The 57671-nt window shown below is 72.5% G+C and carries 45 protein-coding genes and 2 pseudogenes (1 of these 47 running past the window's edge); 22 read left to right on the forward strand and 25 right to left on the reverse strand.

The features are described 5' to 3' along the window. From ABFX54_RS27630 to ABFX54_RS27645, 4 genes are all read left to right on the forward strand, one after another. Positions 1–1291 (forward strand): aldehyde dehydrogenase family protein (locus tag ABFX54_RS27630; protein WP_346109428.1); only part of this gene is annotated, 1291 nt, incomplete at its 5' end. Then, positions 1288–2535 (forward strand): CaiB/BaiF CoA transferase family protein, encoded by a 1248-nt coding sequence (locus ABFX54_RS27635; RefSeq protein ID WP_346109430.1) that lies wholly within the window; start codon positions 1288–1290, stop codon positions 2533–2535. The genes ABFX54_RS27630 and ABFX54_RS27635, both read left to right, overlap by 4 nt. Then, positions 2532–3194, forward strand: a complete 663-nt coding sequence (locus ABFX54_RS27640; RefSeq protein ID WP_346109432.1) for a GntR family transcriptional regulator — start codon at positions 2532–2534, stop codon at positions 3192–3194. The genes ABFX54_RS27635 and ABFX54_RS27640 overlap by 4 nt, the downstream gene beginning before the upstream one ends. A 159-nt stretch (positions 3195–3353) precedes the next feature. Continuing rightward, the gene (locus ABFX54_RS27645; RefSeq protein WP_346109434.1) at positions 3354–5411 is read left to right on the forward strand and encodes a glycoside hydrolase family 71 protein; all 2058 of its coding nucleotides are present in this window, start codon (positions 3354–3356) and stop codon (positions 5409–5411) included. Between the two features lie 21 nt (positions 5412–5432). Here the strand turns inward: ABFX54_RS27645 and ABFX54_RS27650 are convergent, their stop codons facing one another. The 4 genes from ABFX54_RS27650 to ABFX54_RS27665 form a co-directional block, all read right to left on the reverse strand. Further along, on the reverse strand, positions 5433–6221 hold the full coding sequence (locus tag ABFX54_RS27650; RefSeq protein ID WP_346109436.1) for an alpha/beta hydrolase: 789 nt from the start codon (positions 6219–6221) through the stop codon (positions 5433–5435). A gap of 89 nt (positions 6222–6310) precedes the next feature. Then, positions 6311–7522: a metal-dependent hydrolase family protein gene (locus ABFX54_RS27655; protein ID WP_346109438.1), complete on the reverse strand. Its 1212-nt coding sequence runs from the start codon at positions 7520–7522 to the stop codon at positions 6311–6313. Next, positions 7519–7953: a GAF domain-containing protein gene (locus ABFX54_RS27660; RefSeq protein WP_346109440.1), complete on the reverse strand. Its 435-nt coding sequence runs from the start codon at positions 7951–7953 to the stop codon at positions 7519–7521. The genes ABFX54_RS27655 and ABFX54_RS27660 overlap by 4 nt, the downstream gene beginning before the upstream one ends. Beyond that, positions 7950–9326: an MFS transporter gene (locus tag ABFX54_RS27665; RefSeq protein WP_346109442.1), complete on the reverse strand. Its 1377-nt coding sequence runs from the start codon at positions 9324–9326 to the stop codon at positions 7950–7952. Before ABFX54_RS27665 ends, ABFX54_RS27660 begins: the two co-directional genes overlap by 4 nt. A 213-nt stretch (positions 9327–9539) precedes the next feature. On the opposite strand from ABFX54_RS27665, the gene ABFX54_RS27670 reads away from it, so the two are divergent. Then, positions 9540–10418, forward strand: coding sequence for a MurR/RpiR family transcriptional regulator (locus tag ABFX54_RS27670; protein WP_346109444.1), 879 nt, complete (start codon positions 9540–9542; stop codon positions 10416–10418). 156 nt (positions 10419–10574) lie between these two features. After that, complete coding sequence (locus ABFX54_RS27675) at positions 10575–10943, forward strand: hypothetical protein (protein WP_346109446.1); 369 nt, start codon at positions 10575–10577, stop codon at positions 10941–10943. A 500-nt stretch (positions 10944–11443) separates the two neighbouring features. On the opposite strand, the gene ABFX54_RS27680 is transcribed toward ABFX54_RS27675, so the two are convergent. The 3 genes from ABFX54_RS27680 to ABFX54_RS27690 all read right to left on the reverse strand — a co-directional run bounded on the left by ABFX54_RS27680 (position 11444) and on the right by ABFX54_RS27690 (position 13811). Next, positions 11444–11983 (reverse strand): hypothetical protein, encoded by a 540-nt coding sequence (locus tag ABFX54_RS27680; protein ID WP_346109448.1) that lies wholly within the window; start codon positions 11981–11983, stop codon positions 11444–11446. A 155-nt stretch (positions 11984–12138) separates the two neighbouring features. Beyond that, positions 12139–12789: a response regulator gene (locus tag ABFX54_RS27685; protein ID WP_346109450.1), complete on the reverse strand. Its 651-nt coding sequence runs from the start codon at positions 12787–12789 to the stop codon at positions 12139–12141. Then, on the reverse strand, positions 12786–13811 hold the full coding sequence (locus tag ABFX54_RS27690; protein ID WP_346109452.1) for a sensor histidine kinase: 1026 nt from the start codon (positions 13809–13811) through the stop codon (positions 12786–12788). The genes ABFX54_RS27685 and ABFX54_RS27690 overlap by 4 nt, the downstream gene beginning before the upstream one ends. Positions 13812–13974: 163 nt before the next feature. Here ABFX54_RS27690 and ABFX54_RS27695 point away from each other — a divergent pair, with 163 nt between their 5' ends. From ABFX54_RS27695 to ABFX54_RS27710, 4 genes are all read left to right on the forward strand, one after another. Continuing rightward, positions 13975–14259 (forward strand): cation:proton antiporter regulatory subunit, encoded by a 285-nt coding sequence (locus ABFX54_RS27695; RefSeq protein WP_346109454.1) that lies wholly within the window; start codon positions 13975–13977, stop codon positions 14257–14259. Positions 14260–14303: 44 nt separating this feature from the next. Continuing rightward, the gene (locus ABFX54_RS27700) at positions 14304–14762 is read left to right on the forward strand and encodes a CBS domain-containing protein (RefSeq protein WP_346109455.1); all 459 of its coding nucleotides are present in this window, start codon (positions 14304–14306) and stop codon (positions 14760–14762) included. Between the two features lie 217 nt (positions 14763–14979). Beyond that, positions 14980–16266 (forward strand): ArsB/NhaD family transporter, encoded by a 1287-nt coding sequence (locus tag ABFX54_RS27705; protein WP_346109457.1) that lies wholly within the window; start codon positions 14980–14982, stop codon positions 16264–16266. A 107-nt stretch (positions 16267–16373) separates the two neighbouring features. Further along, complete coding sequence (locus ABFX54_RS27710; protein WP_346109458.1) at positions 16374–17027, forward strand: hypothetical protein; 654 nt, start codon at positions 16374–16376, stop codon at positions 17025–17027. A 67-nt stretch (positions 17028–17094) separates the two neighbouring features. Here the strand turns inward: ABFX54_RS27710 and ABFX54_RS27715 are convergent, their stop codons facing one another. From ABFX54_RS27715 to ABFX54_RS27760, 10 genes and pseudogenes are all read right to left on the reverse strand, one after another. Further along, complete coding sequence (locus ABFX54_RS27715) at positions 17095–18471, reverse strand: glycoside hydrolase family 28 protein (RefSeq protein WP_346109459.1); 1377 nt, start codon at positions 18469–18471, stop codon at positions 17095–17097. 24 nt (positions 18472–18495) lie between these two features. Beyond that, a complete protein-coding gene (locus ABFX54_RS27720) occupies positions 18496–19326 on the reverse strand; it encodes a carbohydrate ABC transporter permease (RefSeq protein WP_346109461.1) in 831 nt (276 codons plus the stop codon). Further along, positions 19323–19718: a carbohydrate ABC transporter permease gene (locus tag ABFX54_RS27725; protein WP_346109463.1), complete on the reverse strand. Its 396-nt coding sequence runs from the start codon at positions 19716–19718 to the stop codon at positions 19323–19325. Before ABFX54_RS27725 ends, ABFX54_RS27720 begins: the two co-directional genes overlap by 4 nt. Next, entirely contained in the window at positions 19700–20086 is a 387-nt protein-coding gene (locus ABFX54_RS27730) for a carbohydrate ABC transporter permease (protein ID WP_346109465.1), read from the reverse strand. The genes ABFX54_RS27725 and ABFX54_RS27730 overlap by 19 nt, the downstream gene beginning before the upstream one ends. 1 nt (position 20087) lies before the next feature. Further along, positions 20088–20315 (reverse strand): hypothetical protein, encoded by a 228-nt coding sequence (locus tag ABFX54_RS27735; RefSeq protein ID WP_346109467.1) that lies wholly within the window; start codon positions 20313–20315, stop codon positions 20088–20090. A 277-nt stretch (positions 20316–20592) separates the two neighbouring features. Further along, positions 20593–21354: pseudogene (locus ABFX54_RS57050) on the reverse strand (extracellular solute-binding protein); the annotation flags it as partial. Further along, entirely contained in the window at positions 21327–22337 is a 1011-nt protein-coding gene (locus ABFX54_RS27745; RefSeq protein ID WP_346109470.1) for a hypothetical protein, read from the reverse strand. The pseudogene ABFX54_RS57050 and the gene ABFX54_RS27745, both read right to left, overlap by 28 nt. Then, positions 22334–24889, reverse strand: a complete 2556-nt coding sequence (locus ABFX54_RS27750) for a family 78 glycoside hydrolase catalytic domain (RefSeq protein WP_346109472.1) — start codon at positions 24887–24889, stop codon at positions 22334–22336. Before ABFX54_RS27750 ends, ABFX54_RS27745 begins: the two co-directional genes overlap by 4 nt. A 14-nt stretch (positions 24890–24903) precedes the next feature. Next, positions 24904–26403, reverse strand: a complete 1500-nt coding sequence (locus tag ABFX54_RS27755) for an alpha-L-fucosidase (protein WP_346109474.1) — start codon at positions 26401–26403, stop codon at positions 24904–24906. Further along, positions 26400–28436 carry a beta-galactosidase gene (locus ABFX54_RS27760; protein ID WP_346109475.1) on the reverse strand — a complete coding sequence of 679 codons (2037 nt, stop codon included), beginning with the start codon at positions 28434–28436 and terminating at the stop codon, positions 26400–26402. The genes ABFX54_RS27755 and ABFX54_RS27760 overlap by 4 nt, the downstream gene beginning before the upstream one ends. Positions 28437–28578: 142 nt before the next feature. On the opposite strand from ABFX54_RS27760, the gene ABFX54_RS27765 reads away from it, so the two are divergent. Both ABFX54_RS27765 and ABFX54_RS57055 read left to right on the forward strand, forming a co-directional pair. Further along, positions 28579–31530, forward strand: a complete 2952-nt coding sequence (locus ABFX54_RS27765; protein ID WP_346109477.1) for a glycoside hydrolase family 2 TIM barrel-domain containing protein — start codon at positions 28579–28581, stop codon at positions 31528–31530. A gap of 451 nt (positions 31531–31981) precedes the next feature. Beyond that, positions 31982–32090, forward strand: a pseudogene (locus tag ABFX54_RS57055) (DapH/DapD/GlmU-related protein); the annotation flags it as partial. Positions 32091–33321: 1231 nt separating this feature from the next. Here the strand turns inward: ABFX54_RS57055 and ABFX54_RS27775 are convergent. From ABFX54_RS27775 to ABFX54_RS27785, 3 genes are all read right to left on the reverse strand, one after another. Then, the gene (locus ABFX54_RS27775; protein WP_346109481.1) at positions 33322–34431 is read right to left on the reverse strand and encodes a GDSL-type esterase/lipase family protein; all 1110 of its coding nucleotides are present in this window, start codon (positions 34429–34431) and stop codon (positions 33322–33324) included. An 84-nt stretch (positions 34432–34515) separates the two neighbouring features. Then, positions 34516–37386, reverse strand: a complete 2871-nt coding sequence (locus ABFX54_RS27780; RefSeq protein WP_346109483.1) for an alpha-L-rhamnosidase — start codon at positions 37384–37386, stop codon at positions 34516–34518. Continuing rightward, positions 37383–39089: a glycoside hydrolase family protein gene (locus ABFX54_RS27785; RefSeq protein WP_346109485.1), complete on the reverse strand. Its 1707-nt coding sequence runs from the start codon at positions 39087–39089 to the stop codon at positions 37383–37385. The genes ABFX54_RS27780 and ABFX54_RS27785 overlap by 4 nt, the downstream gene beginning before the upstream one ends. Before the next feature lie 140 nt (positions 39090–39229). On the opposite strand from ABFX54_RS27785, the gene ABFX54_RS27790 reads away from it, so the two are divergent. Beyond that, entirely contained in the window at positions 39230–41116 is a 1887-nt protein-coding gene (locus tag ABFX54_RS27790; protein WP_346109487.1) for a glycoside hydrolase family 127 protein, read from the forward strand. Positions 41117–41301: 185 nt separating this feature from the next. Further along, entirely contained in the window at positions 41302–42225 is a 924-nt protein-coding gene (locus tag ABFX54_RS57060) for a BTAD domain-containing putative transcriptional regulator (RefSeq protein WP_428834581.1), read from the forward strand. 644 nt (positions 42226–42869) lie between these two features. Here ABFX54_RS57060 and ABFX54_RS27795 read toward each other — a convergent pair. The 3 genes from ABFX54_RS27795 to ABFX54_RS27805 are packed head-to-tail and all read right to left on the reverse strand — an operon-like array spanning position 42870 to position 44910. Continuing rightward, positions 42870–43040: a hypothetical protein gene (locus ABFX54_RS27795; RefSeq protein ID WP_346109489.1), complete on the reverse strand. Its 171-nt coding sequence runs from the start codon at positions 43038–43040 to the stop codon at positions 42870–42872. Positions 43041–43082: 42 nt separating this feature from the next. Further along, on the reverse strand, positions 43083–43214 hold the full coding sequence (locus tag ABFX54_RS27800) for a hypothetical protein (RefSeq protein WP_346109490.1): 132 nt from the start codon (positions 43212–43214) through the stop codon (positions 43083–43085). 37 nt (positions 43215–43251) lie between these two features. Then, positions 43252–44910: a carbamoyltransferase family protein gene (locus tag ABFX54_RS27805; protein ID WP_346109492.1), complete on the reverse strand. Its 1659-nt coding sequence runs from the start codon at positions 44908–44910 to the stop codon at positions 43252–43254. Between the two features lie 536 nt (positions 44911–45446). On the opposite strand from ABFX54_RS27805, the gene ABFX54_RS27810 reads away from it, so the two are divergent. The 8 genes from ABFX54_RS27810 to ABFX54_RS27845 all read left to right on the forward strand — a co-directional run bounded on the left by ABFX54_RS27810 (position 45447) and on the right by ABFX54_RS27845 (position 56161). Further along, positions 45447–46565 carry a SagB/ThcOx family dehydrogenase gene (locus ABFX54_RS27810; RefSeq protein WP_346109494.1) on the forward strand — a complete coding sequence of 373 codons (1119 nt, stop codon included), beginning with the start codon at positions 45447–45449 and terminating at the stop codon, positions 46563–46565. A 25-nt stretch (positions 46566–46590) separates the two neighbouring features. Next, a complete protein-coding gene (locus ABFX54_RS27815; protein WP_346109496.1) occupies positions 46591–47736 on the forward strand; it encodes a SagB/ThcOx family dehydrogenase in 1146 nt (381 codons plus the stop codon). Further along, a complete protein-coding gene (locus ABFX54_RS27820) occupies positions 47733–49616 on the forward strand; it encodes a S9 family peptidase (protein WP_346109498.1) in 1884 nt (627 codons plus the stop codon). Before ABFX54_RS27815 ends, ABFX54_RS27820 begins: the two co-directional genes overlap by 4 nt. Next, the gene (locus tag ABFX54_RS27825) at positions 49606–50865 is read left to right on the forward strand and encodes a tetratricopeptide repeat protein (protein ID WP_346109500.1); all 1260 of its coding nucleotides are present in this window, start codon (positions 49606–49608) and stop codon (positions 50863–50865) included. Before ABFX54_RS27820 ends, ABFX54_RS27825 begins: the two co-directional genes overlap by 11 nt. Positions 50866–50871: 6 nt before the next feature. Further along, positions 50872–52269: an MATE family efflux transporter gene (locus ABFX54_RS27830; protein WP_346109502.1), complete on the forward strand. Its 1398-nt coding sequence runs from the start codon at positions 50872–50874 to the stop codon at positions 52267–52269. Between the two features lie 16 nt (positions 52270–52285). Continuing rightward, complete coding sequence (locus ABFX54_RS27835; RefSeq protein ID WP_346109503.1) at positions 52286–52885, forward strand: O-methyltransferase; 600 nt, start codon at positions 52286–52288, stop codon at positions 52883–52885. Positions 52886–52887: 2 nt separating this feature from the next. After that, positions 52888–54216 (forward strand): tetratricopeptide repeat protein, encoded by a 1329-nt coding sequence (locus ABFX54_RS27840; RefSeq protein WP_346109504.1) that lies wholly within the window; start codon positions 52888–52890, stop codon positions 54214–54216. Between the two features lie 145 nt (positions 54217–54361). Then, on the forward strand, positions 54362–56161 hold the full coding sequence (locus ABFX54_RS27845; protein ID WP_346109505.1) for an AfsR/SARP family transcriptional regulator: 1800 nt from the start codon (positions 54362–54364) through the stop codon (positions 56159–56161). Between the two features lie 81 nt (positions 56162–56242). On the opposite strand, the gene ABFX54_RS27850 is transcribed toward ABFX54_RS27845, so the two are convergent. Both ABFX54_RS27850 and ABFX54_RS27855 read right to left on the reverse strand, forming a co-directional pair. Then, positions 56243–57553: a glycoside hydrolase family 28 protein gene (locus tag ABFX54_RS27850; RefSeq protein WP_346109506.1), complete on the reverse strand. Its 1311-nt coding sequence runs from the start codon at positions 57551–57553 to the stop codon at positions 56243–56245. Next, a protein-coding gene (locus ABFX54_RS27855) for a hypothetical protein (protein WP_346109507.1) crosses the window boundary here: on the reverse strand, positions 57550–57671 show its end. 2029 nt of this gene lie beyond the right edge of the window; only the last 122 of its 2151 coding nucleotides appear in the window; its start codon lies off the right edge, out of view; it ends in the stop codon at positions 57550–57552. The genes ABFX54_RS27850 and ABFX54_RS27855 overlap by 4 nt, the downstream gene beginning before the upstream one ends.

The following is a 57671-nucleotide window of genomic DNA, read 5'->3' on the forward strand; positions in this document are numbered from 1 at the left end:
CGACGCCGCCGCCGCGCCCGGCTGGGCGGCGACCCCGCACCACGCCCGCGCCGCCGTGCTCACCGCCGCCGCCGACGTCTTCGCGTGGCACGCGGATGAGTGGGGCGCCGAGCTGGCCCGCGAGGAGGGCAGGACGCTGCCCGAGGCCGTCGCCGAGGTGCACGGCGCGGCCCGGATCATGCGTTACTACGCCGGCGAGGCCGACAGGGAGAACGGCGAGGTCTACGCCTCCCCGCGCCCCGGTGAGAACGTGCTCGTCGTCCGCCGGCCGGTCGGCGTCGCGGGGCTGATCACGCCGTTCAACTTCCCGATCGCCATCCCGGCCTGGAAGATCGCGCCCGCGCTCACGTACGGGAACGCCGTGGTGTGGAAGCCCTCCTCGCTGGTGCCGCTGCTGGCGTACCGGCTGGCCCGGGCGCTGACCACCGCCGGGCTGCCCGACGGCGTGCTCAACCTCGTCTACGGCGACGCCGACGCCGCCGCGGCCATCGTGGACGATCCCGGCGTGGACGCGGTGTCGTTCACCGGCTCCACCGCCGTCGGCCGGGCCGTCATCGCCCGCTGCGGCGAACTGGGCAAACCCGTGCAGACCGAGATGGGCGGCAAGAACGCCTCCATCGTGCTCGCCGACGCCGACCTCGACCACGCCGCCGAGCAGGTCTGCCTCGGCGCCTTCCGCTCGACCGGGCAGAAGTGCACGGCCACCTCCCGGCTCATCGTGGCCGACCAGGTGGCGGACGAGCTGCTGGAACGGGTCGCGGACCGGGTCGCGCGGCTCGTCGTCGGCGACCCCCTGGACAGCGGCGTCGAGATGGGCCCCCTGGTCAGCTCGGCCGCCCGCGAGCGCGTCACGGCCGGGGTCACGCGGGCCGTGGGGGAGGGGGCCAAGCCGCTGGCGGGCGCCGCGCCGCTGGAGCGCGACGGCTGGTTCGCGCCGCCGACCCTGCTGGACCTGCCGGGGACCGGGGTGGACTTCTGGCGGACCGAGCTGTTCGGGCCCGTGGTGGGCGCCGTACGGGCGGGGAGCGCGGAGGAGGCGCTCGGGCTGGCGAACCTCAGCGACCACGGCCTGTCGGCGGCCATCTTCACCCGCGACCTCGGGGCGGCGCTGGGGGCGGTCGACCGGCTGGAGGTGGGCGTGCTGCACGTCAACTCCGAGTCGGCGGGGACGTTCCCGCACGTGCCGTTCGGCGGGGCCAGGCAGAGCGGGTTCGGGCCCAAGGAGCAGGGGCGGGCGGCCAGGGAGTTCTACACCAGGTCGGTCACCGTCTACCTGGGGGCGCCGGCGTGAGCGGGGCGCTGTCCGGGCTGCTCGTGGCCGACTTCAGCCGGGTGCTGGCCGGGCCGTACGCCACCACGCTCCTGGCCGATCTGGGGGCCGAGGTGGTCAAGGTCGAGCGGCCCGGCGCCGGGGACGACACCCGGGCGTGGGGGCCTCCGTACGCGGAGGGGGAGTCGACGTACTTCCTCGGCGTCAACCGGAACAAGCGCTCGATCGCCCTGGACCTGCGGGCGGACGCCGAGGTCGCGCGGGCCCTGGCGGCGCGGGCCGACGTGCTGGTGGAGAACTTCAGGCCGGGGACGATGGAACGGCTCGGGCTCGGCTACGACACGCTGCGGGAGCTCAATCCCGGCCTGGTCTACTGCTCGATCACCGGGTTCGGGTCGGGGACCGGGGCCGGTCTGCCCGGGTACGACCTGATCGCGCAGGCGGTCGGCGGGTTGATGAGCGTCACGGGCGAGACAGGCGGCCCCGGCACCAAGGCGGGGGTGGCGCTGGTGGACGTGATCACCGGTCTGCACGCCGCCCTCGGCATCCTGGCCGCCCTCCACCACCGCGGCACCACCGGCCAGGGAGGCCGGGTCGGCGGCAGTGCACTCACCGGCGAGCCGGGCGTCCCCGACGGCGCGCCCGCCGCCGAGTCAGGCGCCCCCGACGGCGGTCCGGGCGTCCCCGGCGGTGCGCCTGGCGGCGGGGTCGGGCAGCGGGTCGAGGTGTCGTTGTTGTCGTCGCTCCTGTCGGCGCTCACCAACCACTCCTCCGCCTACGCCGCCGCCGGCGTGGTGCCGCGCGCGATGGGGAACCGGCATCCGAGCATCGTCCCGTACGAGGTGTTCCAGGCCGCCGACCGCCCGATCGTGATCGCGGCGGGGAACGACCGCCAGTACCGCGCCCTGTGCGCCGTCCTCGACCGGGACGACCTGGCCGAGGACCCCCGCTACGGCACCAACGCCGCCCGGGTGGCCGCCAGGGAGACGCTCGTGCCCGCGCTGAACGCGGCCCTGGCCGGGCGCACGGCCGACGAGTGGTTCGGGCGGCTGACCGCAGCCGGAGTGCCGTGCGGCCCGATCAACGACCTGGCCGCCGCGTTCGCCCTCGCCGAGGATCTGGGCCTGGAGCCCGTCGTCGAGCTCGGCGGCGTCGGCCAGGTCGCCAGTCCGCTGCGCATGAGCGCCACCCCGCCCTCCTACCGCCGCCCGCCGCCCGCGCTCGGGCAGGACGACGCGTGGGTTCGTGAGATATTGGGGCCGTGAGTCCGGACGAGGCACGACGCAGGCCGCCCACGGCCCAGCAGTTCGTGCTGGCCGAGCTGCGCCGCGCCATCACCACCGGCCGGCTCCGGCCCGGCGCCCCCATCAGGCAGGACGCGCTGGCCGAGGAGTTCCAGGTCAGCCGCGTGCCGCTGCGTGAGGCGCTCAAGACGCTGCAGGGCGAGGGGCTGGTCACCTACGAGGCCCACCGCGGCTACTTCGTCGAGACGCTCTCCCTCGACGACCTGCGCGAGGTCTACCGCATCAGGCAACTGCTGGAGGAGGAGGCCGTGCGCCGGGCCGTGGCCCGCCTCACCGACGCCGACCTGCATCGGCTGGCGGCGGCGCAGGACGAGGTCGAACGGGCCGCCGCGGCGGGTGACGTGCTCGCCATGGCCACCGCCAACCGGGTCTTCCACATGACCCTGTTCGACTGTGCGGGCATGCCGCGCCTGGCCCGGATGATCCGCACGCTCTGGGACACGACCGACGCCTACCGGTCGATGTACTACGGCGACGCCGGCAACAGGGAGCGGGTGGTCAAGGAGCACCGCGCCACCCTCGACGCCCTGCGCCGCGGCTCCGCCGACGAGGCCGTGACGACGCTCGACGTGCACCGCGACCACGCGGTGGCCGAGCTGGAGCCGTACCTGAACGCTTGAGTCGCCTCCGCCATCCTGTTCCGCCACCTGGGGCCGCCATCTGGGGCCGGCGTCACTCCCGGGTGTCTGACTGATTTCATTTCGAAAAGTCACTCGTTTTGTCGGCTCCGCCGCAGTAGCTTGTGATGATCTTCAAATTGGACCCCTACTAGGAGGGCAATGTTCCCCCAGCCACGACGGGTGGGCATCATCTCGCTGCTCACGCTGGTCGTGTCCATCGGCACGACCGGCGCGACGGCACCGTTATCCGCGGCCGTGCGCGAAGCCGCGTCCCCTCCTCCCGCGGCCGTCGCGGGACAGGCCACGGCTTCCCCGGCCTTGTCAGGAACGTCCCCGGCGTTCTCAGGAACGCCCACGAAAGTGGTCGTGCTCGCCCTCGACGACGTGTTCGTCAGCCAGGCGGAGCCGGCCAAGAGCTTCGGCGCCGCCACGTGGATGTCCGTCTGCGGCGCCACCTGCGCATCCTCCGCCGGCGGCCGGCGGATCGCGCTCGCCAGGTTCAAGGTCTCCGGCATCCCGGCCGGTGCCGGGAACCTCACCGCCACCCTTGAGCTGACCCCCACCAGGACCGCCGCGACCACGCTGTCGGCGCGCGAGGTGTCCGGCTCCTGGACCGAGGCCGCGACCACGTGGAAGACCCGTCCCAAGCTCGGGAGGGTGCTCGCGAAGCACACCGGCTTCACCGCCGGCCGGCCGGTCCGCCTCGACGTCTCCCCGGCGATCACCCGCGACGGCGCCTACTCCTTCGCCTTCACGCAGCCGGACGCCACGCCCACGGTGCTGTACTCCTCGCGCCGGCCCGGCGACCGCGGCCCCAAGCTCACGATCACCTACACCACGGGCGTCACGCCCTGCGCCACGCTGCCCTTCGACAAGCCCTCGGCCGCCGCGTTGCGCGCCTCGGCCAAGAAGGCGTTCGCGTTCTACTTCCCGCCCTTCCCCGTCTCGGTCGACAACAAGGACCCGGCGAAGGACCAGTACGCCTCCTGGTTCGACCCGGCCGGCTCCAGCGGCCTCTACCAGAGCAGGGGCGGCTACCTGCGGGACCGGCCGCTGACCAGGCCCGTACGGCCAGAGGCCGAATGGCGGCGGCTCGACTTCGAGCGCGAGGTGCGCCAAGCCGTCGCGCAGGGGCTCGACGGGTTCATCTACGAGCACCACACCTCCAGCGACCAGCGCTGGAACCAGCTCCCCCAGCTCCTCGACGCCGCCCAGGCCGTGGACCCGCAGTTCAAGATCGTGCTCAGCCCCGACTTCCCGGCCGCCGCCGGAGCCTCGTACGCCAAAATGGTCTCCGACATTCTGCTGGTCAAGGGACATCCGTCGCTGTTCACGCTGCCCGACGGGAGCGTGCTGCTCGCGCCGTACACGATCGAGCGCCAGCCGCCCTCCTGGTGGCGGGCCGCCCGGGCGGCGCTGGCCGCCCGAGGCATGAGGACGTCGCTCATGTCGATCTTCAGTTATTGGGACGGCCGCGGCAGGTCCGAGTGGGACGAGTACGTCTACGGCCACTCCTCCTGGGGCGCCAACCGTCCCGGGGTGACCGGGAGCTTCGTCAAGGCGGCCGAGGCCGCGCACAAGCGCAAGCTGAAGTACATGGCGCCGATCGGGTTCGAGGACACCAGGGCCAAGGAACTGCACTACTGGGAGGCGCGCAACAGCAGCACGCTGCGCGGCTCGTGGCGGGCGGCGATCAAGGGTGACGCCGACTGGGTGCAGCTCGTCACCTGGAACGACTACGGCGCGTCGCACCAGGCGCCCTCGAAGGCGCGCGGCCACGCGCTCGCCGACGTCAACGCCTACTACACGACCTGGTTCAAGACCGGCGAGGCGCCGCGGATCGTGCGGGACGCGCTCTACTACTTCCACCGCGGTCACAAGGCCGGCGCCCCTTACGACACGAGCAAGCAGACCGCCGGCAAGTTCACCATCCCGGCCGGGCCCGGGCCGGTGGACCAGGTGGAGTTGCTGGCGTTCGTGAAGGGGCCGGGCAAGCTGGTGATCACGCAGGGCTCCGACGTGCGGAGCAAGCAGGTGCGCGCGGCCGGGGTCGTGTCGTTCAAGGTGCCGATGGTGCCGGGGACGACGCCGGTCTTCGAGCTGCGGCGAGGCGGCGACACCGTCCAGACGCTGCGCAGCTCGACGCCCATCAGGGCGAGCGTCACGTACCAGGACATGATCTACCACGCGGGCGGCGGCACCGCCTGCGCCGGCTGACCCGGCCGCCGGCTCAGGCGCTCACCGGACGCGTTCGGCCAGGTCGGTCACCGCGTTCACGAGGCCGGGGCCGTTCAGCATGACCAGGTCGTTGTGCCCGGCCCCCGCCACCTCCACGGTCGTCGCGCCCGCAGCCTCGGCCACCGCCCGGCTCAGGCTCGGGGGGACGATCGTGTCGCGGGTGCCGTACACGACGACGACGGGGGCGCGGACCCGGCCGATGTCGCGTGCGACGGGGAAGCGGTCGCGCAGCAGGGCGCGTACCGGGAGGAACGGGTAGTTGACCTGGCCGGCGGCGGCCAGGTCGGTGAACGGCGAGCGCAGCATCAGCCCGTCCGGCGGCCGCTCCAGCGCGAGCCTGGTCGCGACCGCCGCGCCCAGGCTCTCGCCGAAGTAGATCACCCGCGAGGTGCGGACGAGGTCGCGCGCGGCCAGGGCGTCGAGGAACAGGCCCTCCTCCGTCGGGCTGCCCGGGTTGCCGCCGTAGCCGCGGTAGTCCATCAGCAGGACCGGCAGCCCGTACGCGGCCAGCGCCCTGGCCAGGGGCGCGCGGTGCAGCCGGTTGCCCGCGTTGCCGCCGGTGACCAGCACGGTCACGTCGCGGTCGCCGGGCACGTGCCAGGCGGCGAGCCGGAGCCCGTCGCGGGTGGTGAACGAGACGTCGCGCGCCCCCGGGATCACCTCGGCGGCCGGCGGCACCGGGCCCCGGTCGGGCAGGTAGATGAGCCGCCGCTGGAACACCCACAGCAGGCCGAGCAGCAGGAGCAGCACGACCACGACCACCAGGGCGGTGCGCGTCAGCGTAGTCACGACAACCACGGTACGCACCGCCCGGAATCCGCCCGAGACGAGTCCGACGACGATCACCCACGGAAAACGCGTCCGACGGCGGTCACGGCTCAGGAGACGACGGCGCCTGCCTGGACGACGTGGCGCAGGTGCTTGGCCGGTTCGGCGAGGACACCGACGTCCGCCAGCGGATCCCCGTCGAGCACGAGCAGGTCGGCGTGCGCCCCCACGGCCAGCGTGCCGAGCTCGCCCGCCCGCCCGGCCAGCTCCGCCGCGCCGGTCGTGGCCGAGCGCAGCACATCGATCGGCCGCTGCACCTCGGCCCGCAGCCGGAACTCGTGGCTCTGGTGCCGGTGCATGCCGCCGAGCAGGTCCGTCCCGTACGCGAGCCGCACGCCCCCGCGCGCCGCCCGCTCCAGCGCGACGAGACCGGCCTCCAGCACGTCGTCCACCTTGCGCCAGCTGCTCTCGGACAGCCCGAAGTCGCGCCCTTCCTGCTTGAGCGCCCAGTACGTCACCAAGGTCGGCACCAGGTAAGCCTCATGCCGCAGGAACAGCTCGACGCTGGAGTCGTCGATCAGGTTGCCGTGCTCGATGGAGCGCACCCCGGCGTCGAGGGCCCGGTTGACGGCGCGGGCGGTGTAGGCGTGGGCGGCGACGTACCGGTTGGCGGCCCCGGCCTCCTCGACGGCGGCGCGCAGCTCGTCCATCGAGTACTGGGTCGAGTCGATCCTGTCGGTCGGCGAGGCGACGCCGCCGGAGGCCATCACCTTGATGTGGTCCGCGCCCTTGCGCAGCTCGTCGCGGGCGGCGGCGCGCACCGCGTCGACCCCGTCGGCCCCCCGCCCGACGCCCGCGCAGCACGGATGGTCGTCGGTCAGGTGCTCGCCCCTGCCGCGGAAGTCGGCGTGGCCGCCGGTCTGGCTCAGCCCCTTGCCGCAGAACAGCAGTCGCGGACCCCGGATCAGGCCCTCCGCCTGGGCGTCGGCGAGCCCGAAGTCGGCGCCCGAGCAGTCGCGGACCGTGGTGAAGCCGCGATCGAGCATGCCGGCCATGATGCGGGCGCTGTGGGCGGCCACGTACGAGGGCGACATGGAGCCGAGCCTGCCCAGGTCCGCGGTCGAGGCGGTGACGTGCACGTGCGCGTCGATCAGGCCGGGCACGACGTGGGCGCCCGCGAGGTCGATCACCCGCGTGCCGTCGGGGGCGCGCAGCCCGCGTCCCGTCTCGGCGACGCGGCCGTCCGCGCAGCGCAGGTCGCCCTCGGCGTACTCGCCGGTCGTCACGTCGAGCAGCAGCGCGTTACGCAGCAGCAGGCTCATGCGGCACCTCCGGACAGCGCGGGAGCGGCCTTCGCGGCGATGGCCTGGGCGGTGGCCACGGAGTCGTCGTCGTAGCTGCCCTCGGCGTCGAGGATGTTGAGCACGCCGAGCACCTCGCCGTCCGTCCCGATCACGGGCACGTTGACGATCGAGCCGCAGCCGAGGCTCTCGATCAGCTCGTGATCGGCGAAGATCTCCCGTACGGCGGCGCGGTCACGGCCGAAGTACGGCTCGCGCCGCTCGATGCAGGTGGCCAGCCAGCCCTGGGCGACCTCGACGGTCTTCTCGCCGCCCACCGGATACTCCACGGGATGGCTGCTGTGCACGCGGCGCAGCGCTCGCCGCTCCGGCACCCAGGCCAGCACGGTGAACAGCCGCACGCCCACCTCCTCGCGCACCGTCTTCTCAAGCTCGTTCAGGTCGTCGATCACTTCGTCGCCTCCTCGGCGGTGGACTCCGTCAGCTCTTCCAGCGAACGCCCGGCCGTGGCCAGGCCGAACACGACCACACACACCACCCCGGCCACCAGCACGGCCGTGGTGAGCCCGAACACGCCGGCGAAGCCGAGGCTCGCGGCCGACAGTCCGATGATCGTCGGCGCCAGGATGCTGCCGACCCGCCCGAACGCGCTCGACAGGCCGGAGCCGGTCGCCCGGATCCAGGTGGGGAAGACCTCGGGGGTGTAGGAGTAGACGCCCGCGTACGTGCCGTTCAGGAAGAACGACAGCACCGCGCCCGCGACCGTGATGGCGACGGGCGAGTCCATCTGCGACAGCCAGAACGCGCTGACCGCCGAGCCGCCGAGGTAGATCGCGATCGTGTTCTTGCGGTCCAGCCGCTCGGAGAGCCAGGCGGCGGAGAAGTAGCCGGGGATCTGCGCCAGATAGATGATGATCGAGAACTCGAAGCTCTTGGTGACGGTGATGCCGCGCTGCACGAGCAGGGTGGGGATCCAGGAGAAGAACCCGTAGTACGAGAACGTGATCACGAACCACACCAGCCAGATCACCGCCGTGCGCCTGGCCATGACCGGGCTCCACAGGAACTTCAGCGCGTTGAGCAGGTTCACCTTCGGCGTGTGCGTCACGGGTGCGACGGCGCTCTCGGGCACCGGTGGCAGCGGCGCGCCGGTGGCCTGTTCGACGCGGCGCTCCAGGTCGGCCACCACCGCCTCGGCCTCGTCCGTACGGCCCTGCTGGAGCAGGAAGCGGGGCGATTCCGGCAGCGAGCGGCGCCACCACAGCAGCATGACGATCGGCAGCGCGGTGATCACCTGCGCGATCCGCCAGCCGTCGTCGAAGGTCGGCACCACGAACCGCCCGATCAGTGCCGCCATCACGAACCCGAACGAGAAGAAGCCGGCCAGCGCGCCGATGAACCAGCCGCGCCGGTTGGCGGGCACGAACTCCGACAGGAACGGCGCGATGATCGCGCTCTCCGCCCCGGCGCCGGCTCCGGCCAGTACGCGGGAGCCGAGGAAGATCTCGTAGTTGGGGGCGAAGGCGGCGACGACGGAGAAGACGGCGTAGAAGGCGAGCGCGTACATCATCACCTTCTTGCGGCCGATGCGGTCGCCGAGCAGGCCCGCCGCGGTCGCGCCGAACAGGAACCCGAACGGCGTCGCCGACCCGATGAAGCCGAGCTGGCCGTTGGACAGGTCCCATGCCTCCTGGGCGCTCGGCAGCAGGAACGCGACGACGGCGGAGTCCATGCCGTCGAAGGTGTAGCCGAGACCGCCGATCAGGAGGAGGAGATAGTGCGGACGGCTCAGGGGGAGCCGGTCCAGCCGGGCCAACAAGGTCATCTGACACACCTTTCCCCAGGTCCTGGCCCTGTAGGTCGAATTCGAAGCAACATATAGTGCGAATAGCTAAAATTGCAATGGTCTTTGCAAGTTAGGATTGTTGCCACCGCGTAGCATGTTCCGGGCCAGGGGACGCGCTCACGCTCGGATCCCGGGCTCTGGAGGAAGGGCGAAAGGGGACAGGTGACAGAGGGCGCGGTTGTGCCGGAGGTGATGGGGAGCGCGGACAGTTACGAGGACGTGCTGCGCGAGGGGCTGCCGGTGCGCGGGCTGCGCGGCAAGGCGGCCGCCGTGCTCGAAGTCCTGCTGTCGCAGCCGCGCCGCGCCTCGTTCGGCTCGGCGGGGGAGCTGGCCCAGATCGCCGGCGTCAACGTCGCCACCGTCACCCGCACCGCGCAGGCGCTCGGCTTCGCCGGCTGGCCGGCGCTCCAGCAGGAGCTGCGCGCCCGCTACCTGTCCTCGCTCAGCGCCGGCCAGGTGGCCGCCGAGCACCGGGGCACCGGCTCGCCCAGCTCCCGCTCGCTGCGCCGCGACCTCGACAGCCTGGCCCTGCTCAACCGGCGCCTGGACGAGAGCGTGCTGCTCACGATCGCCGAGGCGCTGGCGGCGGCCCGCCACACGGTGATCGTCGCCGACGGCAGCTACCCCGCCGTCGGGCTGGCGCTGGCCGACAACGCCCGGCTGGCCGGCTATCCGGTGCGCGCGGTGACGGCGGGCGACGCGGAGCTGGCCAACGCGATGGCCGCGATCGGCGCCGGCGACGTCCTGATCGCGATCAGCTTCTGGCGCCTGTACGAGAGCACGGTGCTGGCCGCCAACGAGGCCCGCTCGCGCGGGGTGCGGGTGTTCGCCCTGACCGACGCGGCCAGCCCGGCCCTGGCCAGCGCGGCCGAGCAGGTGGTGATCGTGCCGGCGGAGGGCGAGGCGTTCTTCCCGTCGCTCACGGCCGGCATCGCCGTCGCGCAGGCCCTGGTCACCCAGCTCGCCGCCGTGGATCCGGCGCGTACGGGAGCCTCGATCGAGGCCGCCGAGGCGATGTGGGCCAAGTTCGGCCTCCTCCACCGCCGCCCCACCGCCGGCGACCACTCCTGACCCACCGGGTGTCCGGGCGTATTCCGGTCGTATTCCAGGCTGATGCCGGTGAGTGCGACGATCACGCCAGTGACCTGGGCCAGGGGATCGCTTCTGCCGGAGGCCCTATCTCCGGCGCTGCGGAGGAGTGATCTCCGTCCGGGGGAAGGAGACACGATGAAATACCTCAAGTCAGTCATCGTCGGCGCCGCTGTCGCGGCGGCGAGCGTCATTCTGGCTCAACCGGCCCTGGCGGCGAGCTTCCAGCGCGACGTCGGGGACGGGATCGTCCGTTACAACGACATCACCAACGAGCTGTGCGTCCATGCGGACGACACCACCGGGACGGCCTGGGTGGAGGTGTCACTCAGCCGCCCGGGAGTGATCGGAACGCCCATCGTCATCAGGGACGACAACGTCAAGCACCCGGGCGCCACCTGCAAGCAGGTCTCCGCCTTCGACAACGTCACCTACCGGGCCGACTACGAGAGCTTCTGGAGCGGGCGGGGCACCATCCTGCGCGGATCGTTCCAGTTCCAGACCTGACGCTCTGATCGGACTCCCCGCACCATCACTCGCGCGAAGGGGTTTTCATGAACAAGCTGATGAGGATCCCCCTCGTGGGGGGCGGTCGCCGTGGGCTCCATGCTCGTGGGAGCGATGCCGGCGCAGGCCGCCAACCGTGACAACCGCCGTGGCAACGTCTCCAGCATCTACGCGAGCGGCTCGAACGTCGTGGCCTCGTATGTCATCGTCTGCGACCGGCGCAGACCCGCATCATCGTCGTGGCGGACGTCAAGCGGCAGGTGGGCACCTCGCTCGGCGGGGCGGCTATGGGGCCGGACGCGGGTCGCGGGAGGACGCGATCACCGGGGGCATGGCCGTGGACGCGTCCATGACGTGCGCGCGTGCGACCGAAGTGCTCTGACGGGCCTGCCTCACGGAGGCCGTGACGATCGGCGGGCGCCCGGCAGGCCGCCCGCCGATCCGCCGTGCTACCAAGGCGTCGGCAGTGCTCCGCCTTTCACTTCAGGCTGGGGAGCGCGTCAAAGCCAGCTGGCCCGCACGCTGGTGCCAGAGCCGTCACCCTCGGGGAGCCCCGCCTGCCCGGCGCGTACGGCGTTGAGCACGCCGGCGACCGTCTCGACGATCTCCGGCGTCCGCTCGCGCAGGCCCGTCACGTCGGCCGGGCCGACCTCGTCCGGCTCGACCCCGGCCTGGTCCAGCACCGCCTCCACGTCGGCCAGCCGTTCGCCGAGCCACTTGAGCGGCTCCTGCGACAGTTGCCGGTCGAACACCCGCCGCCCCGGCTCCCAGCCGTCCACCCCCGGGTGGTGGTGGGTGCGGTCGAAGCTGCCCGGCGTCCCCGAGACCGACTCCAGCAGGTCGACCCGCCAGATCGGGCGGTCCACGGTGATGGGCCTGGCCGAGTAGATCGAGCCCTTGAGCTCGCCCTGGTCGAGCCGGCGCAGCTCCAGCCGCACCCCGCGCTCCGCACCCTCCTGGCCGGCGAGCGGGTCGGGATCGACGAAGTAGATGTCGCTCACGGCCACGCCGATCCGATCGAATCCGAAGAGGTAGAGCACGGAAGACCACATCCTTCACCAGGGTTCGTGCACGCCTTCTTCAACGTAACACCGCCGTCCGCCACCGGATCAAGGCCCTCCCCGGCGTCCGCGCCGCCGCCGGGAATGCCGGGGACGCCGGAAATGCCGGGCGATGCCGGGGAGGGCGGAACGCGTCAGGGCTCGACGAGGCCGGCCCGGATCGCGTAGCGGGTCAGGTCGAGGCGGTCGCGCATGCCGAGTTTCGCGAGGATGTTCGCCCGGTGCCGGTCCACCGTCTTCACGCTGATCACCAGCGTCTCGGCGATCTCCTTGGCCGAGTTGCCCTCCGCGATCAGCTTGACGATCTCCTCCTCGCGCGGCGTCAGGATGCTCTCCGGCATGCGGTCGCCCTCCCGGTCCCGCTGCAGGTAGTCGCGGATCAGCGCGGTCACCGCGCCCGGGTAGAGGAACGGCTCCCCGCGCATCGTGGCCCGGCACGCCTCCAGCAGGTCCTGGTCGGCGACCGACTTGAGCACGTAGCCGGAGGCGCCGACCTTGAGCGACTCGAAGAAGTACTGCTCGTTGTCGTACATGGACAGGATCAGGATGCGGACGCCTGGCGCCCGGCGGGAGATCTCCCTGGCGGCCTGGAGGCCCGTCATGCGCGGCATCGCGATGTCGAGGATGGCCAGGTCCACCGTCTCCTCGGAGGCCGCCGCGACGGCCTCGGCGCCGTCGGCGGCCTCGGCGACCACCTCCAGGTCGGGCTCGGCGTCGAGGATGAGCCGCAGCCCCCGGCGGACGAGCGCGTGGTCGTCGGCCAGCAGGATCCGGGTCTTGTTCACGAGAGTGTGCTCCGATTCGCGGGATCCGGGATGACCAGGCGCACATGGGTCCCCTCGCCTGGCGGGGAGTCGACGCTCAGCCGGGCGCCGATGAGCAGGGCGCGTTCGCGCATGCCCCGGATCCCGGCGCCGTCCTCGCGCGCGCCGCCCCGGCCGTTGTCGGAGATGCGCAGGACCAGGCAGCCGTCCCCGGCCGTCAGCGACAGCTCGGCGCGGGTGGCGCGGGCGTGCCTGGCGATGTTGGTCAGGCTCTCCTGCGCGATCCGGTAGAGGACCAGCTCGACGTCCGCGCCCAGCGCCGGGTGGTCGGGCTCGATGGCGCGGGTGACCGGGATGCCGCCCATCCGGGAGACGTCGGCGGCCAGCGCGCTGAGCGCGGCGTGCAGGCCGAGATCCTCCAGTACGCCGGGACGCAGGCGCCGGGCGACCTGGCGGACCTCGTCGAGGCTGGCGCGTACGGTCTCCTGCACGGCGTGCAGCTCCTCGCACAGGCCGGGCGGCGCGCGGTCGACCACCCGCTTCAGGCCGAGGAGCACCACGGTCAGGCTCTGGCCGATCTCGTCGTGCAGCTCGCGGGCGATGCGCTGGCGTTCGCCCTCCTGCGCGGCCAGCGCGTGCGCGCTGCTCGCGCTGCGCTCGGCCTCCAGCCGGTCCAGCATCGCGTTGAACGTGTCGATGAGATGGGTGAGGTCGCTGTTGCCGCTGTCGGCCAGCCGGTCGCCGGTGCGCAGCAGGTCCACCCGCTGCATGAGCGTGGTCAGCGCGTCCAGCGGGGCCAGGCTGCGGCGCAGCAGCAGCGCGTTGGCGAAGAGCATCACCGCCAGCCCCACCAGCAGGACCGGCACCTCGGCCAGCAGCACCGGTGAGGACACGGTGGCCGGAGAGATCGCGAGCACGAATGTGCCGACGGCGAAGACCAGCCCGTTGATCACCATCAGCCGCCGGAACAACGCCTGAGCCGGAGGACGCGGCGCTCCCGGGCCGCTCACGTCAACCGGCCGCCCCCCTGCGCGGTCGTTCATGCCACCAGCCTCTTCGTTGTCCGACCTGGTTGTCCATCCGGCCTGGCCCTCATCCGGCAGACCGTCCTACATGTTGTATCCCTGCACAGATGGGTGTCATGCCCGATAGTCCCGAAGTGTCGCTTTCTGAAGACTGGAGCGGAGCCGGATGGGAGGCAGCGACATGGACGTCACTCGCATGACCGTGCCGGGCAACGGCCCCGGAAGGGACATCGTGCACCACCTCGTCACCCGCGCGGGCCAGCGCTTCGGACTGCTTGTGGAGAGCGGCGGACGGCGGCGGTTCCTCGTCTACGACTCCGCCGACGCGGACGAGCCGGTGCAGACCATCGTCCTCGACCAGGACGAAGCCGACCAGATCGCCGACCTGCTGCACAGCAGGTCCCTGCCCGACCGGCTGGCCGACCTGGAACGCCGCGTCGCCCGGTTGACCGGGGCGACGCCATGACCCCGCCGGGGACACCCGGTCGACTCGTCGAACGGGATGATGTCATGCACGCCAGCAATATCGTTGTGAACCTGCCCACGGTGACCGTCCACGACCCCGTCACCAAGGCCGTGCGGCTCATGGCCCTCGGCCGGATGCCCGGTCTGATCGTCGTGGACGGCCAGGGGCGCCCGTCCTGCGTGCTCCCGGGGACGCAGGTCCTGCGGCTGGCGGTGCCGGGGGCGTACCAGGAGGACCCGGCGCTCTGCCGGACGATCGACGAGGCGCACGCCGACCTGTTCTGGGGTGAGCTGGGCGACCTGTCGGTGGGCGACTGCCTGCCGCGCCGGCCCGCCACGCCCGCGACGGTACGGCTCGACGCGACCCTGCTGGAGGTGGCGGCCCTGATGGCCCGCCTGCGCAGCCCGATCGTCGCGGTCGTCGGCCGCGACGGCGTCCTCGCCGGGGCGATCACCCTGGAGCGGCTGCTGACCACCCTGGTCCTGTCCGGCTCGGACGACTGACCCCCCTTTCCCTGACCGGGCGTGCGCCGTCGGCCGCGTCCGGGTCGCCGCATGTTCACCGTTCGGAGGCCCTTGCCATGTGCTCGCCGTACTCGCCGCACTCGCCGTACTCGCCGTACCGTCTGTACCGTCCGTATCGTTGGCTGGCGTCGCGTTTCGACCGTCGCCTTCGTCCCGCCGGGCGTACCGTGCAGGCCGGACCGCCGGGACAGGACGGATGAGCGCCTTCGTCGCACTGGCGATCTTCCTGGTGGCCTTCTTCTTCATCGCCACCGAGAAGGCCAACAAGGTCAAAGTGGTGCTCATCGCCGCCGGGCTGATGGCCGTCACGGGCCTCATCCCCGGTGCCGAGGTGTTCTTCTCCGAGCACGAGGGCATCGACTGGAACGTCATCTTCCTGCTGTTCGGCATGATGATCATCGTCGGGATCATCAAGCAGACGGGCATCTTCGACTATCTCGCCATCTGGGCGGCCAAGCGGTCGAAAGGGCGGCCGTACCGGTTGATGGTCATGCTGATGGCGATCACCGCCGTCGCCTCGCCCTTCCTCGACAACGTCACCACCATCATGCTGGTCGCGCCGGTCACCATCGTGGTGTGCAACCGGCTGCGGATCGCGGCGCAGCCGTACCTGATCGCGGAGGTGCTGGCCTCCAACATCGGCGGCGCGGCCACGCTCATCGGCGACCCGCCGAACATCATCATCGGCAGCCGCGCCGGGCTCACCTTCAACGACTTCCTCGTGCACATGGCTCCGATCGTGGTGGTCATCTTCGCGGTGTTCGTGCTGCTCACGCGGTGGTTGTTCCGCAGCTCGTTCCAGTACAACGCCGAGCACGTGGCCGAGGTGATGGCGCTGCAGGAGCGGCGGGCGATCACCGATCCGCGGCTGCTGGTGCGCTGCCTGGTGGTGCTGGGCGCGGTCGTGGCCGGGTTCGGGCTGCACGCGGTGCTGCACGTCGAGCCGTCGATCGTGGCGCTGGTGGGCGCCGGGGTGATGCTGCTGGTCTCCCGCGCCGGCGTGTCCGACGTGCTGGACGAGGTCGAGTGGCCCACGCTGGTCTTCTTCATGGGGCTGTTCGTCATGGTCGGGGGCCTCGTGCACACCGGCCTGATCGCCTCGATCGGCACGTGGGCGGTGGAGACGCTGGGCGACAACTACTTCGTCGCCGCGACGGCGCTGCTGTTCGGCTCCAGCGCGCTGGGCGCCTTCTTCGACAACATCCCGTACGTCGCCACGACCGCCCCCATCGTCGAGGGCGTGGTCGCCGCGGCCCCCGACCCGCAGATCGGGCAGGCGCTGTGGTGGGCCTTCGCCCTGGGGGCCGACTTCGGCGGGAACGGCACCGCGGTCGCGGCCAGCGCCAACGTGGTGGCCATCGGGATCGCCGCGCGCAACGGGCACAAGATCTCTTTCTGGCAGTTCACCAGGTACGGCATCGTGGTGACGATCCTGAGCACGCTGATGGCCTGGCTGTACGTCTGGATGCGTTACTTCACCTGAGCTGCGCTCCTCGTGCACACCTGAGCCCGTCCCTGAGTGCGGGCCAGGGGTAAATCAGGGACGATCACCGATGATCCGGGCGGGTGGCGCGGGGCATCGTGGCAGCTATGAACCCCGCGAACCGTCTGGCCCAGATCTCCTTCACCGCCGGACCCGCTGCCCTGCTGGCCGGCTGGTTCCTCATGCGTCCCATTCACGGGGACCTGGAACCCGGGCCCTGGTGGACGGCCGCGCACGCGCTCTGGCTGGTGGCGTTCCTGATGTTCGGCCTGATGACGGCGGCCATGCGCGGCCTGGCGGGGCCGGTGACGGGCGGGCGGCGGGTGGCGGTGACGGCGCTGACCGGGCTCGCCCTGTTCAGCGTGGCCGCCAACCTGGTCCAGCTCGGCATCGACCTGTACGCCGGGGTCGCCGCGACGGACGGGGAGGCCATGCGGGCGCTGCTGGAGCGGGTGCAGGGTTACCCGGGGGTGGACCCGCTGGTGTACGGCCCCGGGGCGCAGCTTTTCTACGCCGCGCTGCTCGTCCAGGCGGTCCTGCTCGGCGTGCTGCGCCGGGTGACGCCGGTCAGCGCGGCGGTCACGGCCGGCGGCGTGGTGCTGCTGGCCGCGGCCACGTTCATGGACGGCAAGGGCTCGAACCTGGTCGCGGTGGGCATGGCGGTGGTGTGGCTGGGCACGCTGCTGCTCGGCCGGGGGACCTCCGCCGAGGCGGGCGTGAGCACGCCACCCAGGGAGCTCACCCCCGCCGCCCGGCCCTGATCAGCCGCTCCAGATCACCTGTCCCCGATCACCCGCCGAGATGACCCGCCGAGATGACCCGCCGAGATCAGACACGCTGCCCGTTGACGCGCACGTTCCGCAGTTCGAAGCCGTTCACGTCGGTCACCACGTCCGGCTCGGCCATCTCCTCGAAGACGCTGTCGCTCACCCGCACGCCCCTGATCGGGTTGCCCGGATTGCCGATCAGGGTGAACGCCCGCGGCGCCCGCCCGGCCCGCAGCCGGCGGATGTCGATGCCGCCCACGTCGGGGAAGTACGGGCCGGTGTGCTTGTTCTCGTAGTTCAGCGCCACCTCCACCACCGCGTCGGCGGCCTGCCCCACCGTGATGTCCCTGAAGTACAGGTCCCTGACGTAACCGCCGCGCTCGGGGTTGGTCTTGATCCGGATCGCGCGCTCCAGCCGGGCGCTGCTCATCGTGCAGTTCCAGGCGAACACCCAGCGCACGCCACCGGTCGTCTCGCTGCCGACGGTCACGCCGCCGTTGCCGTCACGCATGACGCACGAGTTCACCAGGATGTTCATGGACGGCTCGTTCACCCGGCGGCCGTCGGCGTTCTTGCCGGCCTTGACGGCCACGCAGTCGTCGCCGGTGTTGAACTCGCACCGCTCGATCAGCACGTCCACGCACGACTCGGGGTCGCAGCCGTCGTTGTTGGGGCCGTTCGGGCTGTCCACGGTGACCCCGCGCACGGTCACGTTGACGCACAGGACCGGGTGGATGTTCCACATGGGGGAGTCCTTGACCGTCACCCCCTCGATCAGCACGTTGCGGCAGCGGTAGAGCTGGATGAGGTTCGGCCGCAGGTAGTGGCCCTCGCCGAAGACCCGCTCGGCCACCGGCACGCCGTCCTCGGCGAGCTGGGCGAGCAGCTTCTTGTCGGGGCCCTCCGACGGGGCGGGGTCGCTCGACCAGTCCCACCAGTGCGTGGCGTCGGCCTGGCCGTCGATCACGCCTTCGCCGGTGATGGCCACGTTGGTCCGGCCGTGGGCGTAGATGAACGGGGAGTAGTTCATCAGCTCGATGCCCTCGTACCGGGTTGCGACGACGGGCAGGTAGTCGGCGGGGTCGCGGCTGAAGCGGATGGTGGCGCCGGCCTCCAGGTGCAGGTCCACGTTGTCGGCCAGGTGGATGGCGCCGGTCAGGTACGTCCCCGCGGGCACCAGCACACGCCCGCCGCCCGCCGCCGAGCAGGCAGCGACGGCCCTGGCGAACGCCTCGGTGCACTTGGTGGTCCCGTCGCCGACGGCCCCGTGGCCGGTGACGGGGAAGACGCGGCGGGGGAAGCGGGGCGGCGTGATCCGGCGCCTGATCGCCGGGACCCGGCTCCACGCCGTGCCGGCCTCGGCGCGACCGGCCACGGCCGGCGTCACCAGTAAGCCGCCCGCGGCCACGGCCAGGAATCTCCTGCGGGACTGTTCCATCGAGGTCCTCCGTCTGGATGGGGGTCAGCCCTTCACCCCGGTGAGCGTGATGCCCTGGATGAAGGTGCGCTGGGCCAGGAAGAACAGCACGATGACCGGGATGATGATCACCGTGCTGGCCGCCAACAGCGGCCCGAACTGGGTGCTGTACTGGGTGGAGTAATAGGTGAGCCCGAGCGACAGCGTGTACATGTCGGAGTCGGACAGGTAGATCAGCGGCCCCAGCAGGTCCCCCCAGGCCGCCAGGAACTGGAACAGCGCCACGGCCGCCAGCGCCCGCTTGGCCGGCGGCAGCACGATGCGCGCGTAGATGCGCAGCTCGCCCGCGCCGTCCACGCGGGCGGCGTCGAGCAGGTCGCGGGGGATGCCGCGGAAGAACTGGCGCAGCAGGAAGACGAAGAACGGCCCGCCGAAGAAGTGCGGCACGATGAGCGGCAGGTAGGTGTTGGTCCACCCCATCTCGCGGAAGAGCGAGAACAGCGGCACCATCGTCACGTAGAACGGGATCATCATGGTGGCCGGCAGCGCCACGAAGACGACGTTGCGCCCCGGCCGGTCGATGTAGGCCAGCCCGTACGCGATGAACGAGCTCGACAGCACCGCCCCCAGCGTCGAGAACACGCACACGATCATCGTGTTGAGGAAGTAGCGGGCGAACGGGAAGACCTGCAGCCCGTCCACGTAGTTCGAGAAGGTGATCTTGTCGGGGAACCAGACGACGGGGAAGGTGTTCAGCACGTCGACCGTCTTCAGCGACGTCGTCACCATCCACACGAACGGCAGCAGGAACACGATGCCGAGCGCGATCAGGACCGCGTGCGCGGCCATCGCCCGCATGAGCCGCCGGTACATCATCGGCCTCCGTAGTAGACGCGCCGCCCGGCCAGCCGGAACGTGGCGACCGTGATGGCGGCCACGATCGCGAAGAGCACCCAGGCGATCGCCGACGCGTAGCCGACCTTGAAGTACGGGAAAGCGTTCTGGTACAGGTACAGGCCCGACACCAGCGTGGAGCCCGCCGGGCTGCCCGTGCCGCCGGTCATGACGAACACCGGCGTGAAGAACTGAAAGCCGCCGATCAGCCCGGTCACCAGGGCGAACAGCAGGTGCGGGCTGACGTACGGCAGCGTGACGTGGCGGAACCTGGGCAGCCAGCCGGCCCCGTCGGAGGCGGCCCGCTCCCGCAAGGTGACCGGCACGTCCTGGAGCCCGGCCAGCAGGATGACCATCAGGTTGCCGACCCCCACGCGCTCATCACGATCAGCGCCGGCTTGGCCCAGGCGGGCTCCGACAGCCGGCCCGGCCCGGTGACGCCGATCTTGGCCAGGGCGTCGTTGAGCAGGCCGTACTGGGGGTCGAAGATGTACATCCAGAGCACACCCGAGGCGACCGCCGGCACGATCGTGGGCAGGTGGAACACCGTGCGGTGGACCGAGCGCCCGCCCACGCCCAGGTTGAGCAGCAGCGCCAGCCCGAGCGCCACGACGATCCCGAGCGGGACCGACCAGAGCACGATGCAGAGCGTGTTCCCCAGCACGGGGTAGCCGGTGAACCACAGCAGCCCGATGATCGCCGGCGAGGTGAACACCAGCCCCCAGAGGACGTTTCTCCGCATCTCACAGTCCCATCTGGTTCTTGAACCGCTCGGCCTCGCGGCGGGTGTTCTCCTTGACCACGCGCAGCGCCTCCTTCGCGGACACCTCGCCATACACCGCCCGCGCCACGTGGATCTCCAGTTGCTGGCTGAAGTAGTTGGTCTCGGGCAGCGACGGCTTGATGTGGGTGGCGGCCGGCATCGCGTCGTACGAGGGCCGCAGGATCGGGTCGGCCCGCATCCGCTCCATGGCGGGCGAGCCGAGGTAGCCGGGCGGGTAGTTGACGGTCTCGAACTCGGCCAGCGTTCCTTCCGGCGTGGCCGAGAACCAGCGCAGGAACTCCCACGCCGCCTCCGGATGCCGCGCCTCCGACGGGATGAACGCGCCCCAGCCGCCGATCCACGTGCCCGCGCCCGGCTTGGCGGCCCCTGGCGGCCCCTGGCGGCTCGTACGGCAGCAGCGTCGAGCCGTACTCGAAGTCCGGCCGCGCCTCCAGGATCTGGGTCACGCTGCGCGGCCCGAGCGGGGCCATGCCCATGTGGCCGTAGCCGAAGGGGTTCATCCGCAGGGTCGGCGGCGACACGTTGAGCCGCTCGGCGCCGCCCAGCGAGCGGGCGTACCCGCCCATCCAGTCGACCGCCGCCACCACTCGCTCGTCGTCGGGGGCCACCTGCCCGGCACGCGGGTCCACGAAGTCGCCGCCGAAGGCGAAGCCCCAGGTGAAGGCGGCGTTGGCGAAGCCCGCGACCTGCCAGGGCACCAGCCCGACGCGGTCGGCGCCGGCGCGGCCCACCCGCGTGATGTGCCGGGAGAACTCGTTCACCTCGGAGACCGTGCGCGGCGGCCGCTCGGGGTCGAGGCCGCATTCGCGGAACAGCCGCTTGTTCCAGTAGAAGGGGAAGTTCGGGTCCACGTCCCACTGGAGCTGCCAGATCCGGTCCCGCCAGCGCATGTCCTGCCAGACGGCCGGCAGGAAGTCCTTCTCGCCCAGCCCGGCCGAGCGGACGAGGTCGGTGAGGTCGGTCATGATGCCCGGCTCCGCCCACCGCGGCACCTGGAACGGGATGACCATGGCCAGGTCGGGCGGGTCGCCGGCGGCGATGGACACCAGCAGCTTCTGCTGCTCGCTGTAGAAGGTGATGTTCACCCGCCGGCCAGGGGCGGGCTTCTTGCTGAGGCCCTGCGTGTTGGCGGGCGGGCCGCCCTCGACCACCCGGCAGCCGGACAGCGCGGCCAGCCCGGCCGCCCCGGCGAACGTCTTCAGCGCCGCGCGCCTGCTCGCGACCATGCCACCGACACCCCCCGCCGCTCGGTCATCGTGTGCGCGCCCACCCGGTACGGCTCGGCCCGCCGCACCGCCGTGTAGAAGTGGTGCAGGCGCCCGTCGCGGGCGACGACGGCGGGCTTGTGCGCGTAGGTGTCGTCGGCCGAGCCCGGCGGCCCCACGTCGACCAGGATCTCCGTGCCCTTCTCCCAGGTCCGCAGGTCGCGCGAGACCGCGTACCCCTCGCGGGCGTGGCCGTCGAAGGAGAGCCCGAAGTAGAACATCACCCACCAGTCGCCGTCGCGCAGCACGCACGGGTCGGAGGCGAAGCGCTCGTCGAACGCGCCCGCGCCGCCGTTCGGGATCACCGGCGTGCGCCCCGGCCGTTCCCAGTGTTCGAGGTCGGGGGAGACGGCGTAGCCGATCTGCTCGCGCCAGCCGTCGTAGGTGCGGTTCTTGGCGTTGTAGAAGCAGTAGTAGAGGCCGTCGTGGCGCAGCAGCCACGACTTGTACAGGCCGCCGCGCTCCCACGCGCCGCCGTCCTGCGGGCGCAGCACCGAGCCGGTGTCCGTCCAGCTCAGCAGGTCGTCGCTGACGCAGAAGCCGATGATCGCGGCGCCCGTCTCCATGCCGGGCTCCGGATAGGCGTGGTACGTGCCGACCGCCCGCCCGCCGATCCTGCTCACCTGACCGTCCGAGTGCAGCCGGTTGTCCCGCACGATCGAGGTCAGCGCCGCGTTGTAGCTGCGGTAGGGGTGACCGGGGTCGCGGGGGAGCACCACCTGACCGGGTGACCAGGACTCCAGGTCGCGCGAGCGGCTCAGCGCGGTCTGGTAGCCGGTCCCGTCGAAGCCGACGTACGTCATCAGGTACTCACCTCCGTCGGAGGCGACGAACGGGCAGTCCACGAAGAGCTCGTCGAAACGGCCGGGCTCGCCCGACGGCGCCACCAGCAGGCGGTCCGCCTTGTACGGGGTCCTGATCCTGGCCGGGTCGTAGCCGCTCATCGGCGGGCCTCGAACGTCCAGCGCCCGGCGGGCACGCCCCAGGCCCCGGCGCCGAGCTCGACTGCCTCGGCGGGCGCCTGGTGCCGTTCGAGGCCGTCGCCGCGCAGCGAGTCCGGCAGGCGCACCTCGGCCGTCGAGCCGGGCGGCACCTCCACCTCCAGGGTGAACTCCTCCGCGGAGCGCCGCCACGACACCGCGGCCCGCCCGTAGGGGGTCTTCGTGCTCGCCCGCACCGACTCCAGGTCGCCCGGCGCGGCGGGCGCGACGAGCAGCCGGCGGAAGCCGTTCGACCCCTGGGCCTGGCCGAGACCGCCGAGCCCCCGGTAGAACCAGGAGTCGATGGCGCCCAGCATGTAGTGGTTCTGCGACAGCCCGAACGTGGGGCCGTCCCATGCCTCGGTCAGGGCGGTGGCGCCGTGGCGCACCTGGTAGCCGTAGCTGGGGTGGCTGGTGGAGGTCGCCCACGCCCACAGCGCGTCGTGCCGGCCGGCCCGGCCGAGCACCCGGAACAGCGCGGGCAGCACGACCTCGCCGACCGTGATCTCCCCGGCGCGCACGGCGTCGCTCAGCCGGTCGAGCGCGTCCGGCTCGTCCGGGGTGAGGCCCATGTCCAGGGTCAGGATCCGCGCCGCCTGCGTGCGGCAGCCGGCGAACCGCCGGGCGAAGGCGGCCACGATGTCCTCGCTCAGCGCCGTGTAACGCTTGGCGTCGTCGTCGCGGCCCAGGACGGCGGCGGCCCTGGCCATGGTGGCGGCCGCGCGCCAGTAGCCCCAGGTCGAGGGGAGCGCGACGGGCGTGGTGGAGTCGGGGGCCAGCCAGTCGCCCAGGCCCTGGCTCGTGACGCCGTCCTCGGCCTGGCTCGTCAGGTGGCCGACGTAGCGGCGCATCGCGTCGTAGTGCGTCACCAGCGCGGTGGTGTCGCCGTAGCGGCGGTAGAGCTGCCACGGCATGCGGACGATCGCGCCGCCCCAGTTGGGGTCGTCGCGGAAGCCGCCGTCGAAGACCAGGTACTCGGGGGCGATGTCGGGGACGAGGCCGTCCTCCGTCTGGGACTCGGCGATGGTGACCAGCAGCTCACGGCAGTAGGCGGCCACGTCGTAGTTGTAGGCGACGACGTCGAACAGCAGATGGGCCTGCTCCAGCCAGCCCAGTTTCTCCCGGTGCGGGCAGTCGGTCAGGACGCTGTACATGTTGCCGCGCACCGCGCGGTCGATGATCGTGTGAATGTCGCCGAGCAGCGGGTCGGAGGTCTCGAACGTGCCGATGTGCTCGTTGTCCGCGCGCAGCACCAGCGCGGTCAGCGCCTCGGCGCCGACGTGCTCGGGCAGGCCCTGGGCCTCGACGTAGCGGAAGCCGTCGTAGCGGAAGCTCGGGTGCCAGCTCTGCGGGCCGTCCTTGGTGATGTACGTGTTGAAGATCGGCGCGCCGGTCGTGGGCTTCGACTGCACCACGCGGCCGAAGGCGTCGAGCTGGTCGCCGGGCAGCAGCCGCAGGTACCGGCCGGCCGGGAGGTCGAGCCGCAGCCCGGGCCAGCCGGCCACGACCGCGCCGACGTCGAAGACGGGGGTGCCGTCGGTGGCGACGAGCTTGGCGGTGGCGGGCAGCTCCTCGGTGATCCTGATCGGCGGGCAGGCTCTCGCGCGCAGCATGCCGGTCCCCTCGGGCCTGACGGTCACCGGGCGCCAGCCCGAGCGGTCCGTGCCGGGGGTGTCCCAGCCGGGAAGCTCCAGGCGGGCGTCATAGTCCTCGCCGCCGTACCAGTGCGAGCGGGTGGCCGGCCCCTGCGTGGCCCGCCAGTCCGCGCCGGTGGTGAAGCGGCCGGAGGTCCCGTCGGCGTAGCGGACCTCCAGCTGCGCGATGGCCCTGGGCGCGCCCTGGGAGCCGTAGAACTTCATGTAGCGGTCCTGGTGCGGGAAGACGTGCGCGATGCCGGGGCCGAGGGCGACGCCGATCGCGTTCGCGCCCTCGCGCAGCAGCGCCGTCACGTCGTGGGTGGCGTACACGACGCGCCGGGTGAAGTCCGAGTACGGCGGCTCCAGCACGGCGTCCGTCACCGGCGCGCCGTTCACCGAGGCCACGTAGACGCCCAGGCCCGCCACGTACAGGCGGGCCCCTTCGATCGGCCCGGCCAGGGTGAACTCGCCCGCGAGCAGCGGTAGCGGGTGCCCTTCTCCGGCCCGCGGGTCGTTCCGCTCGTCGTACCAGTCCGGGTGGGTGATCCAGGCGGCGCTCCAGTCGGTCTCCTCCAGCAGCCCCAGCTCGAAGCGGGCCGGCTCGCTCCAGCCCGACCAGGTCCCGTCCGCGTCGCGCACGCGCACCTGCCAGTGCGGGGTGGCGCGGCTGGTCAGGGCTCGTCCGTCGTAGGTGACGCGCTGGTCGGGGGAGTCCACCTCGCCGCTGTCCCACAGGTCGCCCGCGCCGGGGGAGGTGCCGGCGCGCACGTGGTAGCCGGTCTGCGCGGGGGTGCCGGTGAGCTGCCAGCTCAGCGGGGGGCGGGTGAGCTCGATGCCGAGCGGATCCGTCAGGTCGCAGGTGCGGAGGTTCGTCACCATGCAGGAGCTCCTCGTCAGGTGATCTTGATCATGTGGGCGGCTCGGGTGGGCGGCTCGGGCGGCAGGTCCGCGTAGAGGGCCGCCGGTTCCAGCCGCCAGGGGACGGGGCCGTGGCCGAGCAGTTCGACCTTCGCCGGGGCGCGCTCCAGCAGCTCGGCCGCCGTGCCCAGGCTGGTGATGGCGGCGCGGCGGTCATCAGGCCAGGCGAGCAGCGTCGCGTAGACGGCGTCGCCGCGCCGGGTGAAGCGCACGTCCGTGGGCCGGTAGGCGCGGTCGGCCTCGTTGTAGTGCTCGTATCCCTTGACCTCGCCCAGGCCGGTCGTGCCTTCGGCGGCGCGCAGCCAGGGCGTCGTGCCGTACACGCCCTCGCCGCACACCCGCAGCCAGGCGCCCACCTCCGCCAGCAGGTCGCGGGCGCGGGCGTCCACCGTGCCGTCGGCGTGCTGGGGGATGTTCAGCAGCAGGCAGCCGTTCTTGCTGACCACGTCGATCAGCGTGTGGATCACCTGCTGGGCCGACTTGCGCGGATGGAACATCGGGTCGTCGTCCGAGCAGTCGAACCACTCGCCGTCGCTGGTGTCGAACTGCCACGGGTACGGCTGCGCCGTGTCGAGCTGGCGGCGCTCGCTGTCGAGCAGCACCGCCGTGCGGTCGCTCTCCGGCACGTCCTTGATCGTCACGATGCCGCCGGTCGGGCACGTGTTGTAGTAGTGGGCCAGCAGGTCCAGCCCGGCCTTGCTGACCGGCTCCGACTCCACCACGCTGCCCTCGTCGAACGGCAGCCGGCCGTCGTCGAGGTAGACCAGGTCGGGGCGGTAGCGGTCGAGCGCCTGGCGGACGCGGGCGTAGAAGCGCTCCGACTCCCCGGCCGGCGGCCTGGCGCCGGGGTCGTGCCGGCGGGGGTAGAGCTCGGCCGGGTCGAGGCCCTCCCACCAGGTTCCGGCGCCCTCGCGCGCGGTCAGCGCGCCGTCGTACGGCTCACCGGTCTCCTGGTCCCGGCCGTGGGCCACGTCGAGCCAGCGCCAGGTCCAGTTCTGGTGGAAGCTGAGCCCGAACGGCAGCCCCGCCGCGCGGGCCGCCCGCTCCCACGCGCCCACGATGTCGCGGCCTGGCCCTACGCGGGCGGCGTGCCAGCCGCGCTCGCCCGAGTCCCACAGGTCGAAGTTGTCGCAGTGGGTGGCCAGGGCGACGAAGTAGCGGGCGCCGCTGGCGGCGTAGAGGTCGATCAGCTCGTCCGGGGCGAAGCGCTCGGCCCGCCAGCGCGGGAACAGGTCCTTGGCGCCCTCGCGCCGGCCGAAGTGGGCGCGGTGGTGAGCCCGCTGGCGGGTGGCCCGCCGGCTCTCCCACGGCTCCGACCAGGGCTGGGTGCCGTAGAGGTGGCGGGCGTACCAGTCGCCGGAGCGCGCCACGGACTGCGGGCCCCAGTGGGACCAGATGCCGAACTTCGCCTCGCCGAACCACTGGGGGATCCGATGGCCGCGCAGCGACCGCCAATCGGGTTGGAACGTCGTCATTTCACCACTCGTACGTCGTAGGGGGCCAGCCGCAGCGGGCCGGGCCGCAGCGCCTCGCGGCGGCCGGTGACCTCGGTCGCCGGGCCGGTGATCGTCACCGTGCTCTCGTGGCCGGACCAGTTGTGCGCGAACCAGAGCCGCTCGCCGCGGACGTTGACCGCCGAGTGCACGCTGACCTGCGGCGCGTCGGCCACCACGAGCCGGCTTGAGTCCGGGGCGTCCCGACGGAACAGCTCCACCATGAGCCGGCGGCCGGGCAGCGTGCCCACGTAGGTCACGGTGCCCGCGCCCACGCGGTGCCGGGTGATCGCGGGCCAGCGGCCGAAGTGGGGGTGGTCGTAGTGCGCGAGCGGCTCGGCGCCCTCGGGCTCCAGGCCGTCGGCCCAGTGCCTGGCCACGTCCCGCCCGCCGGGCCAGCGCACGGGGACCGGCTCCAGCAGCGTCGAGTATTCGAGGTAACGCACCCCGGCCAGGGCGCGCAGCGGGCCGGGCGCGACCTCGGTGCGCGCTCTGGCCTCCTCGTCGGCGTAGCCGGTGCGGAAGGTGAGGATCAGGTGGCCGCCGTCGCGTACGTACGCCTCCAGCTCGCCGGCGAACCCCTCGGACAGGCAGTAGAGAGCGGGTACCACGATCGTAGGCAAACGTTTGAATTGCGCGGGCGCCATGAACGCCGCCTGCCGTCCCGCGTCGGCCGCGCCCTGGTAGAAGGCGGCCACGACGCGTTCGTAGGAGTCGGGGTCGGGGGAGCGGCCGTCGAGGGTGAGCGGCGGCTGGAAGCCCAGCGCCCACTTGCTCTCGTGCGCGTACACGAATCCGACGTCGGCGTCCGGCGTGAGCCCCGTGAGGTCGTCGCCCGCCCGGTCGAGCTCCGCGCCCAGCGCCGCCACCTCGTCGTAGACGCGGCCTGGTTCGAGGGCGTGGCCGAGGATGCCGCCCCAGTACGTCTCCGCGCCGTACGGCAGCGTGTGCCAGTGCCAGTACGAGATCATCTCCGCCCCGCGGGCCACCAGGGCCCAGGCCGCCTGGCGGAGCTGCCCGTCGTACGGCGGCAGGTTGAGCTGCGAGCCCGCGATCGACGTGGCGTTGGTCTCGGTCACCCAGAACCGGTCCTGCCGGGAGGCGTACATGCGGTCGGCCGCCTGGAACAGCCCGGCGGGCGTGGTGGTGAACCAGGAGATCTCGGCGGGCGCGTCCGCGTCGTCGTGGACCAGCGCGTCCTGCGGCAGGTAGTAGGCGTTGCCGCTGGTCACCGTCAGGTGCTCCGAGAGCCGCACGTCGTGCAGCGCGGGCCGCTGGTAGGCCAGGCACGTGGTCAGCGCGCGGTCCCCGGGGACCAGCTCGCGGACCAGATCGGCCTGCCAGGCGATGAACTCCGTGGTCAGCTCGGCCTGGAACGTGCGCCAGGCCAGGTCGTAGGAGGGGGTCGTGTTGCCCTCGGGGCGCCACAGCTCTTCCCAGCCGGCCAGGCGGTGCGACCAGTACGTCAGCCCCCACTCCTCGTTGAGGCGCTCGACGTCGCCGTACCGCTGCGCCAGCCAGGTCTTGAACCGCTCGAACACCGGCTCGTTGTGGATGAGGTGCAGGCCGGGCTCGTTGTCGAGCTGGACGCCGAGCACGGCGGGGTGGCCGCCGTGCTCGCCGATGACGGCGCGGACGACCCGCTCGGCGTACCGGAGGAAGACCGGGGAGGTGAAGTCCACCTCCTGGCGCGCGCCCCAGGGGATCCGGCGGCGGTCGGCCCGCTCGACGGCCAGCTCGGGATGCTCGCGCTGCAACCACGGCGGGACGGCGTAGGTGGGCGTGCCGAGCAGCACCTTCATGCCGCGCTCGTGCGCCGCGTCCAGGATCGGCGTCATCCAGTCGAGGGCGAACACGCCGTCGCGTGGCTCCCAGGTGGACCAGACGGACTCGCCCATGCGGATGGTGTCGATCTTCGCCCGCGCCATGAGGTCGAGGTCGCGTCCGAGATCGGGGGCGCGCTGGTATTCCCAGTAGTAGGCGGTGCCGAATCGGATGCCGGGTGGAGGCGTCATGAGATCCCCAGCGAATGTTAAAACGATTTACCGAATGATATATTTATTCACGAGCTGATGTCAATGCCTGTGAGATCTGGTGTCGTGCGGGGCGGCCTTATAGGGTTAAAACGTTTTGTCTCACTCGGGAGGACCCGTTCGGATGGCCGATTCCCCTCTACCCTTCCACGAGGACCCGGCGCCCGGCTCCGGACGGCGGCCGGCCCGCGCCGAGTTCGTCTCCGACGCGCCCCGGCTCTCGCTCAACGGCCGCTGGCGCTTCCGGCTCTCCGGCACCGCGGACGGGACCGGCCCCTCGCTGCCCGGCCCGGACCTCGACGACAGCGGCTGGGACACGATCCGGGTACCCGCCCACTGGGTGCTGGAGGGTCACGACCGGCCCATCTACACCAACACGGCCTACCCGTTCCCCATCGATCCGCCGTACCTGCCGGACGAGAACCCCACCGGCGACTATCGCCTCCGCTTCGACCTGCCGCCCGGCTGGCCCGCCGGGCGCAGCGTGCTGCGCTTCCAGGGGGTCGACTCCTGCGGCACCGTCTGGCTCAACGGCGAGCTGCTCGGGCACTCCAAGGGCAGCAGGCTGCCGTTCGAGTTCGACGTCACCGGGCTGGTCAGGCCCAGGGACAACCAGCTCGCCGTACGCGTGCAGCGCTGGTCCTCCGGCAGCTACCTGGAGGATCAGGACATGTGGTGGCTGCCGGGCATCTTCCGCGACGTGGAACTGCTGTCCCGGCCGGAGGGCGGCATCGACGACTTCACCGTCCGCGCCTCCTACCGCGACGGCGCCGGCACCCTTCTCGTCACCGCCGACGCCCCCGGCCACGTGGAGGTCCCCGAACTCGGCGTCGCCGCCGCCACCGGCGAGCGGGTCACCATCCCCCGGGTGGAGCCGTGGAGCGCCGAAAATCCCCGCCTCTACCGCGGCACGCTCACGGCGGCCGGCGAGACGATCGAGCTGGCCATCGGCTTCCGCACGGTCGAGATCGTCGGCGGGCGGCTCCTCGTCAACGGCGCCCCCGTGCTGTTCCGCGGCGTCAACCGGCACGAGCACGACCCCGACCGCGGCCGCTCCCTCGACCGCGCCACCATGATCCGCGACATCGAGCTGATGAAGCGGCACAACGTCAACGCCGTCCGCACCGCCCACTACCCGCCGCACCCGGAGTTCCTGCGCCTGTGCGACGAGTACGGGCTGTGGGTGGTCGACGAATGCGACATCGAGACCCATGGCTTCATCTACGCCGGCTGGGACGGAAACCCGCCCGCCGAGCCCATGTGGCGCGAGGCGCTGCTCGACCGCGCCCGGCGCATGGTCGAACGCGACAAGAACCACCCGAGCGTGGTCGTCTGGTCGCTCGGGAACGAGAGCGGCGCCGGCTCCGCCTTCGGCGACATCGAGGACTACATCCGCCACCGCGACCCCACCCGGCCGCTGCACTACGAGCGCGACCCCAGCTACCGGCACTCCGACTTGCACAGCCTCATGTACCCGTCCCTGGACGATCTGGAACGCATCGGGCGACGGGCGGAGGAGCCTCCCGAGGGGATCGAGCCTGACTCGCCGGACGACGTGCGCCGGCGGGGGCTGCCGTTCCTGCTCTGCGAGTACGCCCACGCCATGGGGAACGGGCCCGGGTCGCTCGCCGACTACCAGGCGATTCTGGAGTCGTACGAGCGGTTCTGCGGAGCGTTCGTGTGGGAGTGGATCGATCACGGGCTGGCCGGGAGGGACGCGCTGGGGCGGCGGTACTACCGGCACGGCGGGGACATCGATCATCAGCCGAACGGGGAGCGCTTCTGCCTCGACGGGCTGCTGTTCCCCGACCGGACGCCGTCGCCCGGGCTGGCCGAGCTGCGCAAGGCGATCGAGCCGGTGCGGATCGCGGTGGAGGGTGGGGAGGTCGTGGTGCTGAACAAGTACGACTTCCTGTCGCTCGCGCATCTCGGCTTCCGGTGGTGTGTCGAGCGGGATGGGGTCCGGATCGCCTCGGGCGTCCTGACCGTCCCCGACTGCCCGGCCCGCTCGGCAACGCGCCTCCCCCTCCCCCAAGCGGCCACCGATGCGTCGGGCGGCGGGTCGGACGGTGAGACGTGGCTGACCGTGGAGGCGGTGCTGGCCGAGGTCACCGGCTGGGCTCCGGCCGGCCACGTGATCGCTTGTGGCCAGACCCGCCTCGACCAGCCCGCCCCACCCCCTCCCACCCCGGTCATCGAGCCGGGCGCCACTCCGGCGATCGGGCCGGAGGGTGGGGGAGAGGAGCTGCGGCTCGGACCGGCGGTCTTCGACGGGCGCACCGGACGCCTGATCCGCATCGGTGAGCTGGAGCTGGACGGGCCGGTGTTCGACGTGTGGCGGGCCCCCACCGAGAACGACCGGGGCCAGGGCCCGAGGAACGCGCTGGCCGCCGACTGGGAGGCGGTGGGCCTGGACCGCTTCCTGCACAGGTGCACCGCCGTCGAACGCCCCGACGACGGCACGATCGTCGTCAGGGGACGCAGCGGCCCCGCCACCCGTACCCTCGGCTTCCGCACCACGTTCACCTACCGGCTGCGCGGCGGCGGGCTGCACCTGCTGATCGAGGCCGACCCCGTGGGCGACTGGCACGACACCGCCTACGGCCACCTCGACGTCAACCCGCCCCGCATGGGCGCCAGGTTCGCGCTGCCCGGCGGCTACAGCGAGGTCACCTGGTTCGGCCGGGGCCCGGGGGAGTCGTACGCCGACAGCCGCGCCGCCGCCCGCGTCGGCAGGCACGCCCGCTCGATCGACGCCCTGCAGACCCCGTACGTCGTGCCCCAGGAGAACGGCAACCACGTCGAGACCCGCTGGCTGGAGCTGTCGGGGGCGGGCCTGCCCACCCTGCGCGTGGACGGCGAGCCGCTGCTCGACTTCACCGCCCGCCGCTGGACGAGCGAGGCGCTGCAGGCCGCCCGCCGCCCGCACGACCTGACCGACTCGGGGCGGGTGTGGCTCAACCTGGACCATGGTCAGCAGGGCATCGGCAGCGCGTCGTGCGGCCCCGCGCTGCCCGAACGCTACCGGCTGGCCGTCCGCCGCTACACCTGGTCCCTGACCCTGACCCTGCACTGACCGCCCCCGCACCTGGTCGATGACGCCGACCCCGTACCGAGAGGACGCCGACCCCATGACAGGACCGTCCAAGTTCGACTTCCGCCCGTGGCTGTTCTGGGACCACGCGACCGAGGAGGACCGCCGCGCCCAGGAGGTCCACCTGGCCGGCCTCCGCGAGGTGATCGGGCTCGACGCGGCGGGGAAGGTGTTCATCTCGCCGCTGGCCGCCGTGCACACCGACCGGCTGCGGATGGGCGACTTCTGCTACATCGCCGCCCACGCCTATGTCACCGACGACGTCTCCATGGGGTCGGACTGCACGGTCAACCCGTACGCGGTGGTGCGGGGGAAGGTGTCGCTGGGGGATGCCGTACGGATCGGGGCGCACACGTCCCTGCTGGGCTTCAACCACTCCACCGCCCCCGACCAGCCCGTCTTCCGCCAGCCCATCACCAGCCGGGGCATCCGCGTCGGGGACGACGTGTGGATCGGCTCGAACGTCGTCGTGCTCGACGGGGTGACGATCGGCGACCACGCCGTCATCGGCGCGGGCTCGGTCGTCACCAAGGACGTACCCGCCTGGGCCATGATGGCCGGCAACCCGGCCCGTCCCCTCCGCGACCGCCGCCACCCCCGCCCGTCCACCACCTCAGGGGACGGGCTGGAGGGACGGCTCGGTGCGTTCGCCGAGCGGGCGCGGGAGCAGGCGGGGGAGGTGCTCGCCCGCTGCTGGACCGGCGAACGATACGTCGACCGTCCCGGCGCGCGGCCGGCCGCGCGGGCCTGGGCCGACGCCGTCGAGATCGCCGACCTGCTGCTCGGCGGGCCGCCGCCGACCCCGGCCCGCGAGGAGATCGTCGCCTTCCTGCGCGACCGCCAGGACCCGGCGACGGGCCTGGTCCCCGAGATAGGCGCACCCGGCTCGCCCGAGGCGGCCGACGGCGGGCGGCCCGAGCTGGAGGGCATCACCGCCTACCACGTCCTGTCCGTCGGGTACGCGCTCGACCTGCTCGGCGCCCGCTTCGAGCACCCGATCGCGGCCGTCTCGGACCTCGCCCCCGAGGACCTGCTCGCCACCCTCGACGGGCTCGACTGGGCGCGCAACGCCTGGACGGCCGGGTCGTGGGTGGACGCGTTCGGGACCGGGCTCTATCGCAACCTGTCCGATTTCGGGGTACGCGGCGCGAACCTGGAGACCCTGTACGGCTGGCTGCTGACCCGCTGCCGCCAGGCCCACGGAATGTGGGGCGAACCGGACGGGGACGCCGGCTGGCTGCAGGTGGTCAACGGCTACTACCGGCTGACGAGGGGGACGTTCGCCCAGTTCGGGCTGCCGCTGCCGTACCCCGAACGGGCCGTGGACACGGTGCTCGCCCAGTCACGGGACCCCCGCTACTTCGGCCCGGACACCGGCAACGCCTGCAACGTGCTCGACGTCATCCACCCGCTCTGGCTGACCGGCCGCCAGACCCTGCACCGGCGCGCCGAGGGCGAGGCGTGGGCCAGGGATCAGCTCGGCCGCGCGCTCGGAGGCTGGCAGGACGGGGCCGGACTCAGCTTCGCCCTGACCGTGGGGCCGGGCGAGACCCGCACGCCGGGGCTCCAGGGCACGGAGATGTGGCTGGCCATCATCTGGCTCCTGTCCGACTACCTCGGACTCTCCGACACCCTGGGCTACCGGCCCCGTGGGGTCCACCGCCCGGAACCGGCCATCCACCTCCCGGTCTGAGTGGTGGGTGGCCTGTCCGGTCCGTTCGGAAGCCGGATGGCCCGGCGGGCTGATCGGCCGCGTCGGCTACCGGTGCGGGGTCATGGCGCGGGCGGGTGGTTCGGGCGGAGTGAGCGCAGGTCCACCGCGGCGGCCATCGCCCGGTGGCCGGCGGCGCTCGGGTGCAGGTGGTCGCCGCTGTCGTGGCGGGGCAGGAGGCGGGCCGGGCCGGCGGGGTCGCGCAGGGCCGCGTCGAAGTCGATCAGCCCGTCGAACGCGTCGTCCTCGCGGACGAAGGCGTTCACCTCCTGACGGGCCCGTTCCGCGTCGGGACTGTGGAAGACCGCACCGGCGAACGGGGTGACGGTGGCGCCGATCACGCGTACCCCGGCGGCGTGCGCGGCGGTGACGATGCGGCGGTGGGCGGCGATGAGGTCCTCGGCCCGCGCGCCCGCCCCGAGATCGTTGACGCCCGCCGCCAGGATCACGACGTCGATGCCCGGCTTGGTCAGCACCTCGGCGGTGAGCCGCTCCTCGGCCGCGCGGCCGGTGCCCGCCACCAGCACCTTCCCGCCCGACACGCCCTCGTTGACGACCGCGATCCCGCTGCCCCAGGCCAGGAGGTCGGCCCAGCCGTGGCCGGTTTCTGCGCCGACTCCGGTGGTGAGCGAGTCGCCGAGGACGGCCACGGCGGACACCGGCTCGGGCGCGGCGACGATCAGCGCGTCCAGCCAGTGCCAGACCGCCGCCTCCTCCGTGTACGCGCCGCCGTCCTCGTCGGCCGCGTGGTCGCCGGGCGTCGATCGGTACACGGGTGAAACGGCGGCCTGCTGCCCGTACGCCGGGGCCGTGGCACGGTTGCGGCCGGTCAGGACGCCGCTGCCGCCCCGCAGGTACAGGCTGACGGCGAGCCGCTGCCGGGCCTGCACGGGGCCGGGCAGCGGGTCGCTGAGCACCGTCGCCCCCGGGGCCAGCCGCACCTCGGCCCGGCCCCCGAAGGTCAGCCGCCGGTTGGCCCCCGTCGCCAGCGCCGCCCCCGCCCGCCCGGCGCTCGTCCGGCCGTCGGTGTCCCGGGGTTCGGCGACGTATGACGGCGGGGCGGCGTCCAGTGCCGCGCCCACGTACACGTGGCCGAACCTCACCTCCCGGTCCCCGAACGCGTTGGTCAGCCGGACCCGGAGGCCCGTGCCGCCCACCGTCGTGCGCACCACGTTCCGTACGGTCAGGTCGCGCAGTGAGCCGGGGAGGCGTTCGGCGGGGGGCCGCCCAGGTGGTCACCGGGCGGCCGCCGCCGGTCAGGGGCGCCACGTCGCGGTGAAGGAGTGGAGCCCTGAGCCCGCCTCGCACACCAGCACCCGCCCGGTGGCCGGTGGATCGGACGGTCGTGCCGACTCCGGGTCGGTCACGGGTGCCGGGCGGCCCGATGAGCGGACCGAGGCCGGCTCGGTGGTGGGGACGTGGATGGTGGCCAGGGCGCCGGGCGGGATGCGGACCTCCAGGCGGAGCGTGTCCCCGTCCAGCTCCCACCGGCTGCCGAGCCGCCCCAGCGGGGTCTCGTACTCGGCGGACGCCCACCGCAGCAGCCCCCCGACCAGCGGCCGGACGACCGGCCGGCGGTAACCGGCCGAGTCGTCCCGCTGCCCGAGCCCGGCCACCCCGCCGTACAGCCACGCCCCGACCGAGCCGAGCGCGTAGTGGTTGAAGGAGTTCATGGCGACGGGCCCGAAGCCCGCCTCCTCCGTCCAGCCGTCCCACCGCTCCCAGATGGTGGTGGCGCCGCGCTTGATGGAGTACCCCCACGACGGGTACCGGTCGTCGTGCAGCAGCGCGTACGCCAGGTCGGCGTGCCCCTGCGCCGAGAGCACCGGCCCGAGCAGGCCCACGCCGGCGAAGCCGGTGGTCAGCCGCCGCCCGCGCCGTTCCAGGTCGGCCACCAGGTGCCCGACGGCGGCGGGCACGAGGCCGGCGGGCACCAGGTCGTGCGCGAGCGCCAGCAGGTAGCCGGTCTGCGTGTCACCGGTGATCCGCCCGTCCGGCGAGACGAACTCCCGCGCGAACGCCTCCCCGATGCGGGCGCGCAGCCCCGCGTAGTGGGAGTGGGTGTCGAGGTCCCCGAGTACATGCGCCGCCCTGGCGGTCAGGTCGGCGCTCAGCGCGAAGTACGCGGTGGCCATCACGTCGCGGGAGGTCCGCACCCCGGCCTGCAGCCAGTCGCCGTAGTGGCTGCCGACCCGGTGGCGCCAGACGAGGCCGGGGTTGTGCCGTTCGACGTGGTCCACCCAGCGGCGCATGCTGGGCAGGCTGTCGCGCAGCACGCGCTCGTCCCCGTACACGCGGTAGAGGTGCCACGGCACGACCGTCGCGGCGTCGCCCCAGCCGGGCGTGCCGTGCCGCTCGGTCATGACGTGCGGCACCACGTCGGGCACCGCGCCGCCCACGGCGTCCTGGGCGCAGCGCAGGTCGGCCAGCCAGCCGGTGAAGAACGCGGCCACGTCGGCGTTGTAGCAGGCCGTGGGCAGGAACACCTGCGCGTCCGCGGTCCAGCCGAGGCGCTCGTCGCGTTGCGGGCAGTCGGTCGGCACGGAGACGAAGTTGTCGCGCTGGCTCCAGCGGATGTTGCTCATGAGCTGGTTCACGGTGCGGTCGGAGCAGGTGAAGTCGCCCGCCACCGGTGTGTCCGAGTGCATCGCCCGCCCGGTCACCTCGATGCCGACCGCACGGCTGCCGGTCACCTCGACATCACCGGCGCTGCCGGCGGTGGCTCCGTCCGTACGGTCGCCGGGCGGGTGGGTCGTGAGTTCGACGTAACGGAAACCGTGCACCGTGAAGCGCGGTTCGAACGTCTCCTCCGCCCGCCCCGCCGCCACATAATGATCCGTGGCCTCGGCCGAGCGCAGGTTGTCGGTGTAGAGGTCGCCACCGGCGGTCAGGGCCTCCCCGTGCCTGAGCGTGACGTGGGTGCCGGATACCGCGCCGCGCAGCGTCAGGCGGACCCGGCCGGCGATGTTCTGGCCGAGGTCGACGATGGTGCGGCCGTCCTTCACGACAGTCTCGACGGGCACGAGGTCCTGCGTCACCCGGACGGGCTCGGCGGCCGACGGCACCAGGACGGAGAGGTCGGTGTCCGCCACGCGGGCGGGCGCCCAGGAGGAGTCGTCGAAGCCGGGCAGGTCCCAGCCGTCGTGCTCCAGGCGGGCGTCGTACCACTCGCCCATGAGCAGGTCGGCGTAGCGCAGCGGCCCGGTCGTCTCGCGCCAGCTCGCGTCGGTGCCGATCACGGTACGGGAGCCGTCCGCGTGCTCGGCCACGAGCTGGACCAGCAGCTGCGGATGCCGCCCGTACCGCTGGGCCTGCTGCCGGCCGTCCCAGCCGAGGCTGCCCGACCACCAGCCGTCCGCGAGCACCGCCCCGACGCACAGCGGGCCACCCTCGGCCAGGGCGGCGTCCCCTACCAGCTCGGTGATGTCGTACACCTGGTAGGGGACACGCCGCCGGTACTCGGTCCAGCCGGGGGTCAGCTCGCCGTCGCCGACGCGGTGGCCGTTGACGCGCAGCTCGTACAGGCCGCGGGCGGTGCAGGCGATCCTGATCGCGGTGGCAGGGCGCAGGCGGACCTCGCGCCGGAAGTGGCGCGGCGCGGGCAGGTGCGACGTGCGGACGGTACGCGGCTCGCGGTCGTCCGTGGGCGGCTCGAAGGGCGGCTCGGTCTCGGGGTCGTGCCCGATCCAGGCGGCGGCCCACTCGTCGGCGTGCAGGACGCCGGTCCCGAACCACGACTCCGCCGCCCGCGTCACGCCGTCGGCGGCCCGTACCTCGACCCGCCAGGCGTAACGGGCGAACGACGTCAGCGGCGCGCCGCCGTAGTCGACGCTCACGTCCTGGCCGTCGATCCACCCGCTGTCCCAGGCCACGCCGCTAGCTGGGCCGCCGGCCGGACCGCTGACTGGACCGCTGACTGGGCTGCTGACTGGGCCGCTGACTGGGCCGCTGACTACGGTGACGCGGAAGGCGGCCTGCGCGTCGCCGCGCCGGTCGGAGGCCAGCCGCCAGCTCAGCCTGGGCACGGGCACGCCGATGCCCTGCGGGGTGCCGAGGTGCTCGCAGCGCAGCGCGTACGGGGTCAGCGTCTCCGCGGACGGGACGTCCGCCAGGTTCCAGCCGCTCACCAGGCCCACTCCCGCTCCGGCCGGGCCAGGGTGTAGTCGCGCCGTGGCGCGGTCGGATGGACCTTGCGCCCGCTGTACATCGGCCGGGCCGTCCCCTCCGGGCTGATGCCGATCACGTCGTCGCCGCGCCAGCGCACCTGGTACTCGCGCTCCGCCGCGACCTCGGTGCTCGTCGTCTCCGGCACGGGGAAGGTGACCGTGACGCGTTCACCCCGGCGCGGCGCGGGGATCGACAGGTAGCCGTCGGGGGCCCACACTCCTGCCTCCGCGCCGTCGTGGTCGCCGGACGGGCGGGAGACGCGGACCTTGGCGTACCCGGCCCAATCGGGCACCCGCAGCCGCAGCTCGGGCAGGTCCTCGTGCACGTCGAGGTCCACCCGGCCCTCGTGCGGGAGGTGGCTGAGCACGGTGACGCTCCGGGTGGCGCGGGTGAGGAGCAGGTTGACGCGGGTCACCCGGTCGTCGGCGGTGACGATCGAGTTCCAGCCCCAGAACAGGCCGCGCACGCCGGAGCCGACGCAGCACGCCTGCACGTCGGCGGTGTGCCCACGGCCCAGCTCGACGTCGCAGACGTAGTCGTTGGGCGCGCCGTAGCCGGCGAAGGCGCCGAGCACGCGTTCGCCCACGCGTACGTGCGTGGTCCAGCCGGGCTCGTCGCCGGAGGTGTCCTGGGCGGACTCCACCCAGCTCAGGTCGAGCAGCTGCGACTCCACGAGGTGGTTGCGCAGGAACCGCTCCACCACCCCCCAGTACGCGGTGTGGCCCGAGCGGGCCAGCGTGGTGCCGGTGCCGATGAGGTCGACCAGGGAGCAGCTCTCGTGCTCGTAACGCTGGTCGGCCAGGTCACCGGGCGTCCAGCCGAACGCCGTGGCCTGGCCGAGCGCCCAGTCGTAGGCGCGGCGCACGAACGCGGTCAGCTCGTGGTCGCCGGTGTGGGCGGCGTACCTGGCGAGTCCTTCGAGCGTGCCCAGCCGGGTGTGGAAGTGGCCGCTGCGGTAGGCGCGCGCCGCGTTGAAACTCCCGTCCTCCCCATAGACGCCGCTCTTGTGCACGATGAGCCGGGCGAACCAGCCGCACAGCTCCAGCGCGTCCTCGTTGCCCGTGGCCTGGTGGTAACGGAGCAGCGGCATGATCAGCCGCCCGCTGAACGAGGCGGGGTCGGGGGCGAGGTGCAGCGCGATCGCGTTGGGCGAGGGCCAGCCGGCCGGCGTGTACTCGGAGGCGGGGTAGAACCACACGTCCCGCTCCTTGATCGCGATCCGCTTGAGCGCGGCCACGTGCCGGTCGGCCAGCTTGCGCGCCTCGGGGTCGCCGTCGGAGACGAACCGGGTGGTCAGCGCGAGCAGCACGGCCCGCTGGTCGATCAGGTTGGCGTTGGCCGCCCACCCCACCTCGGGCCGGGCCGGCCGGTAGCTCAGCCCGTCGTCGCCGAAGAAGCCGATCAGCCGCTGCCGGAAGCCCTCCTCGGCCTTCCGCCAGGTCTCCTGGCCGGTCATCTGCCTGGCCAGGACGCAGGCGTCGAGCAGCCGGCCGTGGCTGGAGCCCCAGTCCCAGTCGCCGTGCCGCAGCACCGCCGGACGGGCGAGCAGGTCGGCGCTGAAGTACGGTATGCCGCCCATGTCGTCGTCCGGCAATCCGGTCACCGCGTTCATCGCCAGCGCGGCCCGCTCTTCGAGCAGCACCGTGTCGGGGATCTCGGACATCGCCATCCTTCCGTTGCACATAAATATTCAAGTGTGCATATATGTCTCATTCACCCTCCTTCGCGCGCGCCGTGAGGTCAAGGTCTGCATAGATATTCGTATCTTGTTGGATATGTGAAGGCTGGGGCAGGATGGCTGACATGAGCGATGATGCGGTGGTGCGGCCGCGCCCTGACGCGGCGGTGACGTTGCGGCCCGCCTCGGGCGGGCGCGTCGAGGGCGGCTTCTGGGGGGCGCGGCAGCGGGTCAACCGCGAGGTGACGATCCCGCTGGGCGGCGAACGGATCCGCGAGTCGGGCGCCTTCACCAACCTGGAGCTGGCCGCCCTCGAGCGGACCGGCGGCGCTGGAGGGGAGCACCAGGGCAAGGTCTTCGCCGACTCCGACGTCTACAAGTGGCTGGAGGCCGTGGCCTGGGAGCGTGGCAGGGCCGAGGACGAGAGCCTGGCCAGGTCGTACGACGAGGCGGTGCGGGTCGTCGCCGCCGCCCAGCGGCCCGACGGCTACCTGCACACCCACACCCAGCTCACCGGCCGCCCGCCCTACTCCGACCTGGCCTCCAGCCACGAGCTCTACTGCGCCGGCCACCTCATGCAGGCCGCCGTCGCCGGCCGCCGCGCCACCGGCGACGCCACGCTGCTCGGCGTGGCCGCCCGCTTCGCCGACCACCTCGTCAAGGACCTGCCGGGCGACGCGCTCGACGGGCATCCCGAGGTGGAGACGGGCCTGGCCGAGCTGTACCGGGAGACCGGCGTCCGGCCGTACCTCGACCTGGCCGCCCGCATGATCACCGGACGCGGCCACGAACGGCTCCCGCTCAAGGGCCACCACGGGCCCGGCATCCGGCAGGACCGCGTCCCGCTGCGCGCGGCCACCGCCGTCGAGGGGCACGCCGTCCGCGCCATGTACCTCGCCGCGGGCGCGGCCGACGTCGCCGCCGAGACCTCCGACCGCGGCCTGCTGGACGCGCTGGAACGGCAGTGGCTCGACATGGTGGCGACCAGGACGTACCTGACCGGCGGGCTCGGCTCCGTCTGGTACGGCGAGCAGTTCGGCGGCCCCCACGAGCTGGCGCCCGAGACCGCCTACTGCGAGACCTGCGCCGCGATCGGCAGCGTCCAGTGGTCCTGGCGCATGCTCCTGGCCACCGGGGCCGCCCGCTACGCCGACCTCATGGAACGCACCCTGCACAACGCCGTCCTGCCGGGCATCTCCCTCGCCGGCGACCGCTTCTTCTACGTCAACGCGCTGCGGGTGCGCGCCGGCGCCAACCCCGACGACCGGCGCGCCGCCGCGCGGGGCCGCCAGGACTGGTACGGCACCGCCTGCTGCCCGCCCAATGCCATGCGCCTGCTCTCCTCGCTCGGCCACTACCTGGCCACCCGGGACGACGAGGGCGTCCAGCTGCACCTGTACGCGAACGGGACCATCCGGGCGGGGGACGTCCTGCTGGAGGTGGAGACCGACTACCCGTGGGACGGCCGGGTCGAGATCGTGGTCAGGGAGACGCCGGACCTGCCGTGGACCCTCGCGCTGCGCATCCCGGCGTGGGCCGACGGGACGGCCGGCGTGAACGGCGAGCCCGCGAACCCCGGGTATCACCGTGTCCGGCGGGCCTGGCGGCCCGGTGACCGCGTCACTCTGGACCTCGCCGTCCGCCCCCGCCTGACCGCCGCCGTGCCCCGGCTGGACGTGGCCCGGGGGCACGTCGCGGTCGAGCGCGGACCGCTCGTCTACTGCCTGGAGCAGGTGGACCACCCGGGCGTCATCGTGGACGACCTGTGCCTGGCGGGGCCCGACCTGAGGGACGGCGCCCCGCTGCCCGGCCTGCCCGCCGAGGTGGTGCCGGTCCTCGCGCGCGGCCGGGCCCACGCGCACCGCGAGGAGGACGGCGGCTTCCCCTACCGCACCGCCACCGCCCCCCGGGAGCCGGAGCACGCGGGCCCGGTCGAGCTCACCTTCGTGCCGTACCACACCTGGGCCAACAGGGGTGCGGGCCCCATGACGATCTGGGCCCCGATGCACTGACGCCCCGGCGCCCGGCACGTAAGCGGCCGTCTACCGCGGTGACGCATCACGAGAGGGCCGGCCCGACGCACCGTGGCCGGCCTCCTCGCGGCGGTGGAAGGGACGTAGTGGAGTTCGCAGTGTCGGGTCCGCTCGTGGTCCGGCGGACTGGTGCCGAGCTGGATCTCGGGACGCCCAAGGCGCGGATGCTGCCGGCGGTGCTGCTGTGTTGCGCGGGCCGGCCGGTCTCCGCCCCCTTCCTGGCGGAGGCGCTGTGGGGGACGAAGCGCCGAAGAGCGCGGTCAAGAACGTGCAGACGTAGGTGCACCGGCTCCGGCGGCACCTCGGGGATCCGGGGCGGATCGCCTCGCGCGGCCGGGGTCACCTGCTGCGCGTGGACCGCGCCGAGCTGGACGCCACGCGGGTTCGAGGAGCTCGCGCCCGGAGGGCGTGCGGCGGAGGCCGCCGGGGACCTGCCCGGTGCCGGCCGGCTCCTGAGCCAGGCGCTGGAGCTCTGGCGAGGGCCCGCGTTCTCCGGCATGTCCGACCTCCGGGTGCTGGCGACGGAGGCCCCCCGGCCGGCCGAGCTGCGCCTCGGGGCCCTGGAGCTGCGGATCGACTGCTGGTCGAGCAGGCCGGTCCGGACCCCGGCACCGAATTACGCGACCTGCACCGGGCGATCCTCGCGCAGGACGACTGGCCGCCATCGGGCAGGCCGCGGACCACGGCCTGGACGAGATCTGCTGGGAGCCGGCTCTCGGCACCGAGACCCTGTTCCAGGCCAGGCCCTCGTTCGATCGCTGGGAGAACGCCTACGGCCCGCGCTCGCCCTGACCGAGGCGGCGGGGAACAAGCGCGGAGAGGCCGCGCTGCTGGCCTCGCCGACCGGGGCGCACTTCACGCGGCGCCGCGATCACGACGCACGCCCCCCCCCCCGCCGCGGGGGCGGCGGCGACCCGCGCCGGAATCGGCTGAGCACGCGCACCCATCATTCACCGCCGTTTTCCCCGAGTACGTTCCGAGACGAAGAGAGCACAGACCGGTGCACGCCTGGAATATGCGCGAAATGTGCCGGACGTGTGCCACGGATATTCCACCCGGATTCATCGTCGGGGTTCGACAGAGTTTGACTCCCCTTCTGTCCGGAAGGGATGTCATGAGACTCGGATCCGGTTTCACGGTGCTCGCGCTCGCCGGCGCGGCGATATCCGTGACTCCCGCCGCCGCGTACGCCGACCACTACGTCACGTACCGAAATGCCCCGCCGTCGGCGGCACCCTCTACCCGCACGCGTCCAGCGGCGCCAGGAAAGGCGCTCGTACCAGCATCTCCGGCAGCATTTTCCGCGTCTACGCTAACACCTACGACGGCGCCGACGGCGGCCTCTACGCCACCTCCGATTCCGTGAGCTCGATCGTCGTCCTCAGCCACCCGGGTTGCAGCGTCGGCCGCAGCGGCTGCGAATGGACGCTCGCGGGCTCGCACGCCCACGTGGACCTGAAATGCGAATCACGCATCGCCTCATGACCGGGACGGCAGGAGAGAGGTTCATCGTCATGAGAAAACCGTTGATTACGACGGCCGCCGCCACCGCCGGAGCCGCCGCGGTCGGCCTTTTCCTCGTCGTCCGGCCCTCGAAGCGTCGCCGGTACGGGCGGAACCTTCACCCTCGCCGACCTGTCGCCCACCGTGGCGCGACGAGCCCTTCAGAGACGAGGAGCCCTTCAGAGACGAGGAGCACGAGGAGCACGAGGAGCACGAGGAGCACGAGGAGTCAGGCCATGTCACTCCGCAAGAGGCCGCTGCCGCTCGTTCGGGCCTTCCTGCTGTCGGTCCCGCTGTTCGCCACCACGACCGGGACCGCGCACGCCGCCCTCATCACGTACTGCAACCGCGAGATCGGCAGCAACGTGGAGTGCGGCAGCGCTTCCTGCCTGTCGATCACAGGAGGCTCCGTCGAGGCCGGAAGGGGGATGGACGTGTACCTCTACACCGACTCGAACGTCTCGGACGCGACGTACAGCTCGAAGGGGAGCTCCGGCCACACCACGATGACGCACCGGCGGCTCAGCCCGGCGTTCAGCACCTGCGAGTGGGTCTGTTCAAGGGCAAGTCGCACATCCTCTGCGAGTACCGCAACTGACCCGCCCCGCCGCTCAGCCGGCCGCGCTCTCCTGGCCGGTGCGCTCCAGCACGTGGTCGCCGAGGACGAGAACGTCCAGCCCGCTGCGCATGAACGTGGACAGGGCGTCCTCCGGGGAGCACACGATGGGCTCGCCGGCCAGATTGAAGGACGTGTTGAGCACGGCCGGCGTGCCGGTCATGTCGCGGAAGGACTCGATCACGTCGTAGTAGCGCGGCGTCCGGTCGCGGCGGACGTACTGCGGGCGCGCGGTGCCGTCCACGTGCACGGTCGCCGGCATCAGGGGGCGTACGCCGTCGCGGACGTGGGTCGCGCCGAGCATGTAGTGCCCGAGGTCGCCGAGGTCGTGGGTGAAGACGCGGTCGCGGTCCTCGGCGAGCACGCTGGGCGCGAGCGGCCGCCACAGCTCCCTGCCCTTGACCTGATTGAGCCGGCCCACCATCGTGCGCCGCCGAGGGTCGGCCAGGATGCTCCGCGCGCCCAGCGCCCGCTGCCCCACCTCCGCCCTGCCCTGGTACCAGCCCACCAGGCGGCCCGCGGCGAGGTGCTCGGCCACGCACGCGGCCAGGTCGGACTCCGAAAGCCGCTGGCCGGCCAGCGGCGCCGACTCGGCCACCTCCGCGATCCGCGCGGAGTGGTCGCGGCCGAGGTAGGCGCCCACCCGGCCGTTCGCGGTGGACACACCGGCCAGGCCGCTGTCCTTGGCGGCGAGCAGGGCCGCGCCGACGGCCACGCCGCAGTCGTAGGCGAAGGGCGGCACGTAGAGCTCCGCCACCGACGGATGACGGGCCAGCTTGCCGTTGGCGGTGCAGTTCATCGCCACGCCGCCGGCCAGCACCACCTGGGCGCAGCCGGTCTCGCCGACGGCCGCCGTGACCAGCGAGCTCAGCGCCGCCTCCAGCGACGACTGCACCGAGGCGGCGAAGTCCGCGTACGCCATGATCTCGACCCCGTCGCCCTCCCCGTACGGGAAGCAGGCGGAGAAGTACGGCGTCACGCTCGCGTTCAGCGCCTCGCGCAGCTCCGGCATCGTCCGGTTCGGCACCCGCTCCGCCCCGGCCAGCCGGTAGCCGTCGGGGGTCACCTCGATCGGCATCGCCATCCGCGGCTCGCCGTAGGCGGCCAGCCCCATGAACTTGCCGACGTCGGCGGGGCCGAGCCCGCTCCACGACGACGCCTTGCTGTAGTAGCGGCCCAGCGACTCGGCGAGGTCCCACTGGGCCAGCCGCTTGAAGGTGTCGGCCTCGGCGAGGTAGGTCGTCGTGGCGGCGTCCTCGCCCCGCCCGTCCGTGACGATCACCGTGGCGCGGTCCCAGCCGCTGGTCCAGAACGCGCTGGCGGCGTGGGCCAGGTGGTGGCCGTAGAAGTGGATCGGGATCTCGCGGGGCACGCCGATGCGCTTGCGGAAGACGTCCACGGGGAAACCGCGGCCTTCGAGCGCGAAGTACTTCGGCATGTCCCAGCCGACCGCGACGCACGAGACGTCGCTCAGCTCGATGCCGGCGTCCATGAGGCACGTCCTGATGGCGTCGCGCGGCGACTCGTTGACCGCGCGCTTGCGGCGGCTGATCCGCTCCTGCTCGATCAGCGAGATTATCCTTCCGTCCCGCACCAGCGCCGCGGAGGCGTCGTGCGAGCCGGTGTTCACCCCGACGATATAGCCGCCCGACATGGATGCCACTCCTTCTCGTCGCGAAGTGGAGAACGCGCTGGAAATCACTGCGCGGCGCCAGCCTGGCAATAAAGTCAATCGCCTGTCAAGAGGGTGCTCATTCTCGGTGAACCTGCATCCGGAAGTGCCGGAACGTCTTTTCCGGCAGCTGTCAGGCAGTTGACAGACGGCTGCCAGTCAATTGATATCGCGGTGTGCTAGAACCATTCCCGGGCGCCACGCACAAAGCGTGGAAAGCGGTCTTCAGTCATTGACGGCTGCCTGTCCCGCAGGGACCGTCGGCCCCGCACGGCTGAAATGAGGAGGTGAATTCAGATGAGCGAGACCATGACGTCCGCAGAGGCGCTCGATGTCGTCGAGGACACGTCGGAATACGACGTGATGCTCCTCCAGTGCGAGTGCTACTAGTGACGCACGAGTAGGCCGGTGTCGTGGTGCCGGCGTCGGTTCACCACGACGGCGCCACGGCATTCGGCACATTCCATCGAGTGATGTCTGAGAGTCTCATGCGCGTACGAATCAATGCCGCGGTCAGAATGATTCCCCCGTCGGAACTGGTCGGCGACCGCTGGATAGCGGAGAACCTGCTGGAGAAGAGACGCCACCGGCTGCGCCCGCCCGCCGCCGCGGCGCTGGCCGCCGCCTTCCGCCCGCGCACGCCGGACGACCTCGCCGCCCACCTGGCGGACGCCGATCCCCTGCACCGGCCGGCCGCCTACTGGTCGGGCCTGATCGAGGTGCTGTGCGACCGGGCGCTCGTCGTGGAGGAGTCGCGGGCCGAGCTCGATCCGCGGCTCGCCTGGCTGACCGGGCTCCGCCGGAGCTGGAGCCGGCACGGCTGGGGCGAGGCGGCCGAATACCACGCGCTCGCCTACGACTATCCGTGCGTCGACTACTCCGAGGCGGCGGGCACGTACTTCGACCACGATCGCATGCGTGCCTACCAGGCCGTGGAGCCCGACCTCGACCGCCACAAACTCGACTATCTCGAACGCCCCGAGCTCCCGCTGCCCGCACCGGCGGAGGGGATGACGCCGGGCACGGTGCGCACCGTATGGGGCGGCGAGCGGCTTGACGGCCGTGCCGACTTCGCCGCGCTCTCCCGGATCCTGTCGTTGTCCTTCGGCGCCACCGGGGAGAGGGTGCCGATCACCGACGCGGCGCCGCTGCTGCGACGGAGCAGCCCGTCGGGAGGCGGACGCAACCCCTCGGAGGGATACCTGATCGTCCGGGACGTCCCCGGCGTCGAGCCGGGCCGCTACCACGTCACGATGCGGCCGTTCGGGCTGCGGTTGCTGGACGACGGCGGCCCGCTCGGCGACGAGGACCTGCGCCGGATCTTCCCGCAGACCGTCCGGCGTTTCCCCGGCGTCAGGGCGCTGGTGGTCATCACGAGCCTCTTCGAACGGAACATGTACCGCTACCGCGAGCCCAGGACGTTCAGGACGGTGCACATGGACGCGGGGCACATCGCGAGCACGGTGCAGCTCTCGGCCCGCGCGATGGGCCTGCGAGCCGCCGTCTTCGACCGCGACGCCGCCGCGGACGTGGAGGAGAGCCTGGGGCTCCACGGCCTGCGCGAAGGCTACCTGCTCACCGTCGCCATCTCCGACGGCGAGCCTGGGCCGGTGACGGCGCCGGTGACCGCCCGATGAGTCCGGTTCAGCGAGAAAGGGCACGATGATGTCGGCGGAGATCCCCGAGGCCCGGTGGCCGGCCGGATTCAGGATGAGGCCCGCCGCCGACCCGGAGTCGGCGCAGGTCGAGGTGACCGACGCCGTCACCGGCCGGCGGTTCCACTGGTCCCCTGAGGCGTTGTCAGGACACATCCTGCGCGGCGAGACGGATCTCGCCGCGCTGGACGACGGCGACGAGTGGAAGAACGTGCTGAAGGCGGCGGGCGAGCGCACCGCCCTGCTGCCCGACTGGCGGCACTGGCAGGAGCGTCGCTGGCACCCGTCCGATCACTACTATCTCGCCTCCCGGCTGGCCGGACCGTCCTCGGACCCGGACACCGGTGCGCCCGCCCGGGTCGGCGGCGAGCGGGTCCCGGACGGCGGTGAAGCCTCGGACGGCGGCGGGCCCAGCCGCCTCGGCGCCGTTCAGGCGTTCCCGCTGACGGGCGTGCCCCAGGCCACGCGTGCCGACGGGCCGCCGCCCGCCGACTGGCGCCCGGACGGGCCCGTGCTGCCTCTAGGCACTCCGCCGCCGCTCGGGGCGCAGGAGATCGCCCGGCTGCTGGTGAACCGCCGCACCGGACGTTCGTACATCAAGAAGGCGGCCCCGCTCGACAGCCTGTCCGGCCTGCTCTGGTACGGGCTCGCGGACGCGCGCGACCCGGCCGAGCGGTACGGGAGCCCGGCTCGCCGCGGCGCGGCCTGGGACTTCTACCTGTGCGTCTACAAGGTCGCGGGCGTCGAGCCCGGCGTCTACCGCTACGACGCGCCGGAGCACCAGCTCGTCGGGATCCGGCCCGGTGACCACCGAGACGCCATGATCGACGTGCTGCAGGGCATGCACTCACCGGCGACCGCGACGTGGACGCTCGGGCTGGTCGCCGACTTCGCCCGTTACCAGTGGGGCTACCGCAGCGAGCACGGCCTGCGCCGGCTCTATCTGGAGGCGGGCGTCCTCGGCCAGCAGCTCATCGTCCTCGCCATGTCGTACGGGCTGAGCACCCTGGTCACGCCGGCCCAGAAGGACCGCGCGTACCTGGAGCTGCACGACCTGCCCCAAGACCGATTCGCCCCGGTCTACACCCTCACGATGGGACTCTCCCGAGGCGGCGCGGGCGTCGGCTTCGACAACGCCCCGGAAGCCTCATGACGGTGCCTACCGCGACCGGCGACGTGCGGCTCCGGCGGGCGCTGCTCGCCGCCGAACGCGACACCTCGCCCCGGCTCTCGCCGGACGGTCGTTCGATCGCGTTCCTCCGCACCGGCGACAGCGGCCCCGAGGTGTGGCTGCGCACCGGCGACGGCGCCGAACGCCGGCTGGCCGCGCACCACGCGGAGGCGGTCCAGGACCTGCGGTGGACGGCCGACGGCTCGGCCCTGCTCTACCGGCACAGCCCGCGCGGGCGTGAGTCCTGGGCGCTGTCCGGGCTGCGGGGCGCGGCGTTCGACCCGATCAGGATCTCATCCGGGGGATCGGTCACCGAGTACTGGCTGTCCGCCACGGAACCGGACGCGCTCGTCTACAGCCACCGGGATGCCAGGAGCAGAAGCACGCGCCTCTTCCAGGCCGGCCTCGGCGATCACGACAGGGACCCCGGGGGCGGGCCACGCCTGGTCGCCGCCGACCCCGGGTTCCATCGCTGGCTCGTGGACAGCGCGCTCAGGCCGCGCGGCGGCACCCGGTTCGCGGCGGACGGCTCGACGGAGATCGTCCTGGGCGACGACCTCGGCACCGCCCGCACCGTGCTCACGGTACCGGTCGACGCCACGCCCGACCTGGCCGTGTACGGCTTCAGCCGCGACGGCGAGCGGCTGTTCCTGCTGACCGGCGGCGCGACCGGCACGCGCAGACTGGTCGCGGTCGGATCGCGCGACGGCTCGGCGGCGACGCTCTTCGAACATCCAGAACTGGACGTCGGCGGCTACCCGATCGGCAACGACGGCGTCTGGTTCGACCCGGTGACGGGGGAGCCGGACCTGTGCGCGGTCATGGACCAGCGGCTGCGCTACCACGGGCTGACCGCACGGGCGCGGGCCGCGGTCGCGAGCCTGGCCGCCACCGACGAGCACTCCGCGGTCATCCTCGACCGCAGCGCGGACGACCGCACCTGGCTGATCGTCCGCGTGCACGACGACGGCCCGATCGCCTACCACTCCTACGATCCCGCCACGGGCGAGGCCGAGCCGCTGTTCGTCAACCGGCCGGACCTCGTGGGGCGGGAGCTGTCCCGGCTGGAGGACTTCCGTTTCACCGCCGGCGACGGCCTCGCGATCAGCGGCTACGCGATGCGCCCGCGGTCGGGGAGGCCGCCGTACCCGACGGTCGTCCTGGTCCACGGCGGCCCGGCCGGCCGCGACCTGTGGCGCTTCCACGCCGACGCGCAGTACCTGGCCTCGCTCGGCTACCTGTCGCTGCACGTCAACTACCGCGGGTCGAAGGGGTTCGGCGGCGCGTTCCGGATGGCGGGGTACGGCGAGTGGGGCGGTCTGATGCAGCATGACCTCTACGACGCCGTCGCGAGCGGTGTCGCCTCCGGGCTGGTGGACCCGGCGCGGGTCGCGTTCTGCGGCGCGTCCTACGGGGGTTACGCCTCGCTGCTCGCCGCGTGCACCCGGCAGGACCTCGTCCGCTGCGCGGTCGCGATCAGCCCGCCCTGCGACCTGGTCTCCTTCACCGAACGCCCGCCCCCGTACTGGCAACCGCTCGCCGTCCTGCTGAGACGCCAGGTGCTCGGCGCTCGTGACAGCGCCCATTACCGGGGGCGCCTGGACGAGCGGGCGCTGCGGCGTCGTTCACCCGCCCAGGCGCTGGACGCCTCGTGCGCTCCCCTGCTGCTCGCGCACGGGGTACGCGACCCCCGCGTGCCGGTCGCGGAGGTCGACCGGTTCGCGGAGCGGGCCGGGGACCTCGGAGTCCCGGTCAGGTACCTGAGGTTCGAGGACGAGGGCCACCACGTACGGTCCAACGCCAACCGGCAGACCCTTTTCACCGAGATCGAGCGATTCCTGGAGACTCACCTTGGCGTCTGACCCACGCACCACGCGGGTGCGGCCGCGCTATGCGCGCAGTGACCCCAGGGGCCTGTTCCCCCACGTCACCGGCCTGCCCGAACCGCCGTACAACCGGCTCGCCCACTTCTGGCGGCCGATCATCGACATGACCGACAGCGACGTGGCGCCGTCCCGGCTGCGGATGATCCGCCCGGTCGCGGCCTGGCTGGCCGAGCCGGAGTCCGGCGAACAGCTGTGGTTCGCCCGGATCAACGTCACGGGCCTGCGCCGCCAGGTGATCAGGCACGCGGGCCTCGACGCGTACGACTGCCGCGTGCCGAAGGACCTGGCCGAGCCGCTTCGCACGCCCGCGTGGGAGACGCTGGTCCGGGCCATCGACCGGTTCGACCGGCTGGACCCGTACGTGCGCACGCTGGTGCTCTTCCAGCTCGCCCAGCTCTCCTTCTGCGAGCTGGGCACGCGCCTGGCCGGCGAGGTGCGGCCCGACGGCGACCCCGTCCGCGACCGGTACGTCTACCAGGTGGCTCGCCTGCACGCCCGGCTGCCCGGCAGCCGGCCCGTCGCCCTGCGGCTGTTCGAGCAGTTGGCCACCTCGTCCAAGGACCCGCTGCTCGCGCTGCTGTCGTGCTTCCAGGGGATCAGCCACGCGATCCGCAAGGAGAACGATCTGGACCTGGCCCGCCGGTTCGAGCGGCACGGCCAGGCGGTGCGCGATCTGCCCGACGACTGGCACACGTACCTGGTGCTCAGCCGCTTCCACCGGGCGCTGGCGCTGCTGCGCCTGAACGAGCGCCGGTTCGGGGAGATGCGCGCCGAGGTGAGGGCCGCCCTGGACTTCCACGAGCGGCTGCGGCCCGAGGTGTCCGGCGAGGTCGACACCATGGTGGCGGACGAGAACCGGCGCATCCTGCTGGAGTCGCAGATCAACGCCGCCGTGCGAGCCCGTGGTGACGAGTCCGCTGCCCAGGTGCGGGCGCTGTGCGCGGAGATCATCGCGCTCGACCCGTACTGCGTGCTGGTCAGGCTGGCCGTCGGCGACGGGCACGCGGCCATCGGCGAGTACGCCGAGGCCGCCCGCTGGTACGAGCGGGCAGGCGAGCTGGGCACCGGGGCCGGCGCGATCGGCTGGTTCCGCGCGGGGCAGTGCCACGAGTTCCTCGGCGACCGTGGCGCGGCGATCAACGCCTACGGGCGATGTCTGGAGCTGGACGCCTCGGCCGTCGAGCCCCGCGCGTACCTGACCGCGGCGCGGACCGCCGAGGGGTGAGGTGACGTGAGCGCGGACACCGCCTCCGACGCGCGGACGCCGGTCCGGCAGATCGCCGCACTCGGGCTGCCGTTCCTCCTCGGCGCGTTCCTGTCGTCGGTGTCGGGCATCGTCGACACCGCCATGATGGGCCGCTTCGGCTCGGCCGAGCTGGCGGCGGTGTCGGGCGCGTCGGCCGTCTTCGACGTCTTCTCCGGCGTCGTGCTCGCCTCGGTCGTCGGACACCAGATCCTGGCGGCCAGGTTCGCCGGGCGGGACGACCCCGAAGGCATCCGCCGGTCGTTGCGGTCGTCGATGGGGTACTGCGGCGCGCTCGCCGTTCCGCTGACCCTGCTCTGCCTCTTCGCGGGAGGATGGCTGACCGGGCTCATCTCGGACGGCGACGGCGGCGTCAGCGGCATCGGCGCGGACTACCTGATCGCACGGGGGCCGTCGCTGCTGCTGCTGGTCCCCTTCAGCCTGCTGGCCGCGACGTTCAACGCCTACAAGCGGCCCCGGTACGCGACGGTGGCGAGCGTCGTGATCAACCTGGCCAACATCCTGCTCGACTGGCTGCTGATCTACGGGCCAGGCCCGTTCCCGCGGCTGGGCGCGACCGGCAACGGCCTGGCGACCACGATCTCCTGGCTGCTCGGCATCGGCTGCCTGCTGGTCGCGGCCCGCAGGTTCCGGCTCGCGGAGCTGCTGCGGCGGCCGGGCCCCGGCGGCCCCGTCGACTTCGAGACCTCGATCCCCCGGCTCGGCTGGCCGGCCATCGTCTCCATGGGGCTGGACTACGCCGGCAACGCCGTCTTCTTCGCCATCGTCGGCGGGCTCGGCCAGGCGGCGCTGGGCGGCGGACGGATCGCCTTCCAGATGATGGTCCTGTTCTACGGGGTGGGAACGGCCTTCTCGGCGGCGGCGCGCATCCTCATCGGGCGGGCCGCGGGCGCGGGCAGACCGGAGGATCTGCCCGTCCTGTGGCGGGGGAGCAGGCTGCTCCTGCTGCCACCCGCCCTGATCGTGGGCGCCGTGCTGGTCGTGGCGCCAGGACCGGCGGCGTCGCTGTTCACCTCCTTCCCCGACGTGCTGAGGGACGGCGCCACGGCGATGCCGCTGATCGGCCTCTGCCTGCCGCTGATCGCGTGGACGCTGGGCAACGTCAGCGTGCTCCGCGCGCTCGGCCAGACCCGCTCGGACATGTACGGAAATCTGATAGCGGCGTTGTGCGTGCAACTGCCCGTGAGCTGGCTGCTGGCGAGCGTGGCCGGGCTCGGCATCGCCGGGGCCTACCTCGGCGTCGTCGGCTACTGGCTGGTACGCGGCGCGCTGACCGAGTATCTCGCCCGCGCCCGCATCCGGCACGAGACGCGCGCCGCCGCCGTGGAGCCCGCGGCCTCCGAGCCGGGCGTCCGGCCCGCATGAAACGACGAAGGAGCCGATGGTGACAGAACACCTCATCGACGTCCCGCCGTTGTCCGCCAAGGCGCAGGCCATCGCGGACAAGGGCAACTGGCGGCTGTCGTCCGACCGGCAGACGGGCGCGCTGCTGCGCACCCTGGCCGCGAGCAAGCCAGGGGGCCGCATCCTGGAGATCGGCGCCGGCGTCGGCGTGGGCGCCGGCTGGCTGCTGGCCGGGATGGACGCGGCGGCCCGGTTGACCACCCTGGAGCTCTTCCCCGGCCTGGCCCAGGCCTGCGCGTCGGTGCTCGCCGAGGACGACCGCGCCGAGGTGGTGCGCACGGACGCGGTCGACTGGCTCACCGCCTACTCGGGCCCGCCGTTCGACCTGGTCTTCGTCGACACCACCATCCTCAAGTTCGACCGCCGTGACCTGGTCTTCGCCCACCTGGCCGACGGGGCGCTGCTGATCGCCGACGACCTGCTGCCGCAGGAGAAGTGGACCGAGGCCCACTACCCGCGCGTCGAGCGGTTCCGCGCGGAGATCCTGGCCGAGCCGGGCCTGGTGCCCACGCTGGTGGACTGGGCCTCCGGCATCCTCATCGCGAGCTACCGCAAGCGCGAGGGAGGAGGACGCTGAGCGTGCCGGGCCGCTTCCGCGTGCGTCAGCGCTACACGCGCAGCGACCCCCGGGGCGGCTTCCCCCGGGTGAGCGGCCGTCCCGCGTTGCCGCACAACCGGCTGGCCGCCTTCTGGCGGCCGCTCATCGACCTGGCCGACAGCGAGGTGGCGTCGCTGCGCCTGCGGATGATCAGGCCGGTCTCGACCTGGCTGGCCGATCCGGGGGCGGCGCGGTGGCCGTGGTTCTCGCGGATGGGCCTGCCCGGCGTCCGGCGCCAGGTCGTCCGGCACGCGGGGCTCGACGCGTACGACTGCGCGGATCCACGGCAGTTGCCCGAGGAGTTGCGCACGCCCCGGTGGGAGACGCTGGTCGCGGCGGTGGACGGGTTCGCAGAGCTCGATCATCGCGGCCGTACGCTGCTGATCTTCCAGCTGGCCCAGCTCTCGTACCACCCGCTCGCCCTCCGGCTGGCCGGTCCGGTCCGGCCCGACGGCGACCCGGAACGCGACCGGTACGTCTACGAGGTCGCCCGCGTGCGCGCCGGGTCGCCCGGCCACGCCGCGCACGCCCTGTCGTTGTTCGCGGACCTGGCCGGCTCCGGCGACCCGCTGGTGGCGCTGGCGGCCTGCTTCCAGGGCATCGGGCACGCCCTGCGCCACGCGAACGACCTCACCTCGGCCAGGCGGTTCGAGAAACGGGGCCGCGAGCTGGCGAAACCACCGGACGACTGGCACGCCTGCCTGGTCCACAGCCGCTTCCACCGGGCGGCCGCCCTGCTCCGGCTCACGGAGGGCGACAAAGACGCCGCGACGTCCGCGCTGGTCACCGCGAAGCACGCGCACGACGACCTGGCGGCGGCGCGGCACGCGCACGGCGACCCGCCGGCCGCGGGGCACGCGCACGACGACCCGTCGGCCGGTACGGACGCGATGATCGTGCGCGAGAACCGGCGTTACCTCCTCGAACTGGAACTCGACGCCGAGACCCGCGCCGAGACCCGCGCCGAGTCACACGGCGGCACACGCGCTGAGACACACGGCGAGGCGGGGCCGCGGGCGCTCGCGCTCTGCCACGAGCTGCTCCGGCTCGACCCGCACTGCGTGCACGCGAGACTCCGCGCGGGAGACGGGTTCGCCGCCGCAGGAGATCTCGTGCGGGCGGCGTTCTGGTACGAACGGGCCGGCGAACTCGGCACCGGAGCCGGAGCGACCGGCTGGTTCCGCGCCGCGCAGTGTCACGACCACCTCGGCGACCACGCCGCCGCCGTCAACGCCATGGGACGCTGCCTCGAACTCGACACCACCGCCGTCGAGCCCCGCGAATACCTGGCCGGCCGGCAGCGCACTTAACCTCCCGCATACGGCCGGACGGCTTCGCTTAGAAAACTGGGGAAATGTTGGGGTCTGCCCGGGTTGGGATGCGAAGCTGACATTGGTTTGAGCCCACGGGGAGACGAGCACTCAGCGCGGCCGGCTGAGGCGAGGAGGCGGGCGAATGTTCGAGTTCGGGCTCCTGGGACCGCTCACGGTGACCTACGCGGGGGTCCCCTTACAGGTCGGGGCCGCCAGGCAGCGGGCGTTGCTCGCCTCGCTGCTGGTCGACGCCAACCGCCTCGTGCCCGCCGACGAGCTGATCGCCCGCGTGTGGCGGGGCGACCGCGTCGGCAACGCACGGGCCAATTTGCACACCTACGTCATGCGCCTGCGCCGCACCCTGGCGACGGTCGGCGCACCCGATCCGATCGTGACCCGGCCGGAGGGCTACCTCATCGAGGTACCGGACGAGGCGCTGGATCTGCACCGGTTCGACGCCCTGGTGAGTGAGGCGAGGACGGCCGATCCCGAACAGGCGGCGGCCCTGCTGGAGGAGGCGCTGGCGCTCTGGTCCGGCACCCCGCTGTCGAACGTGCCGTCGGAGGTGCTGCACCGGGAGGTCGTGCCCGGCCTGGCCGAGCGGCGGACGCTGGCGCTGGAGGCGTACATCGACGCGGAATTGGCGCTGGGCCACCATCGTGACCTGGTGGTCAGGCTACGCGAGGTGACCGCCCGCCATCCGCTGCGCGAGCGGTTCTGGACCCAGCGGATGACCGCTCTGTACCGGTGCGAACGGCAGGCGGAGGCGCTGGAGTGCTTCCGTACGGTCAACGCGCTGCTGACCGAGGAACTGGGCATCGAGCCCGGCGAGGAGATCCAGGAGCTGCACCGGGCGATCCTGGCCAGGGATCCGTGCCTCGGCGCGCCGGCCCCCAGGATCCAGATCAGGCGGCACGACCTGCCGAGCGACATTCCCGACTTCGTCGGGCGGTCGGCCGAGCTCGAACGCCTCCTGAGCCGGTCGCACCGTGACGGGCCCGGCGGGAGGATCCTGACGATCGACGGCATGGCGGGCGCCGGCAAGACCGCCCTCGCCGTACGGGCGGCTCACCGGGTGGCCGACCGCTATCCCGACGCGCGGCTCTTCCTCGACCTGCACGGCCACACCGCCGGCCGGGAGCCGGTCGATCCGGCCGCGGCGCTCGACGTGCTGCTGCGCGCCGTCGGCGTGCCCGGCGACCGGCTCCCGTACCGCGTCGAGGAGCGGACCGCGATGTGGCGGGCCGAACTCGCCGGCCGGCGGGTGCTGCTCGTGCTCGACAACGCCGCCAGCGCGGCACAGGTACGGCCCCTGCTCCCCGGGAACGGCTCCCTGGTGCTGGTCACGAGCCGGCGCCGGCTCACCGACCTCGACGCCTCGGACACCCTCTCCCTCGACGTCCTGTCGCCGGGCGACGCCGCGGCGCTCCTCGCCCGGCTGGCCGGAGAGACGCGGGCCGCGGCGGAGGCCGGCGCGGTCGCCGACGTGGTCAAGAGCTGCGGGCATCTGCCTCTGGGCGTCCGCATCGTCGGCAGCCGGCTGCGCGGCAGGCGGGCCTGGTCGATCGGCTACCTGGCCCGGCGGCTGCGCGAGAGCTGGCCGAGTCTGGAGGAGTTCGTCACCGGTGACCGCAGCGTCGCGGACGCGCTCACGCTCTCGTACGAACGGCTGACCCCGGACGAACGACACCTGCTACGGCTGCTGAGCCTGCTGCCCCCGACCAGCGTCGACGCCTGCATGGCCGCGGCGCTGGCCGACGTCGGCGTGGACTGGGCCGAGCGGCTGCTCGAAGGTCTCTTCGACGTGCACCTGATCGAGCAGTCCGCGCCCGGCCGCTACCGCCTGCACGAACTCGTCCGCCGCTTCGCCAACGCCACGGCCCGCTACACGCTGACCGACGCGTCCCGGCAAGAGGCGATGGGCCGGATCCTCGGCTGCTGACGCCGCCTCGCCGCCGCCACCGCCGTCGGCGGCAAGGCCGGCTCGCCGGTCGATCCCGCCCGCGATCAGCCAGGCCCGCGATCAGCTCTCGCCCACGGTCACCCCCGTGACCGACAGTCCCTCCACGTCGCGGGCCACGTCCGCCCGCAGCACCCGCGCGAACGAGCTGTCCCTGATCGTGATCTCCCGCAGCGGCTGCTCGGGATACCCCCGCAGCAGGTACGCGCTGCGCGTGCGGTCGCTGCGCACTCCCGACACGTGAACGTTCCTGATCGGCGGCGGATCGTCGCCGTTGTGCCCGTCCCCGTGGTAGAGGTCGATCGAGACGACCTCCTTGGTCAGCTCGCTGACCTCGACGTCCTTGACGTAGACGTTCTCCACGAAGCCGCCGCGCACGGAGTTCGTCTTGATGTAGAGCCCGAAGTACAGCCCGGGACCGCCCCACCGGCAGCGGCGGACGAACACGTTGCGGATGCCGCCGGTCGTGTCCGTCCCGATGGCGACCGAACCGTAGCGGTAACGCATGTCGCAGTCCTCGATCAGCACGTCCTCGCACGGCACCCCGACCCGCCGCCCGTCCGGCCCGCGCCCCGCCTTGATGGCGATGCAGTCGTCGCCCACGTCGAACACGCACCCGGTGATCACCACCGAGCGGCACGACTCGGGGTCGCAGCCGTCGTTGTTGGGGCCGCGCGAGTGGATGGACACGTTCCTGACCAGCACGTTCTCGCACCGGACCGGATGGATCTCCCACATGGGGGAGCGCACGATCCGCACGCCCTCCACCAGCACGTTGCGGCACAGGTACGGCTGGATCATGTTCGGCCGCAGGTAGTGCCCGGCCCCGAACACCCGCTCCGCCACCGGGACGCCCTCGGCCGCCATCCGCTGCAGCTCGGCCCAGTCCGCCGCCTCGTGCGGCTGCCCCTCCCGGTAGCCGAACTCGGGCGTGCCCACCCACGGCCACCAGTGCTCGGGGCCGGCGGAGCCGTCGAGCGTCCCGGCGCCGGTGATCGCGATGTTCTCCTGGCCGTAGGCGTAGACGAAGGGGGAGTAGTTGTAGCACTCGACGGCCGAGAACCGGGTGTAGACGGCCGGCAGGTAGTCGGCCGGGTCGGTGCTGAACCGGATCGTCGCCCCCGCCTCGACGTGCAGGTCCACGTCGCTGAGCAGGTGGATGGCGCCGGTCTCGTACGTTCCCGGCGGCACCCGCACATGACCGCCGCCCGCCTCGTGGCAGGCCGCGACGGCGGCGCGGAACGCCTCCGTCCAGGGGCCGCCGGTGCCGTAGTCCGTCAGGTCGAACCAGCGGTCGGGGAACTCCGGCGGGCGCACCCGGTCCTTCAGCTCGTCCGCGTACCGCCAGGCCGCTTCCTCGTCGGCGAAGTTCATGCCGCCTTCCTCATCCGCAGCGCGTGGTAGAGCGGCAGCGCGATCACCCAGGACGGGTTCCACGTGTTCGCCTCGCCCGTACGCTGCCAGTTGGTCTGGAAGAACCCTTCACCCTGCT

Origin of the sequence: Nonomuraea maheshkhaliensis, assembly GCF_039529435.1 — a bacterium.
GTDB classification, from domain to species: Bacteria; Actinomycetota; Actinomycetes; order Streptosporangiales; family Streptosporangiaceae; genus Nonomuraea; species Nonomuraea maheshkhaliensis.

What these genes read in the sequence shown, in the direction of transcription:
- ABFX54_RS27645 (WP_346109434.1), top strand. Translation starts at nt 3,354, where the DNA reads ATGTTCCCCCAGCCACGACGGGTGGGCATCATCTCGCTGCTCACGCTG.
- ABFX54_RS27655 (WP_346109438.1), bottom strand. Translation starts at nt 7,522, where the DNA reads ATGAGCCTGCTGCTGCGTAACGCGCTGCTGCTCGACGTGACGACCGGC.
- ABFX54_RS27665 (WP_346109442.1), bottom strand. Translation starts at nt 9,326, where the DNA reads ATGACCTTGTTGGCCCGGCTGGACCGGCTCCCCCTGAGCCGTCCGCAC.
- ABFX54_RS27670 (WP_346109444.1), top strand. Translation starts at nt 9,540, where the DNA reads ATGGGGAGCGCGGACAGTTACGAGGACGTGCTGCGCGAGGGGCTGCCG.
- ABFX54_RS27675 (WP_346109446.1), top strand. Translation starts at nt 10,575, where the DNA reads ATGAAATACCTCAAGTCAGTCATCGTCGGCGCCGCTGTCGCGGCGGCG.
- ABFX54_RS27690 (WP_346109452.1), bottom strand. Translation starts at nt 13,811, where the DNA reads ATGAACGACCGCGCAGGGGGGCGGCCGGTTGACGTGAGCGGCCCGGGA.
- ABFX54_RS27695 (WP_346109454.1), top strand. Translation starts at nt 13,975, where the DNA reads ATGGACGTCACTCGCATGACCGTGCCGGGCAACGGCCCCGGAAGGGAC.
- ABFX54_RS27700 (WP_346109455.1), top strand. Translation starts at nt 14,304, where the DNA reads ATGCACGCCAGCAATATCGTTGTGAACCTGCCCACGGTGACCGTCCAC.
- ABFX54_RS27705 (WP_346109457.1), top strand. Translation starts at nt 14,980, where the DNA reads ATGAGCGCCTTCGTCGCACTGGCGATCTTCCTGGTGGCCTTCTTCTTC.
- ABFX54_RS27710 (WP_346109458.1), top strand. Translation starts at nt 16,374, where the DNA reads ATGAACCCCGCGAACCGTCTGGCCCAGATCTCCTTCACCGCCGGACCC.
- ABFX54_RS27715 (WP_346109459.1), bottom strand. Translation starts at nt 18,471, where the DNA reads ATGGAACAGTCCCGCAGGAGATTCCTGGCCGTGGCCGCGGGCGGCTTA.
- ABFX54_RS27720 (WP_346109461.1), bottom strand. Translation starts at nt 19,326, where the DNA reads ATGATGTACCGGCGGCTCATGCGGGCGATGGCCGCGCACGCGGTCCTG.
- ABFX54_RS27730 (WP_346109465.1), bottom strand. Translation starts at nt 20,086, where the DNA reads ATGCGGAGAAACGTCCTCTGGGGGCTGGTGTTCACCTCGCCGGCGATC.
- ABFX54_RS27735 (WP_346109467.1), bottom strand. Translation starts at nt 20,315, where the DNA reads ATGGAGCGGATGCGGGCCGACCCGATCCTGCGGCCCTCGTACGACGCG.
- ABFX54_RS27745 (WP_346109470.1), bottom strand. Translation starts at nt 22,337, where the DNA reads ATGAGCGGCTACGACCCGGCCAGGATCAGGACCCCGTACAAGGCGGAC.
- ABFX54_RS27750 (WP_346109472.1), bottom strand. Translation starts at nt 24,889, where the DNA reads ATGGTGACGAACCTCCGCACCTGCGACCTGACGGATCCGCTCGGCATC.
- ABFX54_RS27755 (WP_346109474.1), bottom strand. Translation starts at nt 26,403, where the DNA reads ATGACGACGTTCCAACCCGATTGGCGGTCGCTGCGCGGCCATCGGATC.
- ABFX54_RS27760 (WP_346109475.1), bottom strand. Translation starts at nt 28,436, where the DNA reads ATGACGCCTCCACCCGGCATCCGATTCGGCACCGCCTACTACTGGGAA.
- ABFX54_RS27765 (WP_346109477.1), top strand. Translation starts at nt 28,579, where the DNA reads ATGGCCGATTCCCCTCTACCCTTCCACGAGGACCCGGCGCCCGGCTCC.
- ABFX54_RS27785 (WP_346109485.1), bottom strand. Translation starts at nt 39,089, where the DNA reads ATGTCCGAGATCCCCGACACGGTGCTGCTCGAAGAGCGGGCCGCGCTG.
- ABFX54_RS27790 (WP_346109487.1), top strand. Translation starts at nt 39,230, where the DNA reads ATGAGCGATGATGCGGTGGTGCGGCCGCGCCCTGACGCGGCGGTGACG.
- ABFX54_RS57060 (WP_428834581.1), top strand. Translation starts at nt 41,302, where the DNA reads ATGCTGCCGGCGGTGCTGCTGTGTTGCGCGGGCCGGCCGGTCTCCGCC.
- ABFX54_RS27805 (WP_346109492.1), bottom strand. Translation starts at nt 44,910, where the DNA reads ATGTCGGGCGGCTATATCGTCGGGGTGAACACCGGCTCGCACGACGCC.
- ABFX54_RS27810 (WP_346109494.1), top strand. Translation starts at nt 45,447, where the DNA reads ATGATTCCCCCGTCGGAACTGGTCGGCGACCGCTGGATAGCGGAGAAC.
- ABFX54_RS27815 (WP_346109496.1), top strand. Translation starts at nt 46,591, where the DNA reads ATGATGTCGGCGGAGATCCCCGAGGCCCGGTGGCCGGCCGGATTCAGG.
- ABFX54_RS27820 (WP_346109498.1), top strand. Translation starts at nt 47,733, where the DNA reads ATGACGGTGCCTACCGCGACCGGCGACGTGCGGCTCCGGCGGGCGCTG.
- ABFX54_RS27835 (WP_346109503.1), top strand. Translation starts at nt 52,286, where the DNA reads ATGGTGACAGAACACCTCATCGACGTCCCGCCGTTGTCCGCCAAGGCG.
- ABFX54_RS27845 (WP_346109505.1), top strand. Translation starts at nt 54,362, where the DNA reads ATGTTCGAGTTCGGGCTCCTGGGACCGCTCACGGTGACCTACGCGGGG.
- ABFX54_RS27850 (WP_346109506.1), bottom strand. Translation starts at nt 57,553, where the DNA reads ATGAACTTCGCCGACGAGGAAGCGGCCTGGCGGTACGCGGACGAGCTG.